Source organism: Shewanella sp. 1311 (genome assembly GCF_059338235.1).
Genome location: NZ_CM181686.1, coordinates 2363002 through 2418609, shown reverse-complemented (window position 1 = coordinate 2418609; position 55608 = coordinate 2363002). Strand labels below are relative to the sequence as shown.

60 protein-coding genes, 6 tRNA genes and 3 rRNA genes (2 of these 69 cut by a window edge) are annotated in these 55608 nt (G+C 46.5%); 58 read left to right on the top strand and 11 right to left on the bottom strand.

Features of this window, described 5'->3' with window-relative positions:
• From cysQ to AC5YB3_RS10925, 4 genes are all read left to right on the top strand, one after another.
• Window positions 1-144: the end of a 3'(2'),5'-bisphosphate nucleotidase CysQ gene (gene cysQ, locus AC5YB3_RS10940; RefSeq protein WP_006083628.1), read on the top strand. It extends 669 nt beyond the left edge of the window; 144 of the gene's 813 nt are visible here — the last part of the coding sequence; its start codon lies off the left edge, out of view; its stop codon occupies window positions 142-144.
• Between the two features lie 7 nt (window positions 145-151).
• Window positions 152-595: a GNAT family N-acetyltransferase gene (locus tag AC5YB3_RS10935; RefSeq protein ID WP_006083627.1), complete on the top strand. Its 444-nt coding sequence runs from the start codon at window positions 152-154 to the stop codon at window positions 593-595.
• Between the two features lie 316 nt (window positions 596-911).
• The gene (locus AC5YB3_RS10930; RefSeq protein WP_494527107.1) at window positions 912-1523 is read left to right on the top strand and encodes a TetR/AcrR family transcriptional regulator; all 612 of its coding nucleotides are present in this window, start codon (window positions 912-914) and stop codon (window positions 1521-1523) included.
• Window positions 1514-3376 carry an MFS transporter gene (locus AC5YB3_RS10925; protein WP_006083625.1) on the top strand — a complete coding sequence of 621 codons (1863 nt, stop codon included), beginning with the start codon at window positions 1514-1516 and terminating at the stop codon, window positions 3374-3376. Before AC5YB3_RS10930 ends, AC5YB3_RS10925 begins: the two co-directional genes overlap by 10 nt.
• Window positions 3377-3452: 76 nt before the next feature.
• Here AC5YB3_RS10925 and mnmH read toward each other — a convergent pair whose 3' ends face one another.
• The 3 genes from mnmH to AC5YB3_RS10910 all read right to left on the bottom strand — a co-directional run bounded on the left by mnmH (window position 3453) and on the right by AC5YB3_RS10910 (window position 6819).
• Entirely contained in the window at window positions 3453-4559 is a 1107-nt protein-coding gene (mnmH, locus tag AC5YB3_RS10920; RefSeq protein WP_006083624.1) for a tRNA 2-selenouridine(34) synthase MnmH, read from the bottom strand.
• A complete protein-coding gene (gene selD, locus AC5YB3_RS10915) occupies window positions 4559-5617 on the bottom strand; it encodes a selenide, water dikinase SelD (RefSeq protein WP_006087518.1) in 1059 nt (352 codons plus the stop codon). Before selD ends, mnmH begins: the two co-directional genes overlap by 1 nt.
• A gap of 95 nt (window positions 5618-5712) precedes the next feature.
• Window positions 5713-6819, bottom strand: coding sequence for an acyl-CoA desaturase (locus AC5YB3_RS10910; protein ID WP_006087519.1), 1107 nt, complete (start codon window positions 6817-6819; stop codon window positions 5713-5715).
• Window positions 6820-6963: 144 nt separating this feature from the next.
• On the opposite strand from AC5YB3_RS10910, the gene fabR reads away from it, so the two are divergent.
• Window positions 6964-7578 carry an HTH-type transcriptional repressor FabR gene (gene fabR / locus AC5YB3_RS10905; protein ID WP_494527106.1) on the top strand — a complete coding sequence of 205 codons (615 nt, stop codon included), beginning with the start codon at window positions 6964-6966 and terminating at the stop codon, window positions 7576-7578.
• Between the two features lie 128 nt (window positions 7579-7706).
• Here the strand turns inward: fabR and trmA are convergent, their stop codons facing one another.
• Window positions 7707-8804 (bottom strand): tRNA (uridine(54)-C5)-methyltransferase TrmA, encoded by a 1098-nt coding sequence (gene trmA, locus AC5YB3_RS10900; RefSeq protein ID WP_494527105.1) that lies wholly within the window; start codon window positions 8802-8804, stop codon window positions 7707-7709.
• Window positions 8805-9047: 243 nt separating this feature from the next.
• Between trmA and murI the strand changes: the two genes are divergently transcribed.
• Complete coding sequence (gene murI, locus AC5YB3_RS10895) at window positions 9048-9872, top strand: glutamate racemase (protein WP_494527104.1); 825 nt, start codon at window positions 9048-9050, stop codon at window positions 9870-9872.
• 37 nt (window positions 9873-9909) lie between these two features.
• On the opposite strand, the gene AC5YB3_RS10890 is transcribed toward murI, so the two are convergent.
• Entirely contained in the window at window positions 9910-10374 is a 465-nt protein-coding gene (locus AC5YB3_RS10890; protein WP_006083618.1) for an RNA-binding protein, read from the bottom strand.
• Between the two features lie 661 nt (window positions 10375-11035).
• On the opposite strand from AC5YB3_RS10890, the gene AC5YB3_RS10885 reads away from it, so the two are divergent.
• The 7 genes from AC5YB3_RS10885 to birA all read left to right on the top strand — a co-directional run bounded on the left by AC5YB3_RS10885 (window position 11036) and on the right by birA (window position 18720).
• Window positions 11036-12580, top strand: a 16S ribosomal RNA gene (locus AC5YB3_RS10885).
• 99 nt (window positions 12581-12679) lie between these two features.
• A tRNA-Ile gene (locus AC5YB3_RS10880) sits at window positions 12680-12756 on the top strand.
• 138 nt (window positions 12757-12894) lie between these two features.
• Window positions 12895-12970, top strand: a tRNA-Ala gene (locus AC5YB3_RS10875).
• A gap of 362 nt (window positions 12971-13332) precedes the next feature.
• Window positions 13333-16235: ribosomal RNA gene (locus AC5YB3_RS10870) — 23S ribosomal RNA — on the top strand.
• Window positions 16236-16426: 191 nt separating this feature from the next.
• A 5S ribosomal RNA gene (gene rrf, locus AC5YB3_RS10865) occupies window positions 16427-16542 on the top strand.
• Together the 16S, 23S and 5S rRNA genes with 2 tRNA genes alongside form the textbook arrangement of a ribosomal RNA operon.
• Window positions 16543-16742: 200 nt before the next feature.
• Complete coding sequence (gene murB, locus AC5YB3_RS10860) at window positions 16743-17768, top strand: UDP-N-acetylmuramate dehydrogenase (RefSeq protein WP_494527103.1); 1026 nt, start codon at window positions 16743-16745, stop codon at window positions 17766-17768.
• Complete coding sequence (gene birA / locus AC5YB3_RS10855) at window positions 17761-18720, top strand: bifunctional biotin--[acetyl-CoA-carboxylase] ligase/biotin operon repressor BirA (protein WP_259529936.1); 960 nt, start codon at window positions 17761-17763, stop codon at window positions 18718-18720. Before murB ends, birA begins: the two co-directional genes overlap by 8 nt.
• A gap of 27 nt (window positions 18721-18747) precedes the next feature.
• On the opposite strand, the gene coaA is transcribed toward birA, so the two are convergent.
• The gene (gene coaA / locus AC5YB3_RS10850) at window positions 18748-19698 is read right to left on the bottom strand and encodes a type I pantothenate kinase (protein WP_006087509.1); all 951 of its coding nucleotides are present in this window, start codon (window positions 19696-19698) and stop codon (window positions 18748-18750) included.
• Window positions 19699-19932: 234 nt separating this feature from the next.
• Between coaA and AC5YB3_RS10845 the strand changes: the two genes are divergently transcribed.
• The 45 genes from AC5YB3_RS10845 (at window position 19933) to rplQ (ending at window position 52323) form a co-directional block, all read left to right on the top strand.
• Window positions 19933-20008, top strand: a tRNA-Thr gene (locus AC5YB3_RS10845).
• An 8-nt stretch (window positions 20009-20016) separates the two neighbouring features.
• Window positions 20017-20101, top strand: a tRNA-Tyr gene (locus AC5YB3_RS10840).
• A gap of 38 nt (window positions 20102-20139) precedes the next feature.
• Window positions 20140-20213 (top strand) — tRNA-Gly (locus AC5YB3_RS10835).
• Window positions 20214-20221: 8 nt separating this feature from the next.
• Window positions 20222-20297 (top strand) — tRNA-Thr (locus tag AC5YB3_RS10830).
• Between the two features lie 117 nt (window positions 20298-20414).
• On the top strand, window positions 20415-21599 hold the full coding sequence (tuf, locus tag AC5YB3_RS10825) for an elongation factor Tu (protein ID WP_006083602.1): 1185 nt from the start codon (window positions 20415-20417) through the stop codon (window positions 21597-21599).
• 264 nt (window positions 21600-21863) lie between these two features.
• Entirely contained in the window at window positions 21864-22235 is a 372-nt protein-coding gene (gene secE, locus AC5YB3_RS10820; RefSeq protein ID WP_006083613.1) for a preprotein translocase subunit SecE, read from the top strand.
• Between the two features lie 9 nt (window positions 22236-22244).
• A complete protein-coding gene (nusG, locus tag AC5YB3_RS10815) occupies window positions 22245-22796 on the top strand; it encodes a transcription termination/antitermination protein NusG (protein ID WP_006083612.1) in 552 nt (183 codons plus the stop codon).
• Window positions 22797-22923: 127 nt separating this feature from the next.
• Window positions 22924-23352, top strand: a complete 429-nt coding sequence (gene rplK, locus AC5YB3_RS10810) for a 50S ribosomal protein L11 (RefSeq protein ID WP_006083611.1) — start codon at window positions 22924-22926, stop codon at window positions 23350-23352.
• 4 nt (window positions 23353-23356) lie between these two features.
• Window positions 23357-24058, top strand: coding sequence for a 50S ribosomal protein L1 (gene rplA / locus AC5YB3_RS10805; RefSeq protein WP_006083610.1), 702 nt, complete (start codon window positions 23357-23359; stop codon window positions 24056-24058).
• A 268-nt stretch (window positions 24059-24326) separates the two neighbouring features.
• Entirely contained in the window at window positions 24327-24827 is a 501-nt protein-coding gene (rplJ, locus tag AC5YB3_RS10800) for a 50S ribosomal protein L10 (protein WP_006083609.1), read from the top strand.
• Between the two features lie 54 nt (window positions 24828-24881).
• Window positions 24882-25247, top strand: a complete 366-nt coding sequence (rplL, locus tag AC5YB3_RS10795) for a 50S ribosomal protein L7/L12 (protein ID WP_006083608.1) — start codon at window positions 24882-24884, stop codon at window positions 25245-25247.
• 243 nt (window positions 25248-25490) lie between these two features.
• Window positions 25491-29522 carry a DNA-directed RNA polymerase subunit beta gene (rpoB, locus tag AC5YB3_RS10790; protein ID WP_006083607.1) on the top strand — a complete coding sequence of 1344 codons (4032 nt, stop codon included), beginning with the start codon at window positions 25491-25493 and terminating at the stop codon, window positions 29520-29522.
• Between the two features lie 84 nt (window positions 29523-29606).
• On the top strand, window positions 29607-33824 hold the full coding sequence (rpoC, locus tag AC5YB3_RS10785; protein WP_006083606.1) for a DNA-directed RNA polymerase subunit beta': 4218 nt from the start codon (window positions 29607-29609) through the stop codon (window positions 33822-33824).
• Window positions 33825-34003: 179 nt separating this feature from the next.
• On the top strand, window positions 34004-34378 hold the full coding sequence (gene rpsL / locus AC5YB3_RS10780; protein ID WP_006083605.1) for a 30S ribosomal protein S12: 375 nt from the start codon (window positions 34004-34006) through the stop codon (window positions 34376-34378).
• A gap of 81 nt (window positions 34379-34459) precedes the next feature.
• A complete protein-coding gene (gene rpsG / locus AC5YB3_RS10775) occupies window positions 34460-34930 on the top strand; it encodes a 30S ribosomal protein S7 (protein WP_006083604.1) in 471 nt (156 codons plus the stop codon).
• A gap of 78 nt (window positions 34931-35008) precedes the next feature.
• Window positions 35009-37105 (top strand): elongation factor G, encoded by a 2097-nt coding sequence (gene fusA / locus AC5YB3_RS10770; protein WP_006083603.1) that lies wholly within the window; start codon window positions 35009-35011, stop codon window positions 37103-37105.
• A 72-nt stretch (window positions 37106-37177) separates the two neighbouring features.
• Complete coding sequence (tuf, locus tag AC5YB3_RS10765) at window positions 37178-38362, top strand: elongation factor Tu (protein ID WP_006083602.1); 1185 nt, start codon at window positions 37178-37180, stop codon at window positions 38360-38362.
• Between the two features lie 335 nt (window positions 38363-38697).
• Window positions 38698-39009 (top strand): 30S ribosomal protein S10, encoded by a 312-nt coding sequence (rpsJ, locus tag AC5YB3_RS10760; RefSeq protein ID WP_006083601.1) that lies wholly within the window; start codon window positions 38698-38700, stop codon window positions 39007-39009.
• 30 nt (window positions 39010-39039) lie between these two features.
• Window positions 39040-39678, top strand: a complete 639-nt coding sequence (gene rplC, locus AC5YB3_RS10755; protein ID WP_006083600.1) for a 50S ribosomal protein L3 — start codon at window positions 39040-39042, stop codon at window positions 39676-39678.
• Window positions 39679-39695: 17 nt separating this feature from the next.
• A complete protein-coding gene (gene rplD, locus AC5YB3_RS10750) occupies window positions 39696-40301 on the top strand; it encodes a 50S ribosomal protein L4 (protein WP_006083599.1) in 606 nt (201 codons plus the stop codon).
• On the top strand, window positions 40301-40603 hold the full coding sequence (rplW, locus tag AC5YB3_RS10745) for a 50S ribosomal protein L23 (RefSeq protein WP_025008843.1): 303 nt from the start codon (window positions 40301-40303) through the stop codon (window positions 40601-40603). Before rplD ends, rplW begins: the two co-directional genes overlap by 1 nt.
• Window positions 40604-40619: 16 nt before the next feature.
• Window positions 40620-41444 (top strand): 50S ribosomal protein L2, encoded by an 825-nt coding sequence (gene rplB / locus AC5YB3_RS10740; protein ID WP_006083597.1) that lies wholly within the window; start codon window positions 40620-40622, stop codon window positions 41442-41444.
• 14 nt (window positions 41445-41458) lie between these two features.
• Window positions 41459-41737 (top strand): 30S ribosomal protein S19, encoded by a 279-nt coding sequence (gene rpsS / locus AC5YB3_RS10735; RefSeq protein ID WP_006083596.1) that lies wholly within the window; start codon window positions 41459-41461, stop codon window positions 41735-41737.
• Between the two features lie 15 nt (window positions 41738-41752).
• A complete protein-coding gene (rplV, locus tag AC5YB3_RS10730; RefSeq protein WP_006083595.1) occupies window positions 41753-42085 on the top strand; it encodes a 50S ribosomal protein L22 in 333 nt (110 codons plus the stop codon).
• Between the two features lie 9 nt (window positions 42086-42094).
• Complete coding sequence (gene rpsC / locus AC5YB3_RS10725; RefSeq protein ID WP_006083594.1) at window positions 42095-42787, top strand: 30S ribosomal protein S3; 693 nt, start codon at window positions 42095-42097, stop codon at window positions 42785-42787.
• Between the two features lie 11 nt (window positions 42788-42798).
• Window positions 42799-43209 (top strand): 50S ribosomal protein L16, encoded by a 411-nt coding sequence (gene rplP / locus AC5YB3_RS10720; RefSeq protein WP_006083593.1) that lies wholly within the window; start codon window positions 42799-42801, stop codon window positions 43207-43209.
• Complete coding sequence (rpmC, locus tag AC5YB3_RS10715) at window positions 43209-43400, top strand: 50S ribosomal protein L29 (RefSeq protein ID WP_006083592.1); 192 nt, start codon at window positions 43209-43211, stop codon at window positions 43398-43400. Before rplP ends, rpmC begins: the two co-directional genes overlap by 1 nt.
• A complete protein-coding gene (gene rpsQ / locus AC5YB3_RS10710; RefSeq protein WP_006083591.1) occupies window positions 43400-43648 on the top strand; it encodes a 30S ribosomal protein S17 in 249 nt (82 codons plus the stop codon). Before rpmC ends, rpsQ begins: the two co-directional genes overlap by 1 nt.
• A gap of 180 nt (window positions 43649-43828) precedes the next feature.
• Window positions 43829-44197 carry a 50S ribosomal protein L14 gene (gene rplN / locus AC5YB3_RS10705; RefSeq protein ID WP_006083590.1) on the top strand — a complete coding sequence of 123 codons (369 nt, stop codon included), beginning with the start codon at window positions 43829-43831 and terminating at the stop codon, window positions 44195-44197.
• 11 nt (window positions 44198-44208) lie between these two features.
• Complete coding sequence (gene rplX / locus AC5YB3_RS10700) at window positions 44209-44523, top strand: 50S ribosomal protein L24 (RefSeq protein WP_006083589.1); 315 nt, start codon at window positions 44209-44211, stop codon at window positions 44521-44523.
• A gap of 12 nt (window positions 44524-44535) precedes the next feature.
• On the top strand, window positions 44536-45075 hold the full coding sequence (gene rplE / locus AC5YB3_RS10695) for a 50S ribosomal protein L5 (protein WP_006083588.1): 540 nt from the start codon (window positions 44536-44538) through the stop codon (window positions 45073-45075).
• Window positions 45076-45085: 10 nt separating this feature from the next.
• Window positions 45086-45391, top strand: a complete 306-nt coding sequence (gene rpsN / locus AC5YB3_RS10690) for a 30S ribosomal protein S14 (RefSeq protein ID WP_006083587.1) — start codon at window positions 45086-45088, stop codon at window positions 45389-45391.
• 24 nt (window positions 45392-45415) lie between these two features.
• The gene (rpsH, locus tag AC5YB3_RS10685) at window positions 45416-45808 is read left to right on the top strand and encodes a 30S ribosomal protein S8 (RefSeq protein ID WP_006083586.1); all 393 of its coding nucleotides are present in this window, start codon (window positions 45416-45418) and stop codon (window positions 45806-45808) included.
• 10 nt (window positions 45809-45818) lie between these two features.
• Entirely contained in the window at window positions 45819-46352 is a 534-nt protein-coding gene (gene rplF, locus AC5YB3_RS10680; protein ID WP_006083585.1) for a 50S ribosomal protein L6, read from the top strand.
• A 10-nt stretch (window positions 46353-46362) separates the two neighbouring features.
• A complete protein-coding gene (gene rplR / locus AC5YB3_RS10675) occupies window positions 46363-46713 on the top strand; it encodes a 50S ribosomal protein L18 (protein WP_006083584.1) in 351 nt (116 codons plus the stop codon).
• 11 nt (window positions 46714-46724) lie between these two features.
• Entirely contained in the window at window positions 46725-47228 is a 504-nt protein-coding gene (gene rpsE / locus AC5YB3_RS10670) for a 30S ribosomal protein S5 (protein WP_006083583.1), read from the top strand.
• A gap of 6 nt (window positions 47229-47234) precedes the next feature.
• Entirely contained in the window at window positions 47235-47417 is a 183-nt protein-coding gene (rpmD, locus tag AC5YB3_RS10665; protein WP_006083582.1) for a 50S ribosomal protein L30, read from the top strand.
• A 3-nt stretch (window positions 47418-47420) separates the two neighbouring features.
• Window positions 47421-47855 (top strand): 50S ribosomal protein L15, encoded by a 435-nt coding sequence (rplO, locus tag AC5YB3_RS10660; protein ID WP_006083581.1) that lies wholly within the window; start codon window positions 47421-47423, stop codon window positions 47853-47855.
• Window positions 47856-47862: 7 nt separating this feature from the next.
• Entirely contained in the window at window positions 47863-49203 is a 1341-nt protein-coding gene (secY, locus tag AC5YB3_RS10655) for a preprotein translocase subunit SecY (protein ID WP_006083580.1), read from the top strand.
• A 21-nt stretch (window positions 49204-49224) separates the two neighbouring features.
• Entirely contained in the window at window positions 49225-49338 is a 114-nt protein-coding gene (rpmJ, locus tag AC5YB3_RS10650; RefSeq protein WP_006083579.1) for a 50S ribosomal protein L36, read from the top strand.
• Window positions 49339-49455: 117 nt separating this feature from the next.
• On the top strand, window positions 49456-49812 hold the full coding sequence (rpsM, locus tag AC5YB3_RS10645) for a 30S ribosomal protein S13 (RefSeq protein ID WP_006083578.1): 357 nt from the start codon (window positions 49456-49458) through the stop codon (window positions 49810-49812).
• A 15-nt stretch (window positions 49813-49827) separates the two neighbouring features.
• Complete coding sequence (gene rpsK, locus AC5YB3_RS10640) at window positions 49828-50220, top strand: 30S ribosomal protein S11 (protein WP_006083577.1); 393 nt, start codon at window positions 49828-49830, stop codon at window positions 50218-50220.
• Window positions 50221-50252: 32 nt separating this feature from the next.
• The gene (gene rpsD / locus AC5YB3_RS10635; RefSeq protein ID WP_006083575.1) at window positions 50253-50873 is read left to right on the top strand and encodes a 30S ribosomal protein S4; all 621 of its coding nucleotides are present in this window, start codon (window positions 50253-50255) and stop codon (window positions 50871-50873) included.
• 24 nt (window positions 50874-50897) lie between these two features.
• Entirely contained in the window at window positions 50898-51887 is a 990-nt protein-coding gene (locus AC5YB3_RS10630; protein ID WP_006083574.1) for a DNA-directed RNA polymerase subunit alpha, read from the top strand.
• 40 nt (window positions 51888-51927) lie between these two features.
• Window positions 51928-52323 (top strand): 50S ribosomal protein L17, encoded by a 396-nt coding sequence (gene rplQ / locus AC5YB3_RS10625; RefSeq protein ID WP_006083573.1) that lies wholly within the window; start codon window positions 51928-51930, stop codon window positions 52321-52323.
• Window positions 52324-52382: 59 nt separating this feature from the next.
• On the opposite strand, the gene AC5YB3_RS10620 is transcribed toward rplQ, so the two are convergent.
• The 5 genes from AC5YB3_RS10620 to ccmB form a co-directional block, all read right to left on the bottom strand.
• Complete coding sequence (locus AC5YB3_RS10620) at window positions 52383-53390, bottom strand: ABC transporter substrate-binding protein (protein ID WP_126490945.1); 1008 nt, start codon at window positions 53388-53390, stop codon at window positions 52383-52385.
• A gap of 133 nt (window positions 53391-53523) precedes the next feature.
• Window positions 53524-54012 (bottom strand): cytochrome c maturation protein CcmE, encoded by a 489-nt coding sequence (gene ccmE, locus AC5YB3_RS10615; RefSeq protein WP_006079699.1) that lies wholly within the window; start codon window positions 54010-54012, stop codon window positions 53524-53526.
• Window positions 54009-54209 (bottom strand): heme exporter protein CcmD, encoded by a 201-nt coding sequence (ccmD, locus tag AC5YB3_RS10610; protein ID WP_006079702.1) that lies wholly within the window; start codon window positions 54207-54209, stop codon window positions 54009-54011. Before ccmD ends, ccmE begins: the two co-directional genes overlap by 4 nt.
• Window positions 54209-54955 carry a heme ABC transporter permease gene (locus tag AC5YB3_RS10605; protein WP_006079703.1) on the bottom strand — a complete coding sequence of 249 codons (747 nt, stop codon included), beginning with the start codon at window positions 54953-54955 and terminating at the stop codon, window positions 54209-54211. Before AC5YB3_RS10605 ends, ccmD begins: the two co-directional genes overlap by 1 nt.
• A gap of 1 nt (window position 54956) precedes the next feature.
• Window positions 54957-55608, bottom strand: partial view of a heme exporter protein CcmB gene (gene ccmB, locus AC5YB3_RS10600; RefSeq protein WP_006079706.1) — the 3' portion only. 35 nt of this gene lie beyond the right edge of the window; 652 of the gene's 687 nt are visible here — the last part of the coding sequence; its start codon lies beyond the right edge, outside the window; the stop codon is at window positions 54957-54959.

Sequence of the window (55608 nt, the reverse complement as noted above, 5' to 3'; positions counted from 1 at the left end):
ATAGTCGAAGAGGCGGGTGGACAGTTGATGGATACTGAGCTGCAACCGTTAACCTACAATGAGCGCGAGACTTTAGAAAACCCTAACTTTATCGTAGTGGGCGCACCCAACTTAGAGTGGGATAAGATTTTAATAGGTGAATAATTTTCGAATGCAGTCTATACGTCCGGTATTAAAGTCAGAGTTATTCGCGGTTTATCAGCTTGAGCAGGCCATTTTTGGCGAACATAGTTATCCCGATTTTTTCTTCCGTCAGGGATTTGATTGTTGGCCAGAGCAATTTTTAGTTGCCGTGGATGAAGATAATCTGCTGCAAGGTTATTTGCTCAGCGCCCAGAGTAGCGATCCTACCTGTATGTGGATTTTATCTGTTGCAGTAAGTGAAGATGCTCGCGGAAAGGGATTAGGCAAACGTTTGATGCAGCAGTGTTTAGCTGAGTTGCCTGCCGCTGTTGAGCGGGTGTGTTTAACGGTTGACCCGAGTAATCCTGCCCATGGCTTATATCAGCATTTAGGTTTCGTTGATTCGGCTTTTGAGGCCGATTATTTTGGCGCTGGCGCAGATAGAGTTGTGATGACTTATCGCAAGTCTTAAACCTCGCTCTCATCTTTGAACCAAAAATTAGCCTCAAATAAAAACAGCTTTGAATTAAGAATGATTTTTAAATCAAAATAAAAAACGGCGTGCTTACTGAGCACGCCGTTTTTTTATGCTCTTTTAGGTGGTGTAATCCTACAGATCCCGTTCTGCTTACTGAGGGAGTCTAATTCGAGTGTCTAGCTTTATCTATGTTCTTCAATGATATCCTTCACTATTTACCCGCGGCTGTACGTAAAATAAACTTATTTTGAACGTTGTTTTTTATTTTAACTGCTGTTAGTCTCTTGCTATCCAATAGGGAGTGAGAGCTATGGCTAGACGAAAAGAACACAGCCATGATGAAATTCGCGTGATGGCAATACAAACGGCAACTGAGTTACTGACCGAGCAAGGTGTTGTCGGGCTCAGTTTGCGCAAAGTGGCCAGCCAAATTGGCTATGTCCCTAGTACCTTGATCAATATTTTCGGCAGTTATAACTATTTGCTGCTGGCCGTTTCTGAGGCAACGCTTAGGGCTTTACATGACAGATTAGCGGGTGTTTACGCGGTTGACAGTTTGCGTAAAATCATTGCAATGGCGTGGGAGTATAGTCAATTCGCCCATGAACAGCGCCAAGCTTTCAAACTGGTTTTTGAGTTGCAATTACTCGATTCTGAGCCGCTGCCGCAATCACAAGGACAGTTGATTGCAGGGTTATTCACACTGATTGAACGTGAGTTAGCGCAGCTCTTCCCAGAGGCGACACCGGGGCAGCATCTCAGTATGAGCCGTGTGTTGTGGGGGGGGATTCATGGGTTAACTGCTTTGTCCCTCGATAATAAGCTCTTTGCTGAATCGTTATCACTGCGGGATTTACTCGAGAGCCATGTGCAGGCTTATCTACAAGGAATGGGTTACCAGAGGGAACTATCATGTTGCTAACAAAACGTTTTTTACCTTATTTTGCGACTCAGTGCCTCGGCGCCTTGAATGACAATATCTATAAAAATGTATTGCTGCTGTTAGTGACCTTCAGCCAAGTCAAAGACTTACCCATAAGCGTCGATATGTTTGTGAATTTAGCCGCTGGGGTGTTCATCCTGCCGTTTTTCCTGTTTTCGGCCCACGCAGGTGTGGTTGCCGATAATATGGATAAGGCCAAACTTATCCGTCGATTGAAATTACTCGAAGTTATTATCATGTCCTGTGCCGCTATCGCGATAGTGAGTGAGAACTACATGATGATGTTATTACTGTTATTTTTAACAGGTAGTCAGTCGGCTTATTTCGGCCCGGTCAAATATTCCTTGTTACCCCAAGCGTTGAAAGAGGACGAGTTAGTCACAGGCAATGCGTGGGTTGAAATGGGCACTTTTCTCTCTATTCTGGTCGGCACGTTAAGTGCGGGGATCTTAGTTTCTGAAGTCAACGGTACGCTTTGGGCTGCCATTACCGTCGCCGTATTGGCCTTAGCAGGATACTTGTCGAGTCGGGCTATTCCTGCTTTACCACCGCAGGGCGTCATTGAAAAAATACGTTTCAGGCCGTTATCGGGCACTTGGCGCAGTATTAAAAAAGCCCGTCAAACACCTTCAATCTGGATGGCGATCCTCGCTATCAGTTGGTTTTGGTTTTTAGGCGCGACCTATCTGACTCAATTCCCTAACTTTGCCAAGCTGCATCTGCATTCAGGCGCGACTGTGGTGTCGTTATTGTTGGGCATGTTTTCCATCGGGATTGCCGTTGGCTCCTTCGTCTGTGAACGTTTTTCCTACGGTCATGTGGAACTCGGTTTGCTGCCATTTGGGGTGCTGGGATTAACTATCTTTGGTGTCGATTTGCTTTGGGCTATTCCACCTGCGCCAGTGGATGCTGGTTTTGTTTATGGATTAAAAGCCTTTATTGCCGAGTCGCAACATTATCGGGTGATGCTAGATTTCTTTATGATCGGCGTTAGCGGCGGGCTGTTCATCGTCCCCTTATACGCCTTTATTCAATCGCGTTCGGCTAAGGGTGAATGTGCTCAGGCGATTGCTGCCAATAACATTATGAACTCTCTGTTTATGGTGGCTTCGGCGCTGTTATCTATGTTGCTGCTGGGCGTAGCGGGTTGGACGATTCCGCAGTTATTCCTGCTGCTTGCCGTAATGAACTTTGTCGTCGCCCTTTATGTTTATTCGCAAGTGCCAGAATTTACTCAGCGATTTATCAGTTACTTACTTAGCCATGTTATGTACCGCGTGACTGTAACTGGCCGTGAAAAAATTCCGAAGGAAGGGGCTGGCATTATAGTCTGTAACCATGTGAGTTATGTGGATGCCTTGATTATTATGGGAGCCTCGACACGGCCAATCCGCTTTGTGATGGATAAATCCATTAGCGAAATTCCTCTGCTGAAGTATGTGTTCCGCCACGCTGGGGTGATCCCTATCTGTTCGCCTAAGCAAAGTGAAGAGACCTATAATCGTGCCTTCGAGGCAATTCATGAGGCGCTCGCCAATGGTGAGTTGGTGTGCATTTTCCCTGAAGGGCGACTCACACCTGACGGTGAACTTGGCGATTTTCGTCCCGGAATCGATAAGATCTTAGCCAGAGATCCTGTGCTTGTTATTCCAATGGCATTACACGGATTATGGGGGTCTTACTTTAGCCACAAGGGCGGACATGCCTTAGCTAAAATGCCCAAGCGTTTTTGGTCAAGGGTGTCGGTGGATTTAACGGATGCCGTCGATGGCAAGCTTGTGAATAAGGATTCTTTGCGAGTCCAAGTGGCGAGCCTGCTGGGTAAGTCTTAAATCCGTTATGGCAGTATGAAATAAAATGATAACCGCGAAGCTAATGTTCGCGGTTATCTTATTTTAGGGTGGCGATTTATCGTGTCTGATAGCTATCCAGCCACTCATGCATGGCTTGGTGCGAACCTTTAAAGAGCACCCGTTCCGACTTTTTATCTAATTGGTATAGGTACATAGGGTCGTAATACTTATGTAATAACAGGTTTATCCAAACTAAGTGCAGCGAAGTGTCATTCTGGTTGATTTGCTGATCGAGTGCTTGTTGCATCAAATCTTGCAGTTCTTGATGTTGTTTCCCGCCTAAACGTTTACGAATACTCACTAAACTTTGCAATAGATAGTCGCTAAATGTCGCAAAACCCGCTTCTGCCCCTAGGCGTTCACAGAAGCCGCTATACATTTTATGCACATATTCATCGCGTAAGCGTTCGAGCCTCACATCGTCCGACTCTTCTAGCACTAAGACATTGGCGGCTTGCATTGCATTGTAAAATGTCTGCGGCAGCGCCGAACGCCCAATCAGGAAGCTTTCATCTTCGAGCAGTAAACAGGCAACACCGCTCGTTTGGTGCTGTAGCAAGGCAATGGCAAGCTGATTTTCAAAGTTAATCTGCGTCGGCTGTGGGTCGATATTCTTCCCAAAGCTAGAGCCTCTATGATTGGCTATCCCTTCAAGATCAACCGCTTCTTTACGCAGCAATAAGAAATCGGTTTTACCGCAGCCCGTCATCCCGCTCAAACTCAATAACGGCTGCTGAGCTGGTGCCGCTTCAATCACGCCAATCAGATATTGGCGCATAGCCTTATAGCCACCCTGAATGTAAGGGACTTCTACACCGGCTTCTTTGAGCCATTGTTGCGTGAGTTGCGAGCGTAAGCCGCCACGAAAGCAATAAAGGTAGGCGTTGGGGTTGGCTTTCACATAGCTTGCCCAAGCCTCGATTCTCTGTTGCTTGATGGGGCCATTAACCAGTGAATGACCCAATGCAATCGCGGCTTGCTGACCTGATTGTTTATAACAAGTGCCGACTTTTTCCCTTTCACTATCCAGCATCAAGGGTAAGTTGGTCGAGTTGGGAAACGCACCTCGAGTAAACTCTATGGGGGCTCGCACATCCATGATGGGGTGTTGATTGAGGAAAATTTCCCGATATTGTTCTGCAGCGACGATCGCGTTTAGCATCAGTACAACACCACATTCGCTTCAGTGGTGGGTGTTTCCAGTGATCCAATGCAAATTGGGGCGATGTGATGCGCATCGAGTAGAGCAATCAATTCCGCTTCGGCTTCGGCCGATACGGCAACTAACAGACCACCACTGGTTTGCGGATCGCACAGAATCGCTTTTTGATGCTCGCTGAGCTCGGGGAGATGCTCGCCATAACTGTCGTAATTTCGGTGAGTCCCGCCAGGAACGCAACCTAAGGCTAAGTAATCTAAGGCGCGTGGTAGTAACGGCACCGCATCAAATTTGAGTTTTGCCGTGAGCTTGGCACCTTGGCACATTTCGAGTAAGTGTCCCGCCAGTCCAAATCCTGTGACATCGGTCAGGGCGTTTACACCGCTAATTTTGGCAATCGTGGTGCCTATAGTATTCAGCTGACACATAGCATTAACCGCAATGTGACTGTCTTCATCTTGGAGTTTTTTCTGTTTTTGCGCTGTGGTTAAAATGCCAATGCCGATAGGCTTAGTAAGATATAAACGATCGCCCGCTTTAGCAGTGTCATTTTGTTTTAAGTCAGTTAACGCAATTTGTCCTGTCACTGCGAGCCCAAAAATCGGTTCAGGCGCATCTATGCTGTGGCCACCGGCTAGCATGATCCCTGCTTCCATACAGGCTTGTCTGCCGCCATCGACCACTTGTTGTGCGACTTCTGCAGGTAGCTTATTGATTGGCCAGCCTAAAATAGCGATCGCCATGATAGGCGTGCCGCCCATGGCATAAATATCACTGATCGCATTAGTCGCAGCGATGCGGCCAAAGGTGAAGGGATCGTCAACAATCGGCATGAAAAAATCGGTAGTGCTGATGATGCCTATGTCGTCATTGAGTTTATACACTGCGGCATCGTCACGGCTTTGATTGCCGACCAGCAGATTAGGATCAGTAAACACGGGTAACTGCGAGGCCAAGATAGTGCTGAGCACTTTAGGGGATATCTTGCAGCCACAACCTGCACCATGACTATATTCTGTTAGTTTGATTGATTCTGGGAGTGTAACTGGGGAATCTGACATGATCTCAACAGCCTATTTAAGTGATTAAGGCATCATCATAATCAGATACGGCCACCATGCAAGGTGGCCGTATGACTTTCGGGCAGAATTGTGGTTTAGCTATAAGTTGCGGTTAGGCTGCGCCAATGTTTTTGCTGGACTAAGAAACGCGCTTTTAGCTCTTCAACTTGCTGCAATAGCTGCTGATCGACAAGTTGCTTGCGCTTGGCCTCAAGCAAGGTTTTCTTTGCTTGATAGTAATCCATTAAGTGCAGCTTGAGTAATTCATACTCAGCTTGGACTTTTTCAATAATTTCATCGGCATTGGGTAAGTGCACGACTTTGTTCTTGGTCCGCAGCAGCTGCATCTGCAAGCGTGCGCTCTCGATACGTTCCTGTGGACTCGTACGCAAGTCCTTGGCTAACCCCAACCAAGATAATGACTTAATCAACCATTTAGTTGGATCGTAGTGCCACCATTTAATGCCATTACGATAGTCATTTTCGAAGATGTGATGGAAATTATGGTAACCCTCACCGTAGGTCAACATGGCTAGAAAGCCATTATCGCGGGCAGTGTTCTTATCGGTATAAGGCTGGCTGCCCCACACGTGGGCTAAAGAGTTGATGAAGAAAGTGCAGTGATGCACAACCACTAAACGCAGTAAACCCGCCATCAATAACATAGACAGTACATCGCCGTTCAGCCAGCCGAGCAGGGCAGGCAGTCCAATGTTCATCAGTAATACGAGTGCGAGGTAATGTTTGTGTTGCCACATAACGATACGGTCATTTTGCAGATCGCGCACATTTTGATAATCATGATAGCGTTGCGACTGATACTCACGCAGCATCCAACCGATATGGCTGTACCAGAATCCCATTTTGGCTGAGTACGGGTCTTTGTCGTTATCATCTACGTGCTTGTGGTGGATTCGATGATCGGAAGCCCAGTGTAATGCACTGTTTTGTAATGCTAAAGCACCGCCGAGTGCATACATAAACCGCACGGCTGGATGGGCTTTATAGGCCTTGTGTGACCAAAGTCTGTGATAACCTGCGGTGATCGACAAACCACTGGCAAAGGCTAAGACAATAAAAGCGATCCATTCACTGGCGCCATAGCCGTGAACAATACCGCGCCACGGAACTAAGATCACCGCACTGAGGAAAGTGATGGCAAACAGACTGACATTAAGCCAGATGATAGGGGGTTTTTTCATTATAGGTTTCCAAAATTCGCTTTTGAGCGTACATCTGTAAGCTAATTTAGCCTAGCTATATTGTTTGGTCAAGGACGATGGGGCTGTGTTTAATGCCTAAAAGCGGTATTATCGCGTCATTACATTCAGTTAGCGGATTTAAGAATGGGTATTCGAGCACAGCAAAAAGAGAAAACTCGTCGAGCTTTAGTCGATGCGGCCTTTAATCAGCTAAGTGCTGAGCGCAGCTTCTCAAGTCTGAGTTTGCGAGAGGTTGCTCGGGAAGCCAATATCGCGCCGACATCTTTTTATCGCCATTTTAAAGATATGAACGAACTCGGTCTCACTATGGTGGACGAGGGCGGATTAACACTCAGACAGATGATGCGAAAAGGCCGTCAGCGAGCCGAAGCCGGTGGTAGCGTGATCCGTATTTCTGTTGATACTTTTATGGAAGTGCTTGATTCTAATCCAAACGTATTCCGTATCTTATTGCATGAACGTTCAGGAACCTCTGCAGCGTTCCGTGCGGCGGTTGCTCGCGAAATTGAACATTTTATTTCTGAATTGGCTCACTATACCGAAGCGAAAGCGGGCCGAACTCCGTTATTAGCTCGGGCGCAGGCAGAAGCTTTAGTCACTTTGGTGTTTAACGCCGGCGCTTCAGCATTAGATATGAAACGCGCCGATCGAAAAATCCTGGCCGATCAATTAGTCATGCAACTGCGTATGGTCGCCAAAGGTGCCGAGACTTTGCAGCATAAGGTTGAGTACCGCTAATCTGAGTGATATGCACATCAGTTGCTAAAAATAATGGAGCCTGAGGCTCCATTATTTTTGGCGAATTTATGTTTGAGTTCTAGCTACGTTTAACTGCTATGCAGTCGAGCTTAATGCATTTGAGGTGACTAACGACGCTCTAGTAGAACACCTGTTTCCATGTGTTCGGTATAAGGGAACTGATCAAACAAGGCGAAGCGAGTGACTTTATGGGTTTCGTTCAGTAGCTGCAGGTTGTCTTTTAAGGTTTCAGGGTTGCAGGAAATATATAAGATCCGCTCGTAACCTTGTACTAATGCCAACGTATCAGGATCAATCCCTGCGCGTGGTGGGTCGACAAAAATGGTGTTGCACACATAGCTGTCGAGATCGATACCTTCTAAACGTCTAAAGCTGCGTTTCTTCGCCATGGCATCGCTAAAGTCTTCGGCCGACATGCGAATAATCTGCAGATTCTCAATACCATTCACTTCGATATTGTATTGTGCCGCATCGACTGAAGGCTTAGCGAGTTCGGTGGCCAATACGCGATTAAAGTTTTGCGCCAGTGCGATAGAGAAGTTGCCATTACCACAGTAGAGTTCTAGTAAATCACCCTGACTGTTTTGAGTCGCATCGATAGCCCACTCCAACATTTTTACGGAAACTTTGGCATTCGGTTGAGTAAAGCTGTTCTCGATTTGCTTATATAAGAAGGTTTTATCATTCACTTGTAATGACTCGACCACAAAGTCTTTATCTAAATCGATTTTCTGCTTACGGGCACGGCCGATGATGTTGACGTTAAACTGGCTGCTTAACTTGGCTTTTAGTGCAGTCGCATCGGCGCGCCATTGGTCATCAAGCTGTCTGTGATAAAGCAAGGACACTAAGATCTCGCCGCTTAAGGTCGACAAAAAATCCACTTGGAACAGTTTATGTCTTAGACTAGGATTCGGTTTTAGTTCGGCGATTAAGGCCGACATCATTTGATTGATGAGCACGCTGGCTGGCAAGTATTGATCGCATCGCACTTTCTCATTCAATACTTTATCGAACATGTAATAGTATAAGTCGTCACCGTCATGCCACATGCGGAATTCAGCACGCATACGGTAGTTGGCAGGCTCTGAGGCAAAAACTTCAACACTCGGTGTTTCAAATTGGGCAAAGGCTTGTTCTAGCTTGATACGCTTGTGTTCTAACTGCGTATCATAAGTCTGAGGGTCCATTGCTGCTAAGTTCATTGTTTGATTCACCGTTGCTGTAAATTGGGGCGCAAATATTATACTAGGTGACACGAATGTCCAGCATCTTGCTTTTGCTGTTTATGCAAAGCTGTGGGAAAATCTGCGCGCTTGAGTGTGATTCTATGGATATTCAATGCGTATTTGGTTGGATTCATTCAGTCATCAAACATCGAATCACTTAATGTTGTAATGCGTTCAATCTGTATAGCCATTTTGTTATAACCGAAACGGGAGACCCGCTTGTCGCGACCTATATTAGTGTTTGATTCTGGGATTGGTGGCCTATCCGTATTGGCTGAAATCCGCAAGAGTTTGCCCCATAGCGACTATTGTTATCTTTTCGACAATGCTAGGTTGCCCTATGGCGAGTTAGAAGAGCAGGTATTAATTGCTGGCTGTATCGCATTAGTATGTGATCTTGTGGCTCGCACCAATGCAATGATAGTCGTCGTCGCCTGCAACACCGCGAGCACTGTCGTGCTACCGGCATTACGTGCAAACCTCAGTATTCCTGTTGTGGGCGTTGTACCCGCTATCAAACCCGCAGCAAAGATGTCTAAGAGTAAACGTATTGGACTCTTGGCTACCCCTGGCACAGTTAAGCGTCATTATACCCATGAGCTCATCAGTCAATTTGCCGATGATTGCCATGTCGAACTTTTTGGTTGTTCTGAACTTGTCATGATGGCGGAGCAGAAAATAGCGACAGGTGAAATGGACATGCACAGACTGGCAGATTTACTCGCGCCAGTCGTTGCCGCGCAATTGGACGTGCTCGTACTGGGTTGTACTCACTTCCCGATGATCCAAGCTGAATTACAACAAGTGCTCGGTGCGGGCGTAACGCTAATGGATTCTGGCGCTGCGATAGCTAAGCGAGTCGTGACTCTTTTAACGCAACAGAATCTTATTGTGGAGGAGCGCAGAGTAACAAATGAGAGAGAAGCATTAGGGGATTCAGCAATGCAGGCGTTCTATACTAAAGCGGAAATCAGTGAAGGCTTAACAACAACATTAATTGATTGTGGCTTTTCAACTATCGAACGAATCACCACAACCAACTAAATTTATAACGTCAAACAAAACAGTTTAAACGACAATACTACTCGTCAGTACCTGTACGGTCGGCAGCTTCCGAATCTTGTGTTTTTGCTTCTCTTACTTTTAAGGTTCTTTCTTGGAAGCTATAGTCATTCAGTTTAACCATGGCTTTCTGAGCGCCAGACTCTGACATCTCCACAAAACCAAAACCTTTACGACGACCAGTCTTACGATCTCTGACTAAACGCACAGAGTTTACTGGGCCAAACTCACCAAACAATACTTTTACTTCACCTTCATGGACACGATAAGGCAGGTTACCTACATATAAGGTCATAGTAGGACCAACATATTGTTCTTCTGTAGCATGAGATGATGAAGTCTCTGGAACAAGTTTAAAGATAAGGCTAGTCACAATAACGCCTGCAACGAAGGCAATATAAGCCGGCAGCGTAGGTGCAAACTGAAATAGCACAAAGGCGCCAACAATGGCGACAATCAAAACAATAAGAAATGACTTTTGCATAAGAATGCTCTCTGATGAATGGAAAATTGATAAATAACTGTTAACAGCAAGTATATGGTAATGAATTATTTACTTTTACACTAGACCATTGCTGAAATATTGAGCGTGAATTATCAATTATTAGCTAAAAAAGCTGACTTATTTCCGATAAATAAGGTCTACAAGCTAAAAAATGGTCATAACGTTTAAAATATCGACGTACGATTCAATGATCGCTAAAAAGCCCTTGCGGACTTTCTCAATCTCCCTATAATGCGCATCCACTGACACGGCAGACAGCGTAACGCAAGTTAAGTAAAGAAAGCCAAGCAGTTCATCGGTTAGCAAGCTAAACGATGAGTGTTGAGAAAGTTGAAAAAACTACTTGACGCACTAACGGGAATGCGTAGAATACGCAGCCCTGACCCGCTGAAAACTCAGTGTGTGGTCAACGCTCTTTAACAATTTATCAAGCAAATCTGTGTGGACACTCACAGGTGTTGAGTTAATCGAAACTGCTTAACCTTAGGGTTGGCAGTCAAAAATTTAAATCAACCAATTCTTTCACGAGAGTGATGAGTGTTCATAGCAATATGTACAAAGACTTACTACTTATTTTCGGATAAATAGGAGTCGAACAGAATTCGTTGAGCCGTTTGACGTAAGTCAAACAACAAAACTTTAATTGAAGAGTTTGATCATGGCTCAGATTGAACGCTGGCGGCAGGCCTAACACATGCAAGTCGAGCGGCAGCGGGAAGATAGTTTACTATCTTTGCCGGCGAGCGGCGGACGGGTGAGTAATGCCTAGGGATCTGCCCAGTCGAGGGGGATAACAGTTGGAAACGACTGCTAATACCGCATACGCCCTACGGGGGAAAGGAGGGGACCTTCGGGCCTTCCGCGATTGGATGAACCTAGGTGGGATTAGCTAGTTGGTGAGGTAATGGCTCACCAAGGCGACGATCCCTAGCTGTTCTGAGAGGATGATCAGCCACACTGGGACTGAGACACGGCCCAGACTCCTACGGGAGGCAGCAGTGGGGAATATTGCACAATGGGGGAAACCCTGATGCAGCCATGCCGCGTGTGTGAAGAAGGCCTTCGGGTTGTAAAGCACTTTCAGTAGGGAGGAAAGGTAATATTTTAATACGCTATTACTGTGACGTTACCTACAGAAGAAGGACCGGCTAACTCCGTGCCAGCAGCCGCGGTAATACGGAGGGTCCGAGCGTTAATCGGAATTACTGGGCGTAAAGCGTGCGCAGGCGGTTTGTTAAGCGAGATGTGAAAGCCCCGGGCTCAACCTGGGAATTGCATTTCGAACTGGCGAACTAGAGTCTTGTAGAGGGGGGTAGAATTCCAGGTGTAGCGGTGAAATGCGTAGAGATCTGGAGGAATACCGGTGGCGAAGGCGGCCCCCTGGACAAAGACTGACGCTCAGGCACGAAAGCGTGGGGAGCAAACAGGATTAGATACCCTGGTAGTCCACGCCGTAAACGATGTCTACTCGGAGTTTGGTGTCTTGAACACTGGGCTCTCAAGCTAACGCATTAAGTAGACCGCCTGGGGAGTACGGCCGCAAGGTTAAAACTCAAATGAATTGACGGGGGCCCGCACAAGCGGTGGAGCATGTGGTTTAATTCGATGCAACGCGAAGAACCTTACCTACTCTTGACATCCACGGAATTCGCTAGAGATAGCTTAGTGCCTTCGGGAACCGTGAGACAGGTGCTGCATGGCTGTCGTCAGCTCGTGTTGTGAAATGTTGGGTTAAGTCCCGCAACGAGCGCAACCCCTATCCTTATTTGCCAGCACGTAATGGTGGGAACTCTAGGGAGACTGCCGGTGATAAACCGGAGGAAGGTGGGGACGACGTCAAGTCATCATGGCCCTTACGAGTAGGGCTACACACGTGCTACAATGGCGAGTACAGAGGGTTGCAAAGCCGCGAGGTGGAGCTAATCTCACAAAGCTCGTCGTAGTCCGGATTGGAGTCTGCAACTCGACTCCATGAAGTCGGAATCGCTAGTAATCGTGGATCAGAATGCCACGGTGAATACGTTCCCGGGCCTTGTACACACCGCCCGTCACACCATGGGAGTGGGCTGCAAAAGAAGTGGGTAGCTTAACCTTCGGGGGGGCGCTCACCACTTTGTGGTTCATGACTGGGGTGAAGTCGTAACAAGGTAGCCCTAGGGGAACCTGGGGCTGGATCACCTCCTTACCTATACGACTAACTTAATGTTTGTTGAGTGTTCACACAGATTTGCTTGATAGAAGAAAGAGTAAAAGATAAACCTAGTTAAATAGGTTCATCAAAGATGGGTCTGTAGCTCAGCTGGTTAGAGCGCACCCCTGATAAGGGTGAGGTCGGTGGTTCAAGTCCACTCTGACCCACCAAATCTTCGTTCTCCTTTGTTAAATTAACACTCGTTTAGTGAACTAAACGTCGCGTTAATTTACCGCGGATAACTTGATTTGGCAAACCAATCCTTTTAGAGGTTTGGAACATCTTACTTACTCGCACTGCATGTAAATGGGGCTATAGCTCAGCTGGGAGAGCGCCTGCCTTGCACGCAGGAGGTCTGCGGTTCGATCCCGCATAGCTCCACCATTTACACCTTATTCTGACTTTATTGCAAAGTAATAAGGCATATGCACTATGGATAGAGATGCCAAAGATAAACTTAAAAATTATCTTTGGCTTTTTTAAGCCCGCTCTTTAACAATTTGGAAAGCTGATAGTATTTAATTGCATGAGTCTGTCATGTAATTAATTACAAAACGTTCAATGCGAAAGCATTGAACATGAGTTCTCAAACACTTTATTAAGTGTCTTGAATATTCAAAAGTAAATTATTCTTTATTGAATAGTTTACGTCTAAGGCGCGTCCACTTCTTTGGTCAGAAGTGAGACAAGTAAAACCAAGCTGGTCGCAATACGACTCAGATGAGTGAAACTCATTTGGGTTGTATGGTTAAGCGACTAAGCGTATACGGTGGATGCCTTGGCAGTCAGAGGCGATGAAGGACGTAGTAACTTGCGAAAAGCGTTGGCGAGCTAGTAACAAGCATTTGAGCTAACGATGTCCGAATGGGGGAACCCAGCAGCATAAGCTGTTATCGCAACATGAATACATAGTGTTGCGAGGCGAACCCGGGGAACTGAAACATCTAAGTACCCGGAGGAAAAGAAATCAACCGAGATTCCCCTAGTAGCGGCGAGCGAACGGGGATTAGCCCTTAAGTCAGTGGGGTGTTAGTGGAATGTGTTGGAAAGCACAGCGGCACAGGGTGATAGCCCCGTACATGAAAACTAACCATTGATGAAAACGAGTAAGGCGGGACACGTGACATCCTGTTTGAATATGGGGGGACCATCCTCCAAGGCTAAATACTCCTGACTGACCGATAGTGAACCAGTACCGTGAGGGAAAGGCGAAAAGAACCCCTGTGAGGGGAGTGAAATAGAACCTGAAACCGTATACGTACAAGCAGTGGGAGCGGTTCTTGAGACCGTGACTGCGTACCTTTTGTATAATGGGTCAGCGACTTACATTTTGTAGCGAGGTTAAGCGAATAGCGGAGCCGTAGGGAAACCGAGTGTTAACTGCGCGTTTAGTTGCAAGGTGTAGACCCGAAACCCGGTGATCTAGCCATGGGCAGGTTGAAGGTTGAGTAACATCAACTGGAGGACCGAACCGACTAATGTTGAAAAATTAGCGGATGACTTGTGGCTGGGGGTGAAAGGCCAATCAAACCGGGAGATATCTGGTTCTCCTCGAAAGCTATTTAGGTAGCGCCTCGAGCGAATACCATTGGGGGTAGAGCACTGTTAAGGCTAGGGGGTCATCCCGACTTACCAACCCTTTGCAAACTCCGAATACCAATGAGTACTACTCGGGAGACAGACGGCGGGTGCTAACGTCCGTCGTCAAAAGGGAAACAACCCAGACCGTCAGCTAAGGTCCCAAAGTACTAGCTAAGTGGGAAACGATGTGGGAAGGCTTAGACAGCTAGGATGTTGGCTTAGAAGCAGCCATCATTTAAAGAAAGCGTAATAGCTCACTAGTCGAGTCGGCCTGCGCGGAAGATGTAACGGGGCTAAGCTAGTCACCGAAGCTACGGGTGCACAGTTTACTGTGCGCGGTAGAGGAGCGTTCTGTAAGCCGTTGAAGGTGAAGGGGTAACCCACGCTGGAGGTATCAGAAGTGCGAATGCTGACATGAGTAACGATAAAGGGGGTGAAAAACCCCCTCGCCGAAAGACCAAGGGTTCCTGTCCAACGTTAATCGGGGCAGGGTGAGTCGACCCCTAAGGTGAGGCCGAAAGGCGTAATCGATGGGAAACAGATTAATATTTCTGTACTTCCGCTAACTGCGATGGAGAGACGGAGAAGGCTAGGCTAGCGCGGCGTTGGTAGTCCGCGTTTAAGGTGGTAGGTTGATTTCTTAGGCAAATCCGGGGAATCGCACTTTAGTGTGCAGACTGAGAGCTGATGACGAGGTCCTAAGGGACTGAAGTAGTTGATGCCATGCTTCCAGGAAAATCTTCTAAGCTTCAGGTTAGCGGGAATCGTACCCCAAACCGACACAGGTGGTCGGGTAGAGAATACCAAGGCGCTTGAGAGAACTCGGCTGAAGGAACTAGGCAAAATGGTACCGTAACTTCGGGAGAAGGTACGCTCCTGTTGGTGATGAGACTTGCTCTCTAAGCTGACGGGAGTCGCAGATACCAGGTGGCTGCAACTGTTTATCAAAAACACAGCACTGTGCAAACTCGCAAGAGGAAGTATACGGTGTGACGCCTGCCCGGTGCCGGAAGGTTAATTGATTGGGTTATCGCAAGAGAAGCTCATGATCGAAGCCCCGGTAAACGGCGGCCGTAACTATAACGGTCCTAAGGTAGCGAAATTCCTTGTCGGGTAAGTTCCGACCTGCACGAATGGCGTAATGATGGCCACGCTGTCTCCAGCCGAGACTCAGTGAAGTTGAAATTGCGGTGAAGATGCCGTATACCCGCGGCTAGACGGAAAGACCCCGTGAACCTTTACTATAGCTTGGCACTGAACATTGAACCTACATGTGTAGGATAGGTGGGAGACTTTGAAGTTGTGACGCTAGTCATGATGGAGTCGTCCTTGAAATACCACCCTTGTAGTTTTGATGTTCTAACCTAGGTCCCTTATCGGGATTAGGGACAGTGCCTGGTGGGTAGTTTGACTGGGGCGGTCTCCTCCCAAAGAGTAACGGAGGAGCACGAAGGTTGGCTAAGTACGGTCGGACATCGTACGGTTAGTGCAATGGCATAAGCCAGCTTAACTGCGAGACATACACGTCGAGCAGGTACGAAAGTAGGTCATAGTGATCCGGTGGTTCTGAATGGAAGGGCCATCGCTCAACGGATAAAAGGTACTCCGGGGATAACAGGCTGATACCGCCCAAGAGTTCATATCGACGGCGGTGTTTGGCACCTCGATGTCGGCTCATCACATCCTGGGGCTGAAGTCGGTCCCAAGGGTATGGCTGTTCGCCATTTAAAGTGGTACGCGAGCTGGGTTCAGAACGTCGTGAGACAGTTCGGTCCCTATCTGCCGTGGGCGTTGGATGATTGAAGGGAGCTGCTCCTAGTACGAGAGGACCGGAGTGGACGAACCGCTGGTGTTCGGGTTGTCATGCCAATGGCATTGCCCGGTAGCTACGTTCGGAATCGATAACCGCTGAAAGCATCTAAGCGGGAAGCGAGCCCTAAGATGAGTCATCCCTAGGAATTTAATTCCTCTAAAGAGCCGTTCGAGACTAGGACGTTGATAGGCATGGTGTGTAAGCGTTGTGAGGCGTTGAGCTAACATGTACTAATGACTCGAGAGGCTTAACCATACAACCCAGATGGGTTTTACTGAAAATGTTCCAGACATTTTCTAGCACTTCCTCCATCCATGGAGGTCGTACGAAAAGCCTTAGACAGAATATCGACACTTGATAAAGTTAAAGACTCAAACAAAGCAAATCAGCTTTCCGAATTATTATTAGCGTGAGCCAGAGATGGACACGGTAATAAACAGAATTTGCTTGGTGACAATAGCCTTGTGGAACCACCTGATCCCATCCCGAACTCAGAAGTGAAACGCAAACGCGCCGATGGTAGTGTGGGGTCTCCCCATGTGAGAGTAGGTCATCGCCAAGCGCCTAATTATCTCATTGAGATGTAACGAAGCCAGCTGAATAAGCTGGCTTTTTTGCATCTGCAGTTTGTTAATTTCAGCGTGATTTTTCGCCTAAATGCCTACTCCACGATGACTATTTCATCAATACATGTCCTCCGCGTTAGCTGCAATCCTCGCTTTTAGCAGTTACAATGTGTTTTTGTCGTCATTGATCAAACACATGTCTCTAGCTCATAGCCTTAAATCGTTTAATTCCTTTGGTTTAGCCCAGTCTTGCGCCGCTCTTGTTGAGGCGCACTCAAAAGAAGCTGTTCAGGCGATGTGTTTGCCACTATGGCAACAGCAATTGCCTATGTTGGTGCTTGGTGGCGGTAGCAATCTGGTCTTCACTGAGGACTTTAACGGTACAGTTGTCAGGATTTTATCGAAGGGGATAAAAGTATCTGAAGACGGAGAAGCATTTTATCTCGAGGTTGAGGCGGGTGAGAATTGGCACGAGTTAATTAAGTTTACGCTCGAGCATGGCATGTTTGGGCTGGAAAATATGGCGTTAATTCCTGGAACGGTTGGGGCAGCACCTATCCAGAATATTGGCGCTTATGGTGTTGAACTCTGTGATGTATGTGATTGGGTTGAGTATCTTGATTTACCCTCAGGTGAGTTTGTGCGTATAAGCACTGCTGAGTGTCAATTTGCTTACCGTGAATCCATTTTCAAAGACAAATTACGTAATCTTGCCGTAGTCACTGCTGTCGGACTGCGCTTAGTTAAACGGTGGCAACCGCGTTTGGCCTATGGCCCATTGCAATCGTTTGATCCCGCAACCGTTACAGCCCATGAGATTTTTGAGCGCGTATGCCAAGTGCGCAGTGAAAAGCTCCCTGATCCAGCAGTGCTCGGCAATGCAGGCAGTTTCTTTAAAAATCCTATTGTTAGCGCGGCCTGTTATCTAGATTTAGCACAGCGTTTTCCGACAATAGTGGGTTACGCACAAGCGGATGCGACGGTAAAATTGGCTGCAGGTTGGTTGATTGAGCAAGCGGGGCTGAAAGGTTTTGTGCTTGGAAATGCGGCTGTGCATGACAAACAAGCCTTAGTATTAGTGAATCGAGGCGGGGCAACGGGGCGCGATATTTGTCGCTTAGCACTGCATGTTATTGCGCAAGTACAGGATAAATTTGGTGTTGTGCTAGAAGCGGAACCTAGAATCATGGGCGCTAACGGTGAAGGAAATTTGTATGTCTGATAATTGGGGAAGAAAGCGCCAGATATTAGCGTTATTGTCTAGCGGTCAATTTGTTTCAGGCGAGCAGTTAGCCACTGAACTTGGGATTTCGCGCGCCGCTGTAAATAAGCACATTGATGCGTTAGAAACCTATGGCGTAGCAATTTATAGCGTTAAAGGTCGCGGCTATAAGCTAGCCAATCCCATCTCTTTGATTGATGCTTCACGTTTAGTGCAGTCAATTGATAACCGTTGTTTTTATTTTGATGAAATCGCAAGCACCAACGGCTTTATGCTGAGCCATACCACTGAGCTAAAGAATGGCGATGTGTGCGTGGCAGAGTATCAATCTGCAGGTCGCGGTCGCCGAGGTCGCACTTGGGTGTCGCCCTATGGGCATCACTTGTACTTCTCATTGTTTTGGACATTTCCGCAGGGAATGGCACAGGCTATGGGTTTAAGTTTAGTAGTGGCGTGCACTTTGGTTGAAGTGCTTAAATCGTTTGGGGTCGAGAATATTGGGGTTAAGTGGCCGAATGATATCTATTTGGATAACAAGAAGCTTGCTGGGATCTTGATTGAAATGTCGGGACAGGCGGATAGTCAGTGTCAGCTGATCATTGGTGTTGGCGTTAATATGGCGATGTCAGAGGAGCAAGGCAAAGGTATCGATCAGCCTTGGAGTGACCTGTCAGATTTGGTCGATATGCCAGATAAGACTGCGCTTGTTATCGAATTACAGAAGCAACTGAAGCGCGATATCCAGCTATTTGAACGTGAAGGATTAGCTGCATTCAAGGCTCGTTGGCAAGCGGCAGACTTATTTTATGGTCGTGAAATACGTTTGATTATGGGGGATACGTCTGTCGAAGGGATTTGTCGCGGCGTTGATGAGCAGGGTGCGGTATTGCTCGAAACCGCCGACGGTGTGCAAGCATTTATCGGCGGTGAAATTAGCTTAAGGGCACGCTAAGCACCCAAGAGACTATTTTATAGAAGACTATTTGCGCATCAGTACGTGGGACATCAAATGATCCTGACCTTTCTGTAGGATCAAATGCGCCCTTTCACGGGTCGGTTGAATATTTAATTGTAGGTTGGGACCGTTAATCGTGTCCCAAATATTGGCTGCAATGGTATTGGCTTCATCGTCAGTTAGTGTCGAATAGTGATGAAAATACGATTTCTTGTCACTGAAGGCGCCAGAGCGGAATTGCAAGAAGCGTTCTTTGTACCATTGTTTGAGTAACGGCTCTTCCGCATCGACATAAATAGAAAAGTCGACAAAATCGGAGACAAAAGGACGACGGGTATCGACGGGGGAGTCGAGTCCAGTCTGCAGTACATTCAAGCCTTCCAAAATTAAGATGTCGGGCTGAGAAACGGTTTGGTGCTGATTTTTCACACGGTCATAGGTGACGTGTGAATAGATAGGGGCTTTCACATGGGGTTGGCCAGATTTTACTGCTGAGATAAACTCAACCAGCATTTTCATATCGTAGCTTTCCGGAAATCCCTTGCGCTGTAATAACCCTTTACGCTTCAAGTCTGCCAGCGGATACAAAAAGCCATCCGTTGTGACTAGATCGACCTTAGGGTGCTCAGGCCAATGCCGTAGCAAGGCTTGCAAGATACGCGCTGTGGTACTTTTGCCGACGGCGACACTGCCGGCAATACTAATGATGTAAGGGCTTCTTGATGGCTTTTGCCCAAGGAACTCATCAACCACTAAGCCACGTTGCTGCTTAGCTTTGACGATCAAATTGAGTAGCCGGCTAAGGGGAAGGTAAATATCAGTGACTTCCGATAAGGAAATCTTCTCATTTATGCCTCTAAGGTTTTCCAAGTCTTGCTCACTCAGCGTCAACGGCACTGAATCTCGTAACTCAGACCATTGCAGGCGCTCAAAGGCAAGATAGAGTGCTTTTTGAATTGAATTTTTAGAAGTCATTGGCTTTCCTCAGCTTAGGAAAGGCACAGTACACTATGGGATTATTCGGAACAATACTAAATGGGTGATTGCAGTCGTGTTTCCGTCGTCGTTTGATGTATTCGCTGTTTAATTGGTCGTCAAAGTTGGATAACGTGTAAAAAAACACCGTTCAAGCGCTTTTTTTACGTAAATGGACGTTTTTTACTTGCACTTGAGAGCGCATTTACCTAATATCCCGTTCCGAAATGATATGCCGGCATAGCTCAGTTGGTAGAGCAACTGACTTGTAATCAGTAGGTCCCGAGTTCGACTCTTGGTGCCGGCACCATTTTCTGTGGAGGGGTTCCCGAGTGGCCAAAGGGATCAGACTGTAAATCTGACGGCTCAGCCTTCGAAGGTTCGAATCCTTCTCCCTCCACCACTTTTTTCTAGGTAGTTAGGTAGCCTTAGTTAGGTTGCGCGGACATCGTATAATGGTATTACTCCAGCCTTCCAAGCTGATAACGCGGGTTCGATTCCCGCTGTCCGCTCCAAATTAGTTGCTGATATGGCTCAGTTGGTAGAGCACACCCTTGGTAAGGGTGAGGTCGGCAGTTCGAATCTGCCTATCAGCACCAGCCTCTCTAAATTTAGCTCCTACGCCTAAACATAATCGGTTCGATGTCATTTTAATGCATCGGATTTTTTCTATATGTTAGTTTTCATCACCAAGATTCTTGGACTGAGGCATTACCATGGCTAAAGCTAAATTTGAACGTATTAAGCCCCATGTAAACGTGGGCACCATTGGTCACGTTGACCATGGTAAAACCACACTGACTGCAGCTATCTCTCACGTACTGGCTAAGACCTACGGTGGCGAAGCTAAAGACTTCTCTCAAATCGATAACGCTCCAGAAGAGCGTGAGCGCGGTATTACAATCAATACCTCTCACATCGAATATGACACGCCTTCACGTCACTACGCACACGTAGACTGCCCAGGCCATGCTGACTATGTTAAAAACATGATCACTGGTGCTGCACAGATGGACGGCGCGATTTTAGTAGTAGCTTCAACAGACGGTCCAATGCCACAGACTCGTGAGCACATCCTGCTTTCTCGTCAGGTTGGCGTACCGTACATCATCGTGTTCATGAACAAATGTGACATGGTAGATGACGAAGAATTACTGGAATTGGTAGAAATGGAAGTTCGTGAACTTCTGTCAGAATACGATTTCCCAGGTGATGACTTACCAGTAATCCAAGGTTCAGCTCTGAAGGCACTAGAAGGCCAACCAGAGTGGGAAGCTAAGATTATTGAACTGGCTAATGCACTGGATTCTTACATTCCAGAACCACAACGTGACATCGATAAGCCGTTCCTACTGCCAATCGAAGACGTATTCTCAATCTCTGGCCGTGGTACTGTAGTAACTGGCCGTGTTGAGCGTGGTATTGTTAAAGTTGGTGACGAAGTTGAAATCGTTGGTGTTCGCACTACGACTAAAACAACGTGTACTGGCGTAGAAATGTTCCGTAAGCTGCTTGACGAAGGTCGTGCAGGTGAGAACTGTGGTGTGTTATTACGTGGTACTAAGCGTGATGACGTAGAACGTGGTCAAGTATTGGCTAAACCAGGTTCAATCAACCCACACACCACTTTTGAATCAGAAGTTTATGTTCTGTCAAAAGAAGAAGGCGGACGTCACACTCCATTCTTCAAAGGCTACCGTCCACAGTTCTACTTCCGTACAACAGACGTGACTGGTACTATCGAACTGCCAGAAGGCGTAGAGATGGTAATGCCTGGCGACAACATCAAAATGGTAGTTACTCTGATTTGCCCAATCGCGATGGACGAAGGTTTACGCTTCGCAATCCGTGAAGGTGGTCGTACAGTAGGTGCTGGTGTAGTAGCTAAAATCATTGCTTAATAGCGATAGAGATTAGTTTGAAAAGGAAGCTTCGGCTTCCTTTTTTGTTTAAGTGGATTATTTCATAGGTTTTGTGGTTTGCATGGGATTCGCATCCTTGCTTACAAAGTCGAATAAGAATACAATCTATGGCCGATTTTTGACCCTGAGCTTATGCTATTTTGCGTTTCTAAGGGTGTTCGGAAATGCAGAGTATGATGTGGGAATTATGCCCGTCAATTAATGTGCTCTAAGCTCAGGCCGTATTGAGTAACGGAAAAACCGATGACAACAAATACTGAAAACCAGAACAATTCTCTGGATATCGTGAAGTGGGGTTTAGTGATTGTATTGCTAGCCGCTGCTGTTATTGGCAATCAAATGTATAGCGAAGCCAGTGCCGTCATACGTGCGCTTAGTGTTATCGTTGCATTCGCTATTGCTGGTTTTATTGCGCTCCAGACTGTAAAAGGTAAAAAAGCGTTAGCTTTTGCCCGTGAAGCGCATATCGAAGTGCGCAAGGTTGTATGGCCGACGCGTCAAGAAGCGCTAAACACCACTTTTATTGTCCTTGCAGCAACAGGTATCCTAGCTCTTATCCTTTGGGGTATGGATGCTGTGTTAATGCGAATTGTCAATTTTATCACTGGCGTATAGGCACCTCGAATGACTGAAGCTAAAGAAGCTAAAAAAAGATGGTATGTAGTGCAGGCATTCTCAGGCTATGAAGGCCGAGTTTGTAAGTCACTGATTGAATACATTAAGATGCACGGCATGGAAGAATACTTCGGTGAAGTATTGGTTCCGACTGAAGAAGTCATTGAAATGCGTGCAGGTCAGCGTCGCAAGAGCGAACGTAAATTTTTCCCTGGCTATGTGTTAGTCCAGATGGAAATGAACGATGACAGCTGGCATTTAGTCAAAAGCATCCCGCGTGTTTTAGGCTTTATTGGCGGAACGTCTGATCGTCCTGCCCCAATTTCAGATAAAGAAGCGGATGCAATTCTGCGTCGCTTACAAGAAACGACAGCGTCACCGACTCATAGAACCATATTTGAGCCAGGTGAATTGGTTCGTGTGTGTGATGGTCCATTTGCTGACTTTAACGGTACCGTTGAAGAAGTGGATTATGACAAGAGCCGCGTAAAAGTATCAGTAATGATCTTTGGTCGTTCTACGCCTGTTGAACTTGACTTCAGTCAAGTTGAAAAAGGCTGATTAAATAAAATACAAAATCCGTTTGGCAACGGGGGCGAATTTCTATATAATTCGTCCCCGTTGTTTTCGGGGGAGCACGTCAGCATGTCGCTGATGCGCGTTTGAACCCAAACTGAGGAAATGTCAGATGGCAAAGAAGATTGATGCTTATATTAAGCTACAAGTAAAATCAGGTTCTGCGAACCCGTCACCACCAGTTGGTCCAGCTTTGGGTCAAAAAGGTGTGAACATCATGGAATTCTGTAAAGCGTTTAACGCCCGTACAGAAAAAATGGAAAAAGGCATGCCTATTCCAGTCGTGATCACTGTATACAGTGACCGTTCATTCACTTTTGAAACCAAGACTTCTCCAGCGTCTTACTTACTGAAGACTGCTGCAGGCCTGAAATCAGGTTCTCCACGTCCAAACACTCAGAAAGTGGGTACTATCGCTCGCGCTAAAGTTCAAGAAATTGCTGAACTTAAAGCTGCCGATATGACTGGTGCTGACATTGAAGCGATGACTCGCTCAATCGAAGGTACTGCGCGTTCAATGGGTTTGGTTGTAGAGGATTAATATAATGGCAAAGCTAACTAAACGCATGCGCGTAATACGCGAGAAAGTTGACGGTACTAAAAGCTACGATATCAACGAAGCTGTTGCTCTGTTAAAAGAATTAGCAACTGCAAAATTCGTTGAAAGTGTAGACGTAGCAGTTAACCTGGGTATCGACCCACGTAAATCTGACCAAAACGTTCGTGGTGCAACAGTGTTGCCACACGGTACTGGTCGTGACGTTCGCGTTGCAGTATTTACACAAGGTGCAAATGCTGAAGCTGCTAAAGCAGCTGGCGCTGAGCTAGTTGGTATGGATGATCTGGCTGAGAAAATCAAAGCTGGTGAAATGAACTTTGACGTGGTTATCGCATCTCCAGATGCAATGCGCGTTGTTGGTATGTTAGGTCAAATCTTAGGCCCACGTGGTTTAATGCCTAACCCTAAAACAGGTACAGTAACGCCAAACGTTGCTGAAGCTGTTAAGAATGCCAAGGCTGGTCAAGTTCGTTACCGTAACGACAAGAACGGTATTATCCACACTACTATCGGTAAAGTGGATTTCACACCAGTTCAATTGAAAGAAAACTTGGAAGCGTTAGTGTCAGCACTGAAAAAGGCTAAGCCTGCAGTTGCTAAAGGCATTTTCGTGAAAAAGATCAGCATCTCTACCACTATGGGTGCAGGTGTTGCAGTTGATCAAGCTACGCTTGAAACAACCGTATAATTTTACAAAGCGCGTGCATTAGTCTATAATGCGCGCACTTTGTGGGTTGAAGCCTGTTTTATCCTCCGTTTAAGCGGTGTTTAACTCAGGTTTCCGTCCAAGACCGCAGGTGTTTTTTGTAAAAATAACTTAATTTCCTGCGTAGACGGTGTCAGGCCCCAGCTAAAATTTTTTACTGGATAATCTGCACCGTAAGTCACTAAATACATAAGTATTTAGTATGGTAAATACTAGGGAATACCCTAGGTAGAATCCAGGAGTAAAGCCAATGGCATTAAGACTCGAAGACAAAAAAGCGATTGTTGCTGAAGTCAACGAAGCTGCCAAAGGTGCGCTATCTGCAGTTGCCGCTGATTCTCGCGGTGTGACTGTAGGTGCTATGACCGGTCTGCGTAAAAAAGCTCGCGAAGCTGGTGTATATGTACGTGTAGTACGTAACACATTGGCTCGTCGTGCTGTTGAAGGTACTGCTTTTGAGTGCCTAGCAGAGACGTTCACTGGCCCAACTTTGATCGCTTTTTCTTTAGAGCACCCAGGTGCTGCAGCACGTCTGTTAAAAGACTTTGCTAAAGAACAAGCTAACTTCGAAGTTAAAGGCGCAGCCTTTGAAGGGAATTTCATCCCTGCAGCTGAAATTGATCGTTTGGCGAAACTGCCAACATACGAAGAAGCACTAGCTCAGTTAATGATGACTATGAAAGAAGCATCTGCTGGCAAGTTCGTTCGTACACTGGCCGCCCTGCGCGATCAAAAACAAGAAGCCGCTTAATTTCAAGCTGGCTGCTTAATAAAATTGAATTCAGAACAATAGGAAACATTTGTTATGTCTATCACTAAAGACCAAATCTTAGAAGCCTTTGCAGCTATGTCTGTAATGGAAGTTGTTGAACTAATCGAAGCAATGGAAGAGAAGTTCGGCGTTTCTGCTGCTGCTGCTGTTGTTTCTGGCGGTGCTGAAGCTGCTGTTGTTGAAGAACAAACAGAATTCAACGTAGTTCTGACTGCTCACGGCGACAACAAAGTTGCAGTAATTAAAGCCATCCGTGGCGCAACTGGTTTAGGCCTGAAAGAAGCTAAAGCTATGTCTGAAGCTGCTCCAGTAGCAGTTAAAGAAGGCGTTTCTAAAGAAGAAGCTGAAGCTCTGAAGAAAGAACTTACTGAAGCTGGTGCTTCTGTAGAAATCAAGTAAGCTATTATTTAGCTTGCTCACCCAAGCCACTTGGGTGGAGGCTGGCGGTTTTTTAACCGTCGGCCTTTTTTGCGCTATATGCGCTGGCGATTTTTTTTCACCGTTTGTCGCCAAATTTTGCAGTCCCTAGCAGAGATTACTGGTTAGGTTCTTGCCATCAACGGTGATGGGCAAACGTGCTGAATTTTAATAACTTAAGTTATTTATTCAGTCTTGGTCACATCTCGTAAGCAGAGGAAACCCATGGTTTACTCCTATTCTGAAAAGAAGCGTATTCGCAAAGACTTTGGTAAGCGTCCAAAAGTTTTGGATATCCCTTATTTATTGTCTATCCAGCTAGACTCTTTTAAGAAGTTCACCGATCAAGATCCTACCGGTGAGCGCGGATTAGAAGCCGCCTTCCGTAGCGTTTTTCCCATCAAGAGCTTTTCTGGTAATTCAGAACTGCAATACGTCAGCTATAAGCTTGGCGAGCCTGTTTTTGATGTGAAAGAGTGTCAGATCCGTGGTGTTACGTACTCAGCTCCACTACGCGTTAAATTACGCATGGTGTTGTATGACCGTGAAGCAGCGGCGGGCACAGTAAAAGATATTAAAGAACAAGAAGTCTACATGGGTGATATCCCATTGATGACGGATAACGGTACTTTTGTTATCAACGGTACTGAGCGTGTAATCGTATCTCAATTACATCGTTCTCCAGGCGTGTTCTTTGATCATGACCGTGGTAAAACCCACTCATCAGGTAAGGTGCTGTATAACGCACGTATTATTCCTTACCGTGGTTCATGGCTTGACTTTGAATTCGATCCTAAAGATGCACTATTTGTGCGTATTGACCGTCGCCGCAAATTGCCTGCGACCATCATGTTACGTGCATTAGAATATTCTACTCAAGAGATCCTCGATCTGTTCTTTGAACGCGTTGAGTTCAAGATTAAGAAAGATACTCTGGTTATGGCTTTGGTTCCTGAGCGTCTGCGTGGCGAAACTGCCAGCTATGACATCAAGGATGCTGAAGGTTCTGTATTGGTTGAAGCTGGTCGTCGTATCACTGCGCGCCACATTCGCCAATTAGAAAAAACCAATACCACTGAGCTCGAAGTGCCAGTTGAATATATCGTGGGCAAATATGCTGCTCAAGATTATATCGATCCGGACACGGGTGAAGTTTTAGTCTCTGCCAACAGTGAAATTAGCCTAGAAGATCTGGCTAAATTATCATTGGCCGGTATTAAAGAACTCAGCACGTTGTATATCAACGAGCTAGATCATGGTGCTTATATTTCAGATACGCTGCGTATCGATTCAACCACTAACCGCTTAGAAGCGCTGGTTGAGATCTATCGTATGATGCGTCCTGGCGAGCCACCAACCAAAGATGCTGCCGAAGCACTATTCCAGAACTTGTTCTTCAGTGAAGAGCGTTATGACCTGTCTAAAGTAGGTCGTATGAAGTTCAACCGTCGTCTCAGCATTCCTGATGACGAAGGTAGCGGTGTATTGTCTAAAGAAGACATCGTCGCGGTAATGAAGAACATCATTCATATCCGTAACGGTTTCGACGAAGTCGATGATATCGATCACTTAGGTAACCGTCGTATTCGTAGCGTCGGTGAAATGGCTGAAAACCAATTCCGTGTAGGTTTAGTCCGTGTTGAGCGCGCCGTGCGTGAACGTCTATCTTTAGGCGATCTGAACGAGCTGATGCCACAAGACTTGATCAACGCTAAGCCAATTTCTGCTGCAGTGAAAGAGTTCTTCGGTTCTTCTCAGCTGTCACAATTCATGGACCAAAACAACCCGCTGTCAGAAGTAACGCATAAGCGTCGTATTTCTGCTCTTGGCCCCGGTGGTTTGACTCGTGAACGTGCAGGCTTCGAAGTCCGCGACGTACATCCAACGCATTATGGTCGTTTATGTCCAATTGAGACCCCTGAAGGTCCAAACATTGGTCTAATCAACTCATTAGCAAGCTTTGCCCGTACTAACTCATACGGCTTCCTTGAAACGCCATACCGCAAGGTTATCGACGGCGTGATTACTGACGAAGTGGAATACTTGTCAGCAATCGAAGAAGGTCGTTATGTGATTGCACAGGCGAACATTGAAATTGATGCGAACGGTCGTATGGCAGAAGAGCAAATTGCTTGTCGTCATAAAGGTGAATCTACCTTTATGCGCGCTGCTGACATCCAGTATATGGACGTTTCGCCACAACAGATCATTTCTGTTGCTGCGTCACTCATCCCGTTCTTAGAACACGATGATGCTAACCGTGCATTGATGGGTGCGAACATGCAACGTCAAGCCGTACCAACACTGCGCTCTGAAAAGCCGTTAGTAGGTACTGGTATTGAACGTACTCTCGCTGTTGACTCAGGTGTTGTGGTTGTTGCTAAGCGTGGTGGTTTTGTAGACTACGTTGATGCGAGCCGTATCGTTGTTAAGGTAAATGAAGATGAGCTACGCCCAGGCGAAGCCGGTATCGACATTTATAACCTGACTAAGTACACCCGTTCTAACCAAAACACTTGTATCAACCAACGTCCTTGTTGTTCAGTTGGTGAGCCAGTGGTTCGCGGTGACGTGTTAGCAGACGGTCCGTCTACTGACTTAGGTGACTTAGCCCTTGGCCAGAACATGCGTATCGCGTTCATGCCTTGGAACGGTTATAACTTCGAAGATTCGATCTTAATTTCTGAGCGCGTAGCGCAAGAAGACCGCTTCACTACTATCCACATTCAGGAGCTGTCTTGTATTGCTCGTGATACTAAGTTGGGTAGTGAAGAAATCACGGCTGATATTCCAAACGTAGGTGAGTCTGCTCTGTCGAAACTCGACGAGTCAGGTATCGTTTACATTGGTGCAGAAGTGAAGGGCGGCGATATTCTGGTTGGTAAAGTGACGCCAAAAGGCGAAACACAGCTAACGCCAGAAGAGAAGTTATTGCGAGCTATCTTCGGTGAGAAAGCGTCTGACGTTAAAGACAGTTCACTGCGTGTACCTAACTCTGTTAAGGGTACTATCATCGACGTTCAGGTATTTACCCGTGACGGCGTTGAGAAAGACAAGCGTGCAGTTGAAATCGAAGAGATGCACATTGCCCAAGCTCGTAAAGACTTAGGCGAAGAGTTCAAGATCCTTGAAGAAGGTGTATTGAGCCGTGCGCGTAACTTGTTAATCGGTGCTGGTTTCACTGACGCGCAAATTGCTGCCTTGCCACGTAAAGATGTTTTGATTCAAGTCATTGACGATGAAACTAAACAAACTGAACTTGAGCAATTAGCTGAACAGCATGAAGAGCTGAAAGCTGACTTCGATAAGAAGTTTGAAATCAAACGTCGCAAGATCACCCAAGGTGATGACTTGGCTCCAGGCGTACTCAAGATCGTTAAGGTTTACTTAGCGGTTAAGCGTACTATCCAACCTGGTGACAAGATGGCGGGTCGTCACGGTAACAAGGGTGTTATCTCTAAGATTTGCCCAATCGAAGACATGCCATATGACGAACAAGGTAACCCAGTAGACATCGTATTGAACCCACTAGGTGTTCCATCACGTATGAACATTGGTCAGGTACTTGAAGTCCATATGGGCGCCGCTGCCAAAGGCATTGGTAACAAGATCACTGCGATGCTTGAAGAACAGCGTGAGCTGGCTGAAGTTCGTGGCTACATCAAACAAGTTTATGAATTAGGTGACGAAGTGCAACAGCGCGTTGATATCGATTCATTCACTGATGATGAAGTATTACGTCTTGCGACTAACCTGAAAGGCGGTATCCCGATTGCAACTCCTGCATTCGACGGTGCTAAAGAGAAAGAGATCAAGCAGATGCTTGAACTTGCAGGTTTGCCAACCTCTGGTCAGTTGAAGTTGTTTGATGGTCGTACCGGTAACGAATTTGAGCGTCAAGTAACTGTTGGTTACATGTACATGCTCAAACTGAACCACTTAGTTGATGACAAGATGCACGCCCGTTCTACCGGTTCGTATAGCTTAGTGACTCAACAACCACTGGGCGGTAAAGCTCAGTTCGGTGGTCAGCGTTTCGGTGAGATGGAAGTGTGGGCACTAGAAGCATACGGTGCCGCTTATACGCTTCAAGAAATGCTCACTGTTAAATCGGATGACGTTAACGGTCGTACTCAGATGTATAAAAACATCGTCGACGGTAACCATCAGATGCAACCTGGCATGCCAGAGTCCTTCAACGTGTTACTGAAGGAGATCCGTTCACTCGGTATTAATATCGAGTTGGATCAGGCATAAGCGCAGGCCTTTAGCCGCGTTTGGCAAACAGAATGGTGCTCCGTGCGAGCGGAGCACCCGGTTTAACTCCTTCAGGAGAGAAACGTGAAAGACTTATTAAAGTTTCTGAAACAGCAAAGCAAGACTGAAGAATTTAACGGCATCAAAATTGGTCTGGCATCGCCTGATCTGATCCGTTCTTGGTCTTTTGGTGAAGTTAAGAAGCCAGAAACCATCAACTACCGTACCTTCAAGCCTGAGCGTGAAGGTCTGTTCTGTGCGCGTATCTTTGGCCCAGTCAAAGATTACGAATGTTTGTGCGGTAAGTACAAACGTTTGAAGCACCGTGGTGTTATTTGTGAAAAGTGTGGCGTTGAAGTAACCCAAACTAAAGTACGTCGTGAGCGTATGGGTCACATCGAACTGGCTAGCCCAGTTGCGCACATTTGGTTCTTAAAATCACTACCGTCACGTATTGGCTTAATGCTGGATATGACGCTGCGTGATATCGAACGCGTACTGTATTTTGAATCATTTGTCGTGATCGAACCTGGCATGACCAGCCTTGAACGTGGCCAAATGCTGACAGAAGAAACTTATCTGGATGCATTAGAAGAATACGGTGATGAGTTCGAAGCTAAAATGGGTGCCGAAGCAGTGCTTGAACTGTTACGTGCTATCGATTTAGCGAAAGAAATCGAACAAATGCGTGAAGAATTGCCGTCAATCAACTCTGAGACTCGTCGCAAGAAAGTGACTAAACGTCTTAAGTTGATGGAAGCATTCTACACCTCAGGCAACAAGCCTGAGTGGATGATCTTAAAAGTACTGCCTGTGTTACCACCTGACTTACGTCCGCTGGTACCGCTCGATGGCGGCCGCTTCGCGACTTCAGATCTTAACGACCTGTATCGCCGCGTGATCAACCGTAACAACCGTTTGAAGCGTCTGTTAGATTTAGCTGCGCCAGACATTATCGTACGCAACGAAAAGCGTATGTTACAAGAGTCTGTTGATGCGCTATTAGATAACGGTCGTCGTGGTCGTGCTATTACCGGTTCTAACAAACGTCCTCTGAAATCTTTGGCCGATATGATCAAAGGTAAGCAAGGTCGTTTCCGTCAGAACTTATTGGGTAAGCGCGTCGACTATTCTGGTCGTTCGGTCATTACCGTAGGTCCTACTCTACGTCTGCACCAATGTGGTCTTCCTAAGAAGATGGCACTGGAACTGTTCAAGCCATTCATCTATGGCAAGCTAGAAGGTCGTGGCTTAGCTACTACCATCAAAGCAGCTAAGAAGATGGTTGAGCGTGAAGTGGCGGAAGTATGGGACGTTCTGGATGAAGTGATCCGCGAACATCCAGTGATGCTCAACCGTGCACCAACACTGCACAGACTGGGTATCCAAGCGTTCGAACCAGTACTGATTGAAGGTAAAGCAATCCAGTTACACCCACTCGTTTGTGCGGCATACAACGCCGACTTCGACGGTGACCAAATGGCGGTACACGTACCGTTAACACTGGAAGCGCAGCTTGAAGCCCGTGCCCTGATGATGTCTACCAACAACATCCTGTCACCAGCCAACGGCGAGCCTGTTATCACACCGTCTCAAGACGTGGTATTGGGTCTGTACTACACCAGCCGTGAGCGTATTAACGGCCGTGGTGAAGGTATGGCATTTATGTCTGTTGCTGAAGTTGAAAAAGCTTACGCAACTGGCGCTGCTGAACTGCATGCCCGCGTTAAAGTACGCATCACTGAAACCATTATTGGTGACACTGGTGAACGTACTGAACAACGCCGTATCGTTGATACGACTGTGGGTCGTGCTCTGCTGTCACTTATTCTGCCAGCAGGTTTGTCATTTGATCTGGTTAACCAGAACATGGGCAAAAAGCAGATCTCTAAACTGTTGAACACTTGTTATCGTCAACTGGGTCTGAAAGATACTGTTATCTTCGCTGACCAATTGATGTATACCGGTTTCCGTTTTGCAACCATCTCTGGTGCCTCTGTAGGTATCGATGACATGGTTATTCCAGACGAGAAATACACCTTAGTTGCTGATGCAGAAGCGGAAGTTCTTGAAATTCAAGAGCAGTTCCAATCTGGTCTAGTTACAGCCGGTGAGCGTTACAACAAAGTTATCGATATCTGGGCAAGTGCCAACGAAAAAGTTTCTAAAGCTATGATGGAAAACCTGTCAACTGAGACAGTGATTAACCGTGATGGTGTTGAAGAGAAACAAGCCTCGTTTAACAGCATCTATATGATGGCTGACTCAGGCGCTCGTGGTAGTGCCGCACAGATCCGTCAGTTGGCGGGTATGCGTGGTCTGATGGCTAAGCCAGACGGCTCAATCATCGAAACGCCAATTACCGCTAACTTCCGTGAAGGTCTAAACGTACTCCAGTACTTTATTTCTACTCACGGTGCGCGTAAAGGTCTAGCCGATACGGCATTGAAGACAGCGAACTCGGGTTACCTGACTCGTCGTCTTGTAGACGTTGCACAAGATTTAGTGGTTATCGAAGACGATTGTGGTACTCACGAAGGTCTAACCATGAAGCCGCTGATTGAAGGTGGTGATGTGGTTGAGCCGTTACGTGAACGCGTACTGGGTCGTGTGGTTGCGCTTGATGTGTTCTATCCAGGCACTGAAGACGTACTCGCACCACGTAACACGCTACTCGACGAAGCCTGGTGTGACAAGTTAGAAGAATATTCAATCGACGAAGTGATTGTACGTTCTGTTATTTCTTGTGATACCGATTTCGGTGTGTGTGCAGCCTGTTACGGTCGTGACTTGGCTCGTGGTCATATCATTAACCACGGTGAAGCAATCGGTGTTGTGGCAGCACAATCTATCGGTGAACCAGGTACACAGTTAACGATGCGTACGTTCCACATCGGTGGTGCGGCATCAAGAGCGTCTGCAGAAAACAATGTCCAAGTGAAAAACTCGGGTTCATTGAAACTGCATAATGCTAAGCATGTTACTAACAGTGACGGCAAACTGGTTATCGTTTCTCGTTCTTCTGAACTGGCCGTTATTGACGAGCTGGGTCGTGAGAAAGAGCGTTATAAAGTGCCATACGGTACTGTGCTCGAGAAGCTAGAAGAAGCGGCTGTTGAAGCGGGCGATGTTATCGCTAACTGGGATCCACATACTCACCCAATCATTTCTGAAGTGGCGGGTAGTATCAAGTTCGTTGACATGATTGACGGTGTCACTATGACACGTCAAACAGACGAACTAACGGGTCTGTCATCAATCGTGATCCTTGACGTTGGTCAGCGTGGTACTGCGGGTAAAGAAATGCGCCCAATGATCCGTCTGCTTGGCGCTAATGGTGCTGACTTGATGATCCCTGGTACTGAAGTACCAGCACAGTACTTCTTACCAGGTAGTGCGATCGTTAACTTGGAAGATAACGCGCAAATCAACGTGGGTGACGCTTTAGCTCGTATTCCTCAGGAATCGTCTAAAACACGCGACATCACCGGTGGTCTGCCACGCGTTGCTGACTTGTTCGAAGCGCGTAAGCCAAAAGAGCCTGCTATTCTGGCGGAAATCTCTGGTACCATCTCGTTTGGTAAAGAGACCAAAGGTAAGCGTCGTTTGGTGATTACACCTGCTGATGGCGGCGATCATTATGAAGAGATGATCCCTAAGTGGCGTAACTTAAACGTGTTCGAAGGTGAAAAAGTCGAACGTGGTGAAGTTATCGCTGACGGTCCAGAAGCGGCACACGACATTCTGCGTCTTCGTGGTATCCACAACGTAGCAAACTACATTGTGAACGAAGTACAGGACGTTTACCGTCTGCAAGGCGTGAAGATCAACGATAAGCATATCGAAGTGATCATCCGTCAGATGCTGCGTAAGTGTCTTATCACCTCTGCCGGTGACACTGACTTCCTCGAAGGGGAACAAGCTGAAGTGTCACGCGTGAAGATCGCTAACCGCGAACTGATCGCCCAAGGTAAAGTGCCTGCGACGTTTGAGCGTGAGCTACTGGGTATTACTAAAGCATCTCTGGCAACAGAATCCTTTATCTCAGCAGCATCGTTCCAAGAAACTACGCGCGTACTGACCGAAGCCGCCGTAGGTGGTAAGAGCGATCAATTACGTGGTCTGAAAGAAAACGTTATCGTTGGCCGACTGATCCCAGCCGGTACTGGTTACGCTTATCACAAGACTCGTAATGAAGCGCGTGCGAAGAAAAACGAACCTGTAGTAGTGAATAAGATCACTGCAAGTGAAGCCGAACAGAACTTGGCCGATCTCTTAAACCTGGCTGGTAGCCAAGATTAAGTAATCAGTTTGTTATAAAAAGGCGCCTATGGCGCCTTTTTTCTTGTAATATGCCGCAAAAGTTGGCTATTTCTTGACAGTCAGGCATTACCTTTCTAAAATTCCGCGTCCCACCATTGTGGGATATAGATTTTTCACACCTTATCGTTGAGTTTGATTCAACTGACTCGGAGCTATACATGGCAACTGTAAACCAGTTGGTACGTAAGCCACGCGCGCCAAAAGTCGACAAGACTAACGTGCCTGCGTTGAATGCGTGCCCGCAAAAACGTGGTGTTTGTACACGTGTGTACACAACTACCCCTAAAAAACCTAACTCTGCACTACGTAAAGTAGCTCGTGTGCGTCTAACTAACGGTTTCGAAGTGACTTCGTACATCGGCGGTGAAGGCCACAACCTGCAGGAACATAGCGTGATCTTAATCCGTGGTGGTCGTGTTAAAGACTTACCAGGTGTGCGTTATCACACTATTCGTGGCGCATTAGACTGTGCAGGCGTGACTTCACGTCGCCAAAGCCGTTCTAAATACGGTGCTAAGCGTCCTAAGTCTTAACTTATCCGTTAAGTAAGGCCAAGCTAGTTTTATTTTGAGAATTCCAGTTTTGGAAATCCCTGAAGCATACGGAGAATTGTTATGCCAAGACGTCGCGTTGTAGGACAACGTAAAATCCTACCAGATCCAAAGTTTCACAGTGAGTTGCTGGCTAAGTTCATCAACGTCATTATGCAAGACGGCAAAAAGTCGACTGCAGAAAAAATTATCTACAAGGCACTAGATGTTGTCGCTGAAAAGAAAAGCGAATCACATCTGACTATCCTTGAAGCAGCCCTGGACAACGTTCGCCCATCAGTCGAAGTTAAATCTCGTCGCGTTGGTGGTTCTACGTACCAGGTACCATGTGAAGTTCGTCCTGTGCGTCGTAACGCACTGGCGATGCGCTGGTTAGTTGAAGCTGCTCGTAAGCGTGGTGAAAAATCTATGGCTTTACGTCTGGCAGGTGAAATGCTGGATGCGTCTGAAAACAAAGGTACTGCTGTTAAGAAGCGTGAAGACGTGCATCGCATGGCTGAAGCTAACAAAGCCTTTGCTCATTACCGTTGGTAATATGATGGTGTGGGCTTAGGCCCACACCATAGTTGTTGATATTGCCAAGGCTTAGGTCTTGGTGGAGAGGGTATAATCGTGGCTCGTACAACCCCAATTGAGCGTTATCGTAATATCGGTATTTGTGCTCATGTTGACGCAGGTAAAACCACCACAACAGAACGTGTTCTGTTCTATACCGGTTTGTCTCATAAAATCGGTGAGGTGCATGACGGCGCCGCTACTACAGACTGGATGGTTCAAGAGCAAGAGCGTGGTATCACTATCACCTCGGCTGCGGTAACCACATTCTGGCGTGGTATGGATGCTCAATTCACTGAACACCGCATCAATATCATCGATACCCCTGGTCACGTTGACTTTACTATTGAAGTTGAACGGTCTCTGCGCGTCCTCGACGGCGCTGTTGTCGTTTTCTGTGGTTCATCTGGTGTTGAACCTCAGTCAGAAACAGTGTGGCGTCAAGCTGATAAATACCGCGTTCCACGCTTAGTATTTATCAACAAGATGGACCGTGCAGGTGCAGACTTTGAACGTGTAGTGAAGCAAATTAGAACTCGTCTTGGAGCCACTTGTGTGCCTATTCAATTGAATATTGGTGCAGAAGAAAACTTCAAAGGCGTGATCGACTTAATCAAGATGAAAGCAATTAACTGGAATGAATCAGACCAGGGTATGACTTTCACTTATGAGGAGATCCCTGCAGAGTTAGCGGCTAAAGCGGCTGAAATGCATGAGTATCTAGTTGAAGTAGCCGCCGAATCCTCGGATGAACTGATGGATAAGTACCTTGAAGAAGGCACGCTTTCAGAAGACGAGATTAAAAAGGCGCTACGTCAGCGTACTATAAATAATGAAATCGTTTTAGCGACTTGTGGTTCTGCATTTAAGAACAAAGGCGTTCAAGCGGTACTTGATGCGGTGATTGAATTCTTGCCAGCGCCAATTGATGTGCCTCCAATTAAGGGCATCGATGAGAACGACCAAGAAGTAGAGCGCCCATCAGATGACAATGCGCCTTTTGCTGCATTGGCATTTAAGATTGCTACAGATCCATTCGTAGGAACTTTGACCTTTATTCGCGTGTACTCAGGCGTACTCGAATCAGGTTCGGGCGTTTACAACTCTGTGAAACAGAAGCGTGAACGCGTAGGTCGTATGGTGCAAATGCATGCAAACGATCGTACTGAACTGAAAGAAGTCCGTGCTGGTGATATCGCAGCGGCGATTGGTCTAAAAGAAGTGACTACGGGTGATACGCTTTGTGATAACGATCATAGAGTGATCTTGGAACGTATGGAGTTCCCAGAGCCAGTAATTACCATTGCCGTTGAGCCTAAGTCAAAAGCCGACCAGGACAAAATGGGTATCGCGTTGCAAAAGCTTGCAGCGGAAGATCCATCATTCCGAGTTGAAACTGACGAAGAATCATCACAAACTCTGATTTCGGGTATGGGTGAGTTACACTTAGACATCATCGTTGACCGTATGCGTCGCGAATTCGGTGTTGAATGTAACGTAGGTAAGCCACAAGTGGCCTACCGCGAAACTATCCGAGCATCAGTAGAAGCTGAAGGTAAATTTGTACGCCAATCAGGTGGTCGTGGACAATTCGGTCACGTTTGGTTAAAACTAGAGCCTAATGAAGAAGGCGCTGGTTACGAATTTGTCAATGCAGTTGTGGGAGGTGTGATTCCTCGTGAATTCATTCCTGCGGTTGATAAAGGTATCCAAGAACAGATGAAGAATGGCGTTCTCGCTGGCTTCCCTGTGTTGGACGTGAAGGTCACTCTGTTCGACGGTTCATATCATGATGTGGACTCGAATGAGATGGCGTTCAAAATTGCAGGTTCTATGGGCTTCAAAAAGGGTGCGCTTGAAGCGAATCCGGCGTTGCTCGAACCTTGCATGAAAGTAGAAGTAACTACCCCTGAAAATTATATGGGTGACGTCGTTGGTGATTTAAACCGTCGTCGTGGCTTGATTGAAGGGATGGATGATGGCTTTGGTGGCATCAAAATAGTCCATGCTGTAGTGCCTCTTTCTGAAATGTTTGGTTATGCAACTGATTTGCGCTCTGCTACACAGGGTCGCGCTTCATACTCTATGGAGTTTTTGAAGTACTCTGATGCACCGCAAAACATTGCAAAAGCGATTATTGAATCTCGTAGCTAATATCCAGTTACGACATAAATGTTATTATGGTCCAGCACTGACTGGACTATTCTGAAAAGAAAGGAATATATCGTGGCAAAAGCTAAATTTGAACGTATTAAGCCTCACGTAAACGTGGGCACCATTGGTCACGTTGACCATGGTAAAACCACACTGACTGCAGCTATCTCTCACGTACTGGCTAAGACCTACGGTGGCGAAGCTAAAGACTTCTCTCAAATTGATAACGCTCCAGAAGAGCGTGAGCGCGGTATTACAATCAATACCTCTCACATCGAATATGACACGCCTTCACGTCACTACGCACACGTAGACTGCCCAGGCCATGCTGACTATGTTAAAAACATGATCACTGGTGCTGCACAGATGGACGGCGCGATTTTAGTAGTAGCTTCAACAGACGGTCCAATGCCACAGACTCGTGAGCACATCCTGCTTTCTCGTCAGGTTGGCGTACCGTACATCATCGTGTTCATGAACAAATGTGACATGGTAGATGACGAAGAATTACTGGAATTGGTAGAAATGGAAGTTCGTGAACTTCTGTCAGAATACGATTTCCCAGGTGATGACTTACCAGTAATCCAAGGTTCAGCTCTGAAGGCACTAGAAGGCCAACCAGAGTGGGAAGCTAAGATTATTGAACTGGCTAATGCACTGGATTCTTACATTCCAGAACCACAACGTGACATCGATAAGCCGTTCCTACTGCCAATCGAAGACGTATTCTCAATCTCTGGCCGTGGTACTGTAGTAACTGGCCGTGTTGAGCGTGGTATTGTTAAAGTTGGTGACGAAGTTGAAATCGTTGGTGTTCGCACTACGACTAAAACAACGTGTACTGGCGTAGAAATGTTCCGTAAGCTGCTTGACGAAGGTCGTGCAGGTGAGAACTGTGGTGTGTTATTACGTGGTACTAAGCGTGATGACGTAGAACGTGGTCAAGTATTGGCTAAACCAGGTTCAATCAACCCACACACCACTTTTGAATCAGAAGTTTATGTTCTGTCAAAAGAAGAAGGCGGACGTCACACTCCATTCTTCAAAGGCTACCGTCCACAGTTCTACTTCCGTACAACAGACGTGACTGGTACTATCGAACTGCCAGAAGGCGTAGAGATGGTAATGCCTGGCGACAACATCAAAATGGTAGTTACTCTGATTTGCCCAATCGCGATGGACGAAGGTTTACGCTTCGCAATCCGTGAAGGTGGTCGTACAGTAGGTGCTGGTGTAGTAGCTAAAATCATTGCTTAATAGCGATAGAGATTAGTTTGAAAAGGAAGCTTCGGCTTCCTTTTTTGTTTTAGGGGCTGGTTTTATCCACAAATTTGTGTAAAATGCTCGCCACTCTGAAGTTAAATAGTTATTTGATGACTATTTACACAGCGGGCTTGATATCCGGATTTAGATAGGTATAATGGCCCCCTCGTCGACCTAGGTTGACGAATTAAATGATTAGTCGCTTAAGTTAATCATTATCATAGCGGCTCCGATTGGGAGTCGAACGGTTAAATCATCTCGCTCTGCTTTTCTATATAGAAGAAGCTAGAGGGTGATTTTTTATATGTCCATTTTAGGAGCTCTGGTCAATGCAGAACCAAAGAATCCGTATCCGCTTAAAGGGATTTGATCATCGCTTAATTGATCAATCTACAGCGGAAATCGTTGAAACTGCTAAGCGTACAGGCGCTCAAGTACGTGGTCCAATTCCACTACCTACGCGTAAAGAGCGTTATACCATTTTGATCTCTCCGCACGTTAATAAAGATGCTCGTGACCAGTACGAATTACGTACACACAAGCGCCTGGTTGACATCGTAGAGCCAACTGAAAAGACTGTAGACGCGTTAATGCGTTTAGATCTTGCGGCTGGTGTCGACGTACAGATTAGCTTGGGTTAATTGAGATCCTAGTAAGAAGAGGTTTGAGAGATGGCTATCGGTCTTATTGGTCGTAAAGTTGGTATGACTCGCATCTTCACTGAAGATGGTGTTTCAATACCAGTTACTGTAATTGAAGTTGCAGGCAACCGTGTTACTCAAGTGAAAACTTTAGAAACTGACGGCTACCGTGCACTTCAAGTTACAACTGGCACCAAAAAAGCCAATCGCATCACTAAACCAGAAGCAGGTCACTTTGCCAAGAGCGGCGTTGAAGCCGGTCGTGGTTTGTGGGAAATGCGTTTGGTAGACGGTGAAGGCGAGGGCATTGAAGTTGGTGCTGAGCTAAATGTTGATATTTTCGCAGACGTAGCGAAAGTAGATGTTACTGGTCAATCAAAAGGTAAAGGCTTCCAAGGCGGCGTTAAGCGTTGGAACTTCCGTACTCAAGATATGACTCACGGTAACTCTTTGTCGCACCGCTCGAATGGTTCTATCGGTCAGAACCAAACGCCTGGTCGCGTATTCAAAGGCAAAAAAATGTCAGGCCATATGGGTGCCGAGCGTGTTACTACTCAAAATCTAGTTGTAGTTCGTGTAGATGTTGAGCGTAACCTGCTACTAGTCCGTGGCGCTGTTCCTGGCGCTACCAATGGCGACTTGATTATCAAGCCTGCCGTTAAAGCTTAAGGTCTGAGGAGATAGTAATGGAATTGGTATTGAAAGACGCGCAAAGCGCTCTTGAAGTTTCCGAAACTACCTTCGGCCGTGACTTTAACGAGGCACTGGTTCATCAGGTAGTTGTAGCATACGCTGCAAACGCGCGTCAGGGCACTCGTGCTCAAAAGACTCGTGCGGAAGTAACTGGCTCAGGCAAAAAGCCTTGGCGCCAAAAAGGAACTGGCCGTGCTCGTGCTGGTTCTGTTAAAGGCCCAATCTGGCGTGGCGGTGGCGTAACATTCGCTGCTAAAACCCAAGATCATAGCCAAAAAGTTAACAAAAAGATGTACCGCGGCGCGCTGAAAAGCATTCTGTCTGAATTGGTACGTCAAGAGCGTCTGGTTGTTGTTGAATCTTTCGGTGTTGAAGCTCCTAAAACTAAAGAGCTGAAAGCTAAATTGAAAGCAATGAACCTTGAAGACGTTCTGATTGTGACTGCAGAAGTTGATGAGAACTTATTCTTAGCAGCTCGTAACCTGTACAAAGTTGACGTTCGTGACGTAGCGGGTCTTGACCCAGTTAGTCTGATCGCGTTCAACACTGTGCTTGTGACTGCTGACGCAGTGAAGCAAATCGAGGAGATGCTAGCATGATGATCCGCGAAGAACGTTTGCTAAAAGTTATTCTCGCTCCACACATCTCTGAAAAGAGCACTGTGAACGCTGAGAAGCACAACACTGTTGTTTTCCGCGTAGCTATCGATGCAACTAAAGCTGAAATTAAAGCTGCTGTTGCTAAGCTATTTGAAGTTGAAGTTGATTCAGTTCGCACTTTAGTAAGCAAAGGCAAAACTAAACGCACTGGTGGCCGTACTGGTCGTCGTAGCGATTGGAAAAAAGCCTATGTAACTCTAGCTGCTGGTGCTGACATCGATTTCGTCGGCGGCGCTGAGTAAGCAAAGGAGAATTATCATGGCAGTTATTAAGTGTAAGCCAACCTCTCCAGGTCGTCGCCACGTTGTTAAAGTGGTGAACACTGACCTGCATAAGGGTAAACCCTTTGCTGGCCTGTTGGCGAAAAAATCTAAAAGTGGTGGCCGTAACAATACTGGCCGTATCACTGTCCGTCACGTAGGTGGTGGTCATAAGCAGCATTATCGTCTAATCGACTTCAAACGCGATAAAGATGGTATCCCTGCAAAGATTGAGCGTCTGGAATACGATCCAAACCGTACAGCTAACATCGCGTTAGTACTGTATGCGGATGGTGAACGTCGTTATATTCTTGCTGCCAAAGGCATGCAAGCTGGCGATAAGATCCAGTCTGGTGTTGCTGCCGAGATCAAAACCGGTAACGCTATGCCACTGCGCAACATCCCAGTAGGTTCTGTAGTTCACGCAGTTGAAATGAAGCCTGGTAAAGGTGCTCAGATCGCTCGTTCTGCAGGTGCTTATGTACAAGTTGTTGCTCGTGATGGCGCATATGCCACTCTACGTCTTCGCTCTGGCGAAATGCGTAAAGTGCCAGTTGATTGCCGCGCGACATTTGGTGAAGTTGGTAATGCCGAACACATGCTACGCCAGTTAGGTAAAGCAGGTGCTAAACGCTGGAGAGGCATCCGCCCTACAGTACGTGGTGTTGCAATGAACCCAGTAGACCATCCACACGGTGGTGGTGAAGGCCGTACTTCTGGTGGTCGTCACCCAGTGACTCCATGGGGTGTGCCAACTAAGGGTTATAAGACTCGTAGTAACAAGCGCACTGACAAGTACATCGTACGTCGTCGTAATAAATAGTAAGAGGATTCGCCATGCCACGTTCTCTCAAGAAAGGTCCCTTCATTGACCTGCACTTGCTGAAGAAGGTAGAGAAAGCGATGGAAGCCGGTGACAAAAAGCCTATTAAGACTTGGTCACGTCGCTCTATGATCATTCCAAATATGATTGGTTTGACCATCGCTGTCCATAATGGTCGTCAGCACGTTCCTGTGTTCGTAACTGACGAAATGATCGGCCACAAACTTGGTGAATTTTCACCAACTCGCACTTATCGTGGCCATGCCGCTGATAAGAAAGCGAAGAAGCGTTAATACGGGAGGAATAAGATGGAAGTTTTAGCTAAACATCGTTTTGCCCGTACGTCTGCGCAGAAGGCCCGTCTGGTTGCTGATCAAATTCGTGGTTTGCCTGTTGCTAAGGCACTCGAAATTTTGACTTTCAGCCCCAAGAAAGCCGCCGTACTGGTTAAAAAAGTACTTGACTCAGCTATCGCAAACGCCGAACACAACGAAGGCGCGGATATTGATGAGCTTAAAGTAGGAGCCGTCTTCGTAGATGAAGGCCCGACTATGAAGCGTATCATGCCACGTGCTAAAGGCCGCGCTGATCGTATCATGAAGCGTACCAGCCACATTACTGTGGTTGTATCAGATCGCTAGGAGAGAGCAATGGGACAGAAAGTACATCCTAATGGTATCCGTCTGGGTATCACCAAGCCTTGGATCTCTACCTGGTACGCAGATAAATCAGATTACGCAAGTAACCTGAACAGCGACTGGGAAGTGCGTAAGTTTCTTGTAGAGAAATTACAAGCTGCTTCAGTATCTAAGATTGTTATCGAGCGTCCAGCGAAAAGCATCCGCGTTACCATTCACACTGCCCGCCCAGGTGTTGTGATCGGTAAGAAAGGTGAAGACGTTGAAGTATTGCGTGCTGCAGTGTCAAAACTTGCTGGCACTCCTGCTCAAATTAACATCGCTGAGATCCGTAAACCTGAGCTAGATGCCAAATTAGTTGCTGATTCAATTGCACAGCAATTAGAGCGTCGCGTAATGTTCCGTCGTGCTATGAAGCGCGCAGTTCAAAACGCAATGCGTATTGGTGCTCAAGGTATCAAAGTACAAGTTAGTGGCCGTTTAGGCGGAGCTGAGATTGCGCGTGACGAGTGGTATCGTGAGGGTCGTGTACCTTTACATACTTTGCGTGCTGATATCGACTATTCTACATCTGAAAGTCACACCCAATACGGTGTGATTGGCGTTAAAGTTTGGATCTTCAAAGGTGAAGTTCTAGATGGAATGCTGCCACAGATTGAAGAACCGAAGCAGCAGCAACCTAAGCGCAAGCCTCGTGGTAAATAGGAGAGCCGGCAATGCTGCAACCTAAACGTATGAAGTTTCGCAAGATGTTCAAAGGCCGCAACCGCGGTCTGGCGAACGGTACCGAAGTTAGCTTTGGTACTTTTGGTCTGAAAGCAGTCGGCCGTGGCCGTTTAACTGCCCGTCAGATCGAATCTGCACGTCGTGCCATGACACGTCACATTAAGCGTCAGGGACAAATTTGGATTCGAGTTTTCCCGGACAAGCCGATTACCTCTAAGCCTCTTGAAGTGCGTATGGGTAAAGGTAAAGGTAACGTTGAATACTGGGTATGTCAGATTCAACCTGGTAAGGTTCTTTATGAGATGAATGGTGTTTCTGAAGTGATCGCTCGTGAAGCGTTTGCTTTGGCTGCTGCCAAGCTTCCAATTAAGACTACCTTCGTAACTAAGACGGTGATGTAATGAAAGCGAGCGAACTGAGAGAAAAAAGCGTTGAAGAACTGAACGCTGAACTACTTGGTCTGCTGCGTGAGCAGTTTAACCTGCGTATGCAACACGCCACTGGTCAGTTGACTCAGACTAATCAACTGAAATTGGTGCGCCGTAACATTGCGCGCGTTAAGACCATTATTACTTCTAAGGCGGGTGCATAATGTCTGATAAAATCCGTACTTTGCAGGGTCGTGTAACTAGCAACAAAATGGACAAGTCCATTACTGTTGCTATCGAACGCCAAGTGAAACACCCAATTTATGGGAAATACATTAAGCGTACGACGAAGATCCATGCACATGACGAAACTAATCAGTGCAATGAAGGCGATTTAGTAGCGATTCGCGAATGTCGTCCTTTGTCTAAGACTAAGTCTTGGACCCTGGTTGAAGTAGTATCAAAGGCCTAAGTTAATTAGGTATTTAGGTAAACGGCTCCAGAATGTGGGGCCGTTTGTTTTTTAATACTATACATTCCACTTTTATGGTGTTATATTTGCGCGCCATTTTTGACTAAATTAATAGCAAAAATGAGTGTTTTTATTGTCCCATAGTGGGAATTGTGTAGTAACGATAGCGGAGCACTTAAAATGATCCAAATGCAATCGACTCTTGACGTTGCTTGTAACAGCGGCGCACGCAGAGTTCAGTGTATTAAGGTCTTGGGTGGCTCTCATCGTCGTTATGCCGGTATCGGCGACATCATCAAAGTTTCTGTTAAAGAAGCGATTCCTCGCGCTAAAGCGAAGAAAGGCGATGTGTATAACGCGGTGGTAGTCCGTACTAAGAAAGGCGTACGTCGTCCAGACGGTTCTGTCATTCGCTTCGATCGGAATGCAGCTGTTCTTTTGAACAACAACCTGCAGCCGATTGGTACTCGTATCTTTGGACCAGTGACACGTGAATTGCGTAATGAGCAATTTATGAAAATTGTCTCGCTGGCACCAGAAGTACTGTAAGGAGCTTCAAAATGGCAGCTAAAATACGTCGTGAAGACGAAGTGATTGTATTAGCAGGTAAAGACAAGGGTAAACGTGCAAAAGTTTCTCAAGTCCTTCCTACTGGTAAATTGATTGTTGAAGGCATCAATCTTGTCAAAAAACACCAAAAGCCAAACCCACAATTGGGCGTAGCTGGCGGTATTGTTGAGAAAGAAGCACCGATACAAGCATCAAATGTAGCGATTTTCAACTCTGCCACTGGCAAAGCTGATCGCGTTGGTTTCCGCTTTGAAGACGGCAAAAAAGTTCGTTTCTTCAAATCGAACAGTGAACTCGTTAAGTAATTGGAGTAAACGATGGCGAAACTGCATGATAAATACCAAGAGACTGTTGTCGCTGAACTTGCTAAAAAGTTCGGTTATACCAGTGTCATGCAAGTCCCTCGGATTGAGAAAATCACCCTGAATATGGGTGTTGGCGAAGCTGTTGCAGACAAGAAAATCATGGACCATGCTGTCCGTGATATGACTGCAATCGCTGGTCAAAAACCAGTAGTGACTGTAGCTCGTAAGTCAGTTGCTGGTTTTAAAATCCGTGAAGGCTACCCTATTGGCTGTAAAGTTACCCTACGCGGTGAGCGTATGTGGGAATTCTTAGAGCGTTTAGTCGATATCGCAATCCCACGTATTCGTGACTTCCGTGGCTTAAGCGCTAAAGCGTTTGACGGCCGTGGTAACTACGCAATGGGCGTGCGTGAGCAGATCATCTTCCCAGAAATCGATTACGATAAAATCGATAAGATTCGTGGTATGGATATTGTTATCACTACTACTGCGAAGAATGATGAAGAAGGTCGTGCTTTGTTAGACGCTTTTAACTTCCCATTCAAGAAATAAGGGTAGCGTAATGGCAAAAACATCAATGAAAGCACGTGAAGCTAAACGTGCACAGCTCGTGGCCAAGTACGCTGAGAAGCGTGCGGCTCTTAAGACTATCATTGCAAGTCCAGCTTCTTCTGACGAAGATCGTTGGGATGCGGTACTTAAGCTGCAAGCTCTACCACGTGATTCCAGCGCTGCGCGTCAACGCAATCGTTGTAATCAAACTGGTCGCCCTCATGGCTTCTTACGTAAATTCGGCTTAAGCCGTATCAAATTACGTGAAGCAACCATGCGTGGTGAAGTTCCTGGCCTGCGTAAGGCCAGCTGGTAAGCACTTGTCACGGAGTAAGCTAATATGAGCATGCAAGATCCTATTGCGGATATGTTAACCCGTATTCGTAACGGCCAAGCTGCTAACCACGTATCGGTGAAGATGCCTTCAGCTAAGTTGAAAGTCGCAATTGCGAAACTACTTAAAGATGAAGGTTATATCGCTGATTACGCCGTAGCAGATGAAGCCAAGCCTGAACTGGAAGTTACTTTAAAGTATTTCCAAGGCCAACCAGTCGTTGAGACTATCCAGCGTGTAAGTCGCCCTGGTCTTCGTATTTACAAAGGTAAAAACGAACTTCCAAAGGTGATGGGCGGTCTGGGTGTCGCAATTGTGTCCACTTCTAAAGGCTTGATGACTGATCGTGCCGCCCGCCTTGCAGGCATGGGTGGCGAGGTTATCTGCTACGTAGCTTAAGGAGCTAGGAATGTCTCGTGTAGCAAAAGCACCAGTATCTATTCCAGCTGGCGTAGAGGTGACCTTGAACGAACAGACCCTTACCGTCAAAGGCGGAAAAGGTAGTCTGACTCGAGTGATCAACAATGCGGTCAATGTTGTTATTGAAGCTGGCGTAGTTAAGTTCCTCCCTGTTGAAGGCGTTTCTAACGCTTGGGCACAGGCTGGTACAACTCGTGCATTAGTAAACAACATGGTTGTTGGTGTATCTCAAGGTTTTGAGCGTAAATTAAAGTTAGTTGGCGTTGGTTACCGTGCGAAACTCGTCGGTTCTGACATTGACCTTACTTTAGGTTTCTCTCATCCGTTAGTACACAAACTGCCCGCAGGCGTTACTGCAGAGTGCCCTAGCCAAACTGACATCGTCCTACGTGGCGTTGATAAACAGTTAATTGGCCAAGTCGCTGCTGAGATTCGCGGATACCGTCCACCAGAGCCATATAAAGGCAAGGGTGTTCGCTATGACGACGAAGTAGTACGCCGTAAAGAGGCTAAGAAGAAGTAGGTAACGCGATATGGATAAGAAAACATCTCGCTTACGTCGCGCTACTCGCGCTCGTAAGAAGATCCAAGAGCTGGGCGTGAACCGTCTGGTTGTACATCGTACACCGCGTCACATTTATGCTCAGGTGATCAATCCTGAAGCTCAGGTGTTGGCAGCTGCTTCAACCGTAGAAAAAGCGGTTAAAGAGCTACTGAAGAGTACCGGTAACGTAGACGCAGCGAAAGCAGTAGGTAAATTTGTTGCTGAGCGCGCGATCGAAAAAGGCGTAACTTCAGTTGCGTTCGATCGTTCTGGTTTCAAGTATCACGGTCGTGTAGCTGCTTTAGCAGATGCAGCTCGTGAAGCTGGCCTGAAGTTCTAAGGGGTTATAAAATGGCTAAATTAGAAGCTCAGCAAAAAGACGATCTGCAAGAGAAATTGATTGCAGTTAATCGTGTTTCTAAAGTAGTTAAGGGCGGTCGTATCTTTAGCTTCACAGCACTGACAGTAGTGGGTGACGGTAACGGTAAGATTGGCTATGGCTATGGCAAAGCACGTGAAGTTCCAGCAGCGATTCAAAAAGCTATGGAAAAAGCTCGTCGTAACATTGTGACCGTTGAGTTGAATGCAGGTACTCTGCATCACCCAGTTAAAGGTCGTCATACTGGTTCTCTTGTGTACATGCAACCCGCATCACAAGGTACTGGTATTATTGCCGGTGGCGCAATGCGTGCCGTATTGGAAGTAGCAGGCGTTCATAACGTTCTGTCAAAAGCATACGGTTCTACTAACCCGATCAACATCGTTCGCGCGACTGTCGATGCTTTGGTGCACATGAAGTCACCTTCGCAAATCGCAGCTAAGCGTGGCCTGAATGTTGACGAAATTCGGGGGTAATGCACCATGGCAACTAAAACTGTAAAAGTTACTCAAACTAAAAGCGGTATCGGTCGTTTACCGAAGCACCGTGCAACCCTAACGGGTCTTGGTTTGCGTCGCATTGGTCACACTGTTGAATTAGAAGATACTCCTTCAGTTCGCGGTATGATCAACAAGGTCTACTACATGGTTAAGGTGGAGGATTAATAGATGCGTTTAAATACTCTATCTCCAGCTGCAGGCTCTAAGCATGCACCAAAGCGTGTAGGCCGTGGTATGGGCTCAGGTCTAGGTAAAACAGCGGGTCGTGGTCATAAAGGCCAAAAGTCTCGTTCTGGTGGCGGTGTACGCCCAGGATTTGAAGGTGGTCAAATGCCACTTAAAATCCGTTTACCTAAATTTGGTTTTACCTCGCGTCGCGCTATGGTAACAGCTGAAGTTCGTGTACTCGAACTGGCAAAAGTTAACGGTGATGTTATCGACTTAAACGCTCTGAAAGATGCGAACGTTATAACTCGCAACATCCAGTTTGCGAAAATTGTTCTTTCAGGTACCATTGAGCGCCCTGTGACTGTTAAAGGTCTGAAGGTAACCAAAGGTGCACGTGCAGCTATTGAAGCTGCCGGCGGTAAGATCGAGGAATAATACGTCGATGGCAAAACCAGGACTTGATTTAAAAAGCGCGAAAGGTGGACTTTCAGAATTGAAAGCTCGCCTCCTGTTCGTGATTGGTGCGATTATCGTCTTTAGAGCCGGTTCGTTTGTGCCAATTCCTGGTATTGACGCAGCTGTATTAGCAGAGCTGTTTGCTCAGCAAAAAGGGACCATCCTGGGCATGTTTAACATGTTCTCGGGTGGCGCCCTTTCGCGTGCCTCTATCTTTGCATTAGGTATCATGCCGTATATTTCGGCATCGATTATCATGCAACTGTTGACTGTCGTACATCCTGCACTCGCTGAATTGAAAAAAGAAGGCGAATCAGGACGTAAGAAAATCAGTCAATATACCAGATGGGGTACCTTAGTGCTGGGTACATTCCAGTCGGTCGGTATTGCAACCGGGTTACCAAACTTAGTGCCAGGCCTTGTGGTCAACATTGGATTTGGGTTCTACTTTGTTGCGGTTGTGAGCTTAGTGACGGGAACTATGTTCCTTATGTGGCTAGGTGAACAGATTACCGAACGTGGTATAGGTAACGGTATCTCGATTTTGATTTTCGCAGGTATTGTTGCTGGATTACCTTCCGCTATCGGCCAAACGGCTGAGCAGGCGCGTCAAGGTGACTTGAATGTGTTAGTATTGTTGTTGCTCGCGGTAATTGTGTTTGCAGTGACTTATTTTGTAGTGTTTGTGGAACGTGGTCAGCGTCGTATCGTCGTTAACTATGCTAAGCGTCAGCAGGGCCGTAAGGTGTTCGCTGCGCAAAGTACCCACTTACCGCTTAAAATAAACATGGCAGGTGTTATTCCGCCAATTTTTGCGTCAAGCATCATTTTGTTCCCTGGAACACTGGCTCAGTGGTTCGGTCAAAATGAATCCATGTCATGGTTAAGTGATTTTTCACTGGCTGTTTCACCTGGACAACCGCTTTACTCATTATTATATGCAACAGCGATTATCTTTTTCTGTTTCTTCTATACTGCGTTGGTATTTAACCCACGCGAAACAGCAGATAACTTGAAGAAGAGTGGCGCATTCATCCCTGGGATCCGTCCTGGAGAACAGACTTCGCGTTACATTGATAAAGTTATGACCCGTTTGACATTGGCAGGCGCGTTATACATAACCTTTATCTGCTTAATTCCGGAGTTCATGTTAATCGCGTGGAAAGTACAGTTCTATTTTGGCGGTACTTCACTACTAATTATGGTAGTCGTGATCATGGACTTCATGGCTCAGGTTCAGACGCATATGATGTCTCATCAGTATGAGTCTGTGATGAAGAAAGCTAACCTAGTAAACAAAGCGAATTTAGATCGCTTTGGTCGCTAAGTAGCTTTACGGAGTGATGAAATGAAAGTTCGAGCTTCCGTGAAGAAGATCTGCCGTAACTGCAAGATCGTCAAGCGTAGTGGCGTTGTGCGCGTTATCTGTGTTGAACCAAAACACAAACAGCGTCAAGGCTAAAAAGTAATTTGTTCAGCCCATGAATTGGGCTGAACAAAATTTAGTTTGCAAATCTGTTGACTGTCGAGTATCCTTTCGGGCTTTTCGCAGTTGGCCTTTAACTTTAAGGAGTGCATAGTGGCCCGTATCGCTGGCATTAACATTCCTGATCAAAAGCATACAGTCATCGCATTGACTGCTATTTTCGGCATCGGCCGTACTCGCGCTAGAGCAATCTGCGCGGCTACAGCAATCGCTGAAACTGCTAAGATCAAGGAATTGAGCGAAGCTCAAATAGATATACTACGCGAAGAAGTCGCCAAATACATTGTAGAAGGTGACTTACGTCGTGAGATTTCAATGAACATCAAGCGTCTTATGGATCTTGGTTGTTATCGTGGTCTCCGCCATCGCCGTAGCCTGCCTCTCCGTGGGCAACGTACTAAGACCAATGCGCGTACGCGTAAAGGTCCACGTAAACCTATTAGAAAGTAACGGGAAGGTAAAGCAATGGCTAAAGTTCCGTCACGTTCTCCGCGTAAGCGCGTACGTAAACAGGTTGCAGATGGCATGGCTCATATCCATGCTTCTTTCAACAACACTATTGTCACCATTACAGATCGTCAAGGTAATGCGTTGTCATGGGCTACTTCAGGTGGTTCAGGTTTCCGTGGTTCACGTAAATCTACTCCATTTGCTGCACAGGTGGCTGCTGAGCGTGCAGGTGCTGCTGCTCAAGACTACGGTTTAAAAAACCTTGAAGTGTTTGTGAAGGGTCCAGGTCCAGGTCGTGAGTCAGCCATTCGTGCGCTGAACGCTGTTGGTTATAAAATTACCAACATTACCGATGTGACGCCGATCCCTCATAATGGTTGTCGTCCTCCTAAAAAGCGTCGTGTATAACGCCGTTTCGTTAGGATAGTTGGAGAAAGATCATGGCAAGATACTTGGGTCCCAAGCTCAAGCTCAGCCGCCGAGAAGGTACAGACCTTTTCTTAAAAAGCGGTGTGAGAGCAATCGATTCAAAGTGTAAACTGGAAACTGCACCTGGACAACATGGCGCTCGTAAGCCACGTTTGTCAGAGTACGGTACTCAGTTACGCGAAAAACAAAAAGTTCGTCGTATTTACGGTGTGTTAGAAAAACAATTCCGTAACTATTACAAAGATGCTGCACGTACTAAAGGCAACACAGGTGAAAACCTGCTTCAGCTTTTAGAAACCCGTCTTGATAACGTCGTTTATCGTATGGGCTTCGGTGCAACTCGTGCAGAATCACGTCAGCTAGTAAGCCATAAATCAATTATGGTTAACGGTCGTGTTGTTAACATTCCATCATTCAAAGTGTCTGCGAATGATGTTGTGAGCATCCGCGAGAAGTCACGTACTCAAGCTCGTATTAAAGCGGCTTTAGAAGTGGCAGCTCAACGCGAGAAGCCTACATGGGTTGAAGTCGACAATGCGAAAATGGAAGGTGCTTTCAAGCGCGTTCCAGAACGTAGCGATTTGTCTGCGGAAATTAACGAACAGCTGATCGTCGAGCTTTACTCTAAGTAAGGCTAACAAACAAGAGAGGACACAATGCAGGGTTCTGTTACAGAATTTCTTAAACCGCGTCTCGTTGATATCGAGCAGGTTAACTCAACACGTGCCAAGGTTACATTGGAACCACTTGAGCGTGGTTTCGGCCACACTTTAGGTAACGCGTTGCGTCGCATCCTATTGTCGTCTATGCCCGGCTGCGCGGTTACCGAAGTCGAGATTGACGGTGTACTGCACGAATACAGCAGTAAGGAAGGCGTTCAAGAAGATATCCTTGAGATCTTGTTAAACCTGAAAGGGTTAGCAGTGACTATCGAGGGTAAAGACGAGGCTATGCTTACGTTGAGCAAGTCCGGCGCAGGCCCTGTCATCGCAGCAGATATCACGCATGATGGTGATGTCACTATCGTGAATCCTGATCATATTATCTGTCACCTGACAGGTAACAATGATATCAGCATGCGTATTCGCGTTGAGCGTGGTCGTGGCTATGTACCAGCATCTGCTCGTGCACAGACTGAAGACGATGATCGCCCAATCGGCCGCTTGCTGGTTGATGCTTCTTTCTCGCCAGTTGCACGTATTGCCTACAATGTAGAAGCAGCACGTGTAGAACAGCGTACTGACTTAGATAAACTCGTTATCGATATGACCACAAACGGTACTATCGATCCTGAGGAAGCTATCCGTCGTTCTGCAACTATTCTGGCTGAACAGCTAGATGCGTTTGTTGAATTACGTGACGTGACTGAGCCAGAGCTGAAAGAAGAGAAACCGGAATTCGATCCGATTCTGCTGCGTCCTGTCGACGATTTAGAGCTAACTGTACGTTCGGCTAACTGCTTGAAAGCCGAAGCGATTCATTACATCGGAGATCTGGTACAGCGCACTGAAGTTGAGTTGCTGAAGACCCCTAACTTAGGTAAGAAATCTCTTACTGAAATAAAGGACGTTTTAGCTTCTCGCGGACTGTCGTTAGGTATGCGTTTGGAAAATTGGCCTCCAGCCAGTTTAGCAGACGACCTATAAGTCTCAGGTTTGTACAGATTTAGGTTATAAGGATTAGGTCATGCGCCATCGTAAGAGTGGTCGTCAACTAAACCGTAACAGCAGTCATCGCCAAGCCATGTTTCGCAACATGGCCGGTTCACTAGTTCGTCATGAGATCATCAAGACAACTGTGGCTAAAGCGAAAGAACTGCGTCGCGTAGTTGAGCCTCTGATAACACTTGCTAAGAGTGACAGCGTTGCAAACCGTCGTTTAGCGTTTGCACGTACTCGCGACGCTGAAGTCGTAGGTAAGTTATTTACTGAGTTGGGTCCACGTTACCAGGAACGTCCTGGTGGCTATACCCGTATCCTTAAGTGCGGTTTACGTGCTGGTGATAAAGCCCCTATGGCTTACATCGAGCTAGTTGGCCGTCCAGAAGCTGCTCAAGCTGTTGATGTTGAAGCTGCTGAGTAATTAAGGTTACACTTTTAAAAAGCCGGGCGAATGCCCGGCTTTTTTATGTCTTTTTTTCGTTACTTCATCCAAAGAGTATTTTTCTCGATTTCTTTCGGTAGGCTAATATTCCATTTGGCCAACCCTTGCTGACTAAACATGTATTTCCCAAGATCATCTGTTACTGGAAAGATGTTTTCGGGTTTCTCGCCAGCCAGTATTTTTAACGCCATATTCGCTGCTATTTCGCCATGATGATAGCCATCGAGTACGTAGCCTCCAATATTGCCCTCTGCGGAGACGCTAAATCCCCAAAATCCGAAATTCGGTACCGGTGTATGTTCTGATATCCATTTTAGGAGCTGATCCGCATCCACAGAACGATTTTCTGCATCCCTCACTGCTTGGTAGAGCGCCACGACAATGGCGTTATAGCCTTGCTCCTTCGCCGTCAGTACCTGTTGCTGCCAATCTGCGATCTGTGACAATTGCACCAAATTCACTTCGATATCGCCCAAAATACTGGAGTGTTGTTTGCTGATGTATTCTGCAGCTGAGTCTGAGGTAACACCTTGGTCAAATAGGACTAGTATTTTACGGTGCACAGTCTGTGGGAGTATGCGTTGAATGAGGAGGAGTGAGCGTCGTAGCAGCGGCCTTTCTATGACACCGGTAAAGCGCTTGTGCTCATTGAGATGATACTCTCTAGGGTTCATATTCACCCCAAGATAGACCACTGGGATTAAGCTGTCATTGAGGCGCTGATGCAACAGGTTAACCGCATTATCATCGGCGAGAATAACCAGTTGAGGTGCTTGGCTTTGGATGTACTTCCACGCTAAATCAGCTCTTTCGGCAAATTGCTCCTTTGGTAAACGCTTGGTATCCATTTCGAAATAACTCACATCGTGGTGAGGGCTGAGCGTGTCATAAATCGCTCGGTAGTATTCTTGGTCCCATTGATATCCATGGTGATAGCTTTCGATCACGATCACTTTAGCTGCATTGGCGTTCTGCGAGAGACTTACAAGGCATAAGAGTAGGGCAACACAGTGCAAGTTTATGTTTAATGGTGTTATTTGAATCATACGCAGTCTTAGGTTTTGAAGCTGCTTTGAGTATAGTTCACCTTTAATTATCTAGATTAAGATAATAAAAAAGCCTCGCTAGTTATTAGGCTAGGAGGCTTAGTGTGTATGCTGTTGCAACTTCATCAACTGCTTACTTTGTGTCTGGTGCCTTTTGTTGGCTGTAATCCAACTTCTCGTGCTTTTGTCCCATGGCTTCGGCAACTTCTGGTGGCATGTAGTTTTCATCATGCTTAGCCAGTACTTCAGTCGCTTCTAGCTTACCATCAGCACTTAGCACGCCTTGCGCGACAATACCTTGTCCTTCACGGAATAGATCGGGCAGTAGATCGTCATAGGTGACCAGTACTTCGCCGCCTAGAGAGTCATGCACAGCGAACTGCACATGTAAGCTCTTAGGGTCTCGTACCATAGAACCGACTGTTACCATGCCGCCGACACGAATGCGTTGGCCAATTTCTGGTTTAACGCCAGTATCTGTTTTGCCGTGGACAATTTCAGACGGTGTATAGAATAAGTTTAAGTTGGAGTTCAGCGCATAAAGCAAAAGCGAAGTAATCGCGGCAACACCACCGATTAATGCCACTGCTAACGTCAGTCTTTTTTTGCGTCTTGGGTTCACGATTTAGTACTCCTAGTTTCTTTTAGGCGTTCTTCTCTATCCATCTTCTTCGCGATTTCAATTAACACCTTACGCTTTTGGCGTGCGCTGGTAATGATAAGCGTTGAGAGGCAGCAGAAGGTCACTCCGTAGGATAGCCACACGTAAAATGCATAGCCGCCCATATTAAAAAAATCACTGATTGAATCGAATTGCATTATTTGACCTCCTCAGCCTTAGCTAGTTCACGCACCCAGGGGCGCATGCCATTTCTTGCTAAAATTTCTGCTCTGAATCGCACAATAGTGATGGCACCTATCATGAGACCGAAGCCAAGCATATTGATTAACAGTGGATAGAGCATTTCCGTCGACATAGTCGATTTCTCGGTAATGCGGATAGTTGATGGCTGATGTAATGAGCTCCACCATTCAACTGAGTATTTGATGATAGGGATGTTAATTACGCCCACGATCGCTAGGATCCCTGCAGCACGAGCTGCGAGCACTTTATCCTCAAATGAGGCATAGAGTGAGATAACACCTAAATATAGGAACAGTAATACTAGCTCAGAGGTTAAGCGTGCATCCCATACCCACCAAGCGCCCCACATAGGTTTACCCCATGCAGCACCGGTAAAGAGGGCAATAAAGGTGATTACTGCACCGATAGGCGCAATCGAAGCCGCAGCCCAGTCGGCAAGTTTGATCTGCCACACTAAACCGATAAAGGCCGCTGTCGCCATACCCATGTAAGCTGCCATCGACATAGAGGCCGCGGGGACATGGATAAAGATAATGCGATAGCTATCACCCTGTTGGTAATCTGTCGGCGCAAAGGCTAATCCCCATGTTGTGCCTACAGCAATAAACAGACCTGCTAAGATCGCAAACCATGGAAATAATGTTCCTGATAACTTATATGCGCGTTCAGGATCCGCGTAAGGGTGTAACCATTTCCACATTTTAGTTAGTACTCACTCGCAGAGATGCACCAATTGCAAAAGGTGCTAAGGTTAACGATCCGACCAGCATAGCGCCTATTATAGCGAGCTGACCGTCATAGGGTAAATTCATTCCTGCCGCGTCTATGGCACTCGTTGCAAAAATGAGAACCGGAATATACAAGGGCAAAATAAGTAAGCTGAGTAACACGCCACCTTTTCTAAGGCCGACGGTTAATGCCACACCAATGGCACCTAATAGCGACAATACTGGCGTGCCTAGCGCAAGAGTCGATATTAGCGCACCATAACTATTGCCATCTAAATTGAGTAGCACCGCTAACAGTGGCGCGATAATAATCAGCGGCACACCGGTTAAAATCCAATGGGCTAACACTTTGGCTAATACCAGAATGGCTAATGGCTGCGGACTCAATAACATTTGTTCTAAGCTGCCATCACTAAAGTCCGCTTTGAACAGTCTTTCAAGTGACAACATAGAGGCTAATAACGCTGCAACCCAAATTATCCCGGGAGCCACACGGGCTAACATTTGTGGCTCTGGGCCAATTCCCAGAGGGAATAAGGTCACAACCATAATAAAAAATAGCAGTGGGTTAAAAATGTCGCCGCGGTGACGAATGGCAATTTTAAGATCTCGCTGCAGCAAGGTG

What these genes read in the sequence shown, in the direction of transcription:
- secE (WP_006083613.1), top strand. Translation starts at nt 21,864, where the DNA reads ATGACAACAAATACTGAAAACCAGAACAATTCTCTGGATATCGTGAAG.
- nusG (WP_006083612.1), top strand. Translation starts at nt 22,245, where the DNA reads ATGACTGAAGCTAAAGAAGCTAAAAAAAGATGGTATGTAGTGCAGGCA.
- rpsE (WP_006083583.1), top strand. Translation starts at nt 46,725, where the DNA reads ATGGCTAAATTAGAAGCTCAGCAAAAAGACGATCTGCAAGAGAAATTG.
- rplC (WP_006083600.1), top strand. Translation starts at nt 39,040, where the DNA reads ATGGCTATCGGTCTTATTGGTCGTAAAGTTGGTATGACTCGCATCTTC.
- rplW (WP_025008843.1), top strand. Translation starts at nt 40,301, where the DNA reads ATGATCCGCGAAGAACGTTTGCTAAAAGTTATTCTCGCTCCACACATC.
- coaA (WP_006087509.1), bottom strand. Translation starts at nt 19,698, where the DNA reads ATGACTTCTAAAAATTCAATTCAAAAAGCACTCTATCTTGCCTTTGAG.
- rplL (WP_006083608.1), top strand. Translation starts at nt 24,882, where the DNA reads ATGTCTATCACTAAAGACCAAATCTTAGAAGCCTTTGCAGCTATGTCT.
- rplD (WP_006083599.1), top strand. Translation starts at nt 39,696, where the DNA reads ATGGAATTGGTATTGAAAGACGCGCAAAGCGCTCTTGAAGTTTCCGAA.
- rpsG (WP_006083604.1), top strand. Translation starts at nt 34,460, where the DNA reads ATGCCAAGACGTCGCGTTGTAGGACAACGTAAAATCCTACCAGATCCA.
- AC5YB3_RS10910 (WP_006087519.1), bottom strand. Translation starts at nt 6,819, where the DNA reads ATGAAAAAACCCCCTATCATCTGGCTTAATGTCAGTCTGTTTGCCATC.
- rpoB (WP_006083607.1), top strand. Translation starts at nt 25,491, where the DNA reads ATGGTTTACTCCTATTCTGAAAAGAAGCGTATTCGCAAAGACTTTGGT.
- rplP (WP_006083593.1), top strand. Translation starts at nt 42,799, where the DNA reads ATGCTGCAACCTAAACGTATGAAGTTTCGCAAGATGTTCAAAGGCCGC.
- rplF (WP_006083585.1), top strand. Translation starts at nt 45,819, where the DNA reads ATGTCTCGTGTAGCAAAAGCACCAGTATCTATTCCAGCTGGCGTAGAG.
- rpsD (WP_006083575.1), top strand. Translation starts at nt 50,253, where the DNA reads ATGGCAAGATACTTGGGTCCCAAGCTCAAGCTCAGCCGCCGAGAAGGT.
- rplJ (WP_006083609.1), top strand. Translation starts at nt 24,327, where the DNA reads ATGGCATTAAGACTCGAAGACAAAAAAGCGATTGTTGCTGAAGTCAAC.
- trmA (WP_494527105.1), bottom strand. Translation starts at nt 8,804, where the DNA reads ATGAACTTAGCAGCAATGGACCCTCAGACTTATGATACGCAGTTAGAA.
- AC5YB3_RS10605 (WP_006079703.1), bottom strand. Translation starts at nt 54,955, where the DNA reads ATGTGGAAATGGTTACACCCTTACGCGGATCCTGAACGCGCATATAAG.
- ccmD (WP_006079702.1), bottom strand. Translation starts at nt 54,209, where the DNA reads ATGCAATTCGATTCAATCAGTGATTTTTTTAATATGGGCGGCTATGCA.
- rpmD (WP_006083582.1), top strand. Translation starts at nt 47,235, where the DNA reads ATGGCAACTAAAACTGTAAAAGTTACTCAAACTAAAAGCGGTATCGGT.
- murB (WP_494527103.1), top strand. Translation starts at nt 16,743, where the DNA reads ATGTCTCTAGCTCATAGCCTTAAATCGTTTAATTCCTTTGGTTTAGCC.
- AC5YB3_RS10630 (WP_006083574.1), top strand. Translation starts at nt 50,898, where the DNA reads ATGCAGGGTTCTGTTACAGAATTTCTTAAACCGCGTCTCGTTGATATC.
- rpsC (WP_006083594.1), top strand. Translation starts at nt 42,095, where the DNA reads ATGGGACAGAAAGTACATCCTAATGGTATCCGTCTGGGTATCACCAAG.
- rplK (WP_006083611.1), top strand. Translation starts at nt 22,924, where the DNA reads ATGGCAAAGAAGATTGATGCTTATATTAAGCTACAAGTAAAATCAGGT.
- selD (WP_006087518.1), bottom strand. Translation starts at nt 5,617, where the DNA reads ATGTCAGATTCCCCAGTTACACTCCCAGAATCAATCAAACTAACAGAA.
- rplB (WP_006083597.1), top strand. Translation starts at nt 40,620, where the DNA reads ATGGCAGTTATTAAGTGTAAGCCAACCTCTCCAGGTCGTCGCCACGTT.
- rplN (WP_006083590.1), top strand. Translation starts at nt 43,829, where the DNA reads ATGATCCAAATGCAATCGACTCTTGACGTTGCTTGTAACAGCGGCGCA.
- rpsQ (WP_006083591.1), top strand. Translation starts at nt 43,400, where the DNA reads ATGTCTGATAAAATCCGTACTTTGCAGGGTCGTGTAACTAGCAACAAA.
- rplX (WP_006083589.1), top strand. Translation starts at nt 44,209, where the DNA reads ATGGCAGCTAAAATACGTCGTGAAGACGAAGTGATTGTATTAGCAGGT.
- rpsL (WP_006083605.1), top strand. Translation starts at nt 34,004, where the DNA reads ATGGCAACTGTAAACCAGTTGGTACGTAAGCCACGCGCGCCAAAAGTC.
- rplA (WP_006083610.1), top strand. Translation starts at nt 23,357, where the DNA reads ATGGCAAAGCTAACTAAACGCATGCGCGTAATACGCGAGAAAGTTGAC.
- AC5YB3_RS10925 (WP_006083625.1), top strand. Translation starts at nt 1,514, where the DNA reads ATGTTGCTAACAAAACGTTTTTTACCTTATTTTGCGACTCAGTGCCTC.
- birA (WP_259529936.1), top strand. Translation starts at nt 17,761, where the DNA reads ATGTCTGATAATTGGGGAAGAAAGCGCCAGATATTAGCGTTATTGTCT.
- rpmJ (WP_006083579.1), top strand. Translation starts at nt 49,225, where the DNA reads ATGAAAGTTCGAGCTTCCGTGAAGAAGATCTGCCGTAACTGCAAGATC.
- rplQ (WP_006083573.1), top strand. Translation starts at nt 51,928, where the DNA reads ATGCGCCATCGTAAGAGTGGTCGTCAACTAAACCGTAACAGCAGTCAT.
- rplE (WP_006083588.1), top strand. Translation starts at nt 44,536, where the DNA reads ATGGCGAAACTGCATGATAAATACCAAGAGACTGTTGTCGCTGAACTT.
- AC5YB3_RS10930 (WP_494527107.1), top strand. Translation starts at nt 912, where the DNA reads ATGGCTAGACGAAAAGAACACAGCCATGATGAAATTCGCGTGATGGCA.
- rplO (WP_006083581.1), top strand. Translation starts at nt 47,421, where the DNA reads ATGCGTTTAAATACTCTATCTCCAGCTGCAGGCTCTAAGCATGCACCA.
- AC5YB3_RS10935 (WP_006083627.1), top strand. Translation starts at nt 152, where the DNA reads ATGCAGTCTATACGTCCGGTATTAAAGTCAGAGTTATTCGCGGTTTAT.
- fabR (WP_494527106.1), top strand. Translation starts at nt 6,964, where the DNA reads ATGGGTATTCGAGCACAGCAAAAAGAGAAAACTCGTCGAGCTTTAGTC.
- rplV (WP_006083595.1), top strand. Translation starts at nt 41,753, where the DNA reads ATGGAAGTTTTAGCTAAACATCGTTTTGCCCGTACGTCTGCGCAGAAG.
- mnmH (WP_006083624.1), bottom strand. Translation starts at nt 4,559, where the DNA reads ATGCTAAACGCGATCGTCGCTGCAGAACAATATCGGGAAATTTTCCTC.
- rpsH (WP_006083586.1), top strand. Translation starts at nt 45,416, where the DNA reads ATGAGCATGCAAGATCCTATTGCGGATATGTTAACCCGTATTCGTAAC.
- AC5YB3_RS10890 (WP_006083618.1), bottom strand. Translation starts at nt 10,374, where the DNA reads ATGCAAAAGTCATTTCTTATTGTTTTGATTGTCGCCATTGTTGGCGCC.
- AC5YB3_RS10620 (WP_126490945.1), bottom strand. Translation starts at nt 53,390, where the DNA reads ATGATTCAAATAACACCATTAAACATAAACTTGCACTGTGTTGCCCTA.
- rplR (WP_006083584.1), top strand. Translation starts at nt 46,363, where the DNA reads ATGGATAAGAAAACATCTCGCTTACGTCGCGCTACTCGCGCTCGTAAG.
- rpmC (WP_006083592.1), top strand. Translation starts at nt 43,209, where the DNA reads ATGAAAGCGAGCGAACTGAGAGAAAAAAGCGTTGAAGAACTGAACGCT.
- rpsJ (WP_006083601.1), top strand. Translation starts at nt 38,698, where the DNA reads ATGCAGAACCAAAGAATCCGTATCCGCTTAAAGGGATTTGATCATCGC.
- secY (WP_006083580.1), top strand. Translation starts at nt 47,863, where the DNA reads ATGGCAAAACCAGGACTTGATTTAAAAAGCGCGAAAGGTGGACTTTCA.
- rpsN (WP_006083587.1), top strand. Translation starts at nt 45,086, where the DNA reads ATGGCAAAAACATCAATGAAAGCACGTGAAGCTAAACGTGCACAGCTC.
- tuf (WP_006083602.1), top strand. Translation starts at nt 20,415, where the DNA reads ATGGCTAAAGCTAAATTTGAACGTATTAAGCCCCATGTAAACGTGGGC.
- rpsS (WP_006083596.1), top strand. Translation starts at nt 41,459, where the DNA reads ATGCCACGTTCTCTCAAGAAAGGTCCCTTCATTGACCTGCACTTGCTG.
- rpsK (WP_006083577.1), top strand. Translation starts at nt 49,828, where the DNA reads ATGGCTAAAGTTCCGTCACGTTCTCCGCGTAAGCGCGTACGTAAACAG.